44 protein-coding genes are annotated in these 46847 nt (G+C 37.7%); 27 read left to right on the top strand and 17 right to left on the bottom strand.

Annotation, left to right across the window (positions count from 1 at the left end; genetic code table 11):
* Positions 1-209: 209 nt before the first annotated feature.
* Complete coding sequence (locus ACRD7B_RS18300) at positions 210-941, top strand: hypothetical protein (protein ID WP_430826073.1); 732 nt, start codon at positions 210-212, stop codon at positions 939-941.
* Positions 942-1272: 331 nt separating this feature from the next.
* Here ACRD7B_RS18300 and ACRD7B_RS18295 read toward each other — a convergent pair whose 3' ends face one another.
* Both ACRD7B_RS18295 and ACRD7B_RS18290 read right to left on the bottom strand, forming a co-directional pair.
* Positions 1273-2304 (bottom strand): DUF4097 family beta strand repeat-containing protein, encoded by a 1032-nt coding sequence (locus ACRD7B_RS18295; RefSeq protein WP_430826072.1) that lies wholly within the window; start codon positions 2302-2304, stop codon positions 1273-1275.
* A 114-nt stretch (positions 2305-2418) separates the two neighbouring features.
* Positions 2419-3780 (bottom strand): UDP-N-acetylmuramate--L-alanine ligase, encoded by a 1362-nt coding sequence (locus tag ACRD7B_RS18290; RefSeq protein ID WP_430826071.1) that lies wholly within the window; start codon positions 3778-3780, stop codon positions 2419-2421.
* Between the two features lie 89 nt (positions 3781-3869).
* Between ACRD7B_RS18290 and ACRD7B_RS18285 the strand changes: the two genes are divergently transcribed.
* The gene (locus tag ACRD7B_RS18285) at positions 3870-4721 is read left to right on the top strand and encodes an MBL fold metallo-hydrolase (RefSeq protein ID WP_430826070.1); all 852 of its coding nucleotides are present in this window, start codon (positions 3870-3872) and stop codon (positions 4719-4721) included.
* On the opposite strand, the gene ACRD7B_RS18280 is transcribed toward ACRD7B_RS18285, so the two are convergent.
* Together ACRD7B_RS18280 and ACRD7B_RS18275 are read right to left on the bottom strand one after the other, a co-directional pair.
* Positions 4718-5122: a DUF2752 domain-containing protein gene (locus tag ACRD7B_RS18280; RefSeq protein WP_430826068.1), complete on the bottom strand. Its 405-nt coding sequence runs from the start codon at positions 5120-5122 to the stop codon at positions 4718-4720. The two genes, ACRD7B_RS18285 and ACRD7B_RS18280, sit on opposite strands and share 4 nt — an antisense overlap.
* Positions 5112-5759 (bottom strand): hypothetical protein, encoded by a 648-nt coding sequence (locus ACRD7B_RS18275; protein ID WP_430826067.1) that lies wholly within the window; start codon positions 5757-5759, stop codon positions 5112-5114. Before ACRD7B_RS18275 ends, ACRD7B_RS18280 begins: the two co-directional genes overlap by 11 nt.
* Before the next feature lie 166 nt (positions 5760-5925).
* Between ACRD7B_RS18275 and ACRD7B_RS18270 the strand changes: the two genes are divergently transcribed.
* From ACRD7B_RS18270 to ACRD7B_RS18260, 3 genes are read left to right on the top strand one after another with little or no spacing between them, the layout of a single operon-like run.
* The gene (locus ACRD7B_RS18270; protein ID WP_430826066.1) at positions 5926-6624 is read left to right on the top strand and encodes a LiaF transmembrane domain-containing protein; all 699 of its coding nucleotides are present in this window, start codon (positions 5926-5928) and stop codon (positions 6622-6624) included.
* A gap of 57 nt (positions 6625-6681) precedes the next feature.
* Positions 6682-7749, top strand: a complete 1068-nt coding sequence (locus tag ACRD7B_RS18265) for a sensor histidine kinase (protein WP_430826065.1) — start codon at positions 6682-6684, stop codon at positions 7747-7749.
* 11 nt (positions 7750-7760) lie between these two features.
* The gene (locus ACRD7B_RS18260; RefSeq protein ID WP_430826064.1) at positions 7761-8507 is read left to right on the top strand and encodes a LytR/AlgR family response regulator transcription factor; all 747 of its coding nucleotides are present in this window, start codon (positions 7761-7763) and stop codon (positions 8505-8507) included.
* Position 8508: 1 nt separating this feature from the next.
* Here the strand turns inward: ACRD7B_RS18260 and ACRD7B_RS18255 are convergent, their stop codons facing one another.
* From ACRD7B_RS18255 to ACRD7B_RS18235, 5 genes are all read right to left on the bottom strand, one after another.
* On the bottom strand, positions 8509-9519 hold the full coding sequence (locus ACRD7B_RS18255; protein WP_430826062.1) for a pirin family protein: 1011 nt from the start codon (positions 9517-9519) through the stop codon (positions 8509-8511).
* Between the two features lie 29 nt (positions 9520-9548).
* Entirely contained in the window at positions 9549-10067 is a 519-nt protein-coding gene (locus ACRD7B_RS18250) for an NADPH-dependent FMN reductase (protein WP_430826061.1), read from the bottom strand.
* Between the two features lie 21 nt (positions 10068-10088).
* Entirely contained in the window at positions 10089-10658 is a 570-nt protein-coding gene (locus ACRD7B_RS18245) for a YceI family protein (RefSeq protein ID WP_430826060.1), read from the bottom strand.
* A gap of 82 nt (positions 10659-10740) precedes the next feature.
* A complete protein-coding gene (locus tag ACRD7B_RS18240; RefSeq protein ID WP_430826059.1) occupies positions 10741-11172 on the bottom strand; it encodes a MarR family winged helix-turn-helix transcriptional regulator in 432 nt (143 codons plus the stop codon).
* A gap of 96 nt (positions 11173-11268) precedes the next feature.
* Positions 11269-12246 (bottom strand): isoaspartyl peptidase/L-asparaginase family protein, encoded by a 978-nt coding sequence (locus ACRD7B_RS18235; RefSeq protein WP_430826058.1) that lies wholly within the window; start codon positions 12244-12246, stop codon positions 11269-11271.
* A 147-nt stretch (positions 12247-12393) separates the two neighbouring features.
* Here ACRD7B_RS18235 and ACRD7B_RS18230 point away from each other — a divergent pair, with 147 nt between their 5' ends.
* The 4 genes from ACRD7B_RS18230 (at position 12394) to ACRD7B_RS18215 (ending at position 16624) form a co-directional block, all read left to right on the top strand.
* Positions 12394-13128, top strand: coding sequence for a TylF/MycF/NovP-related O-methyltransferase (locus ACRD7B_RS18230; RefSeq protein ID WP_430826057.1), 735 nt, complete (start codon positions 12394-12396; stop codon positions 13126-13128).
* 12 nt (positions 13129-13140) lie between these two features.
* Positions 13141-15417, top strand: a complete 2277-nt coding sequence (locus ACRD7B_RS18225) for a patatin-like phospholipase family protein (protein WP_430826056.1) — start codon at positions 13141-13143, stop codon at positions 15415-15417.
* Between the two features lie 11 nt (positions 15418-15428).
* Positions 15429-15773, top strand: a complete 345-nt coding sequence (locus ACRD7B_RS18220) for a TfoX/Sxy family protein (protein ID WP_430826055.1) — start codon at positions 15429-15431, stop codon at positions 15771-15773.
* A gap of 77 nt (positions 15774-15850) precedes the next feature.
* On the top strand, positions 15851-16624 hold the full coding sequence (locus ACRD7B_RS18215; protein ID WP_430826054.1) for an SDR family NAD(P)-dependent oxidoreductase: 774 nt from the start codon (positions 15851-15853) through the stop codon (positions 16622-16624).
* Here the strand turns inward: ACRD7B_RS18215 and cls are convergent.
* Positions 16619-18082, bottom strand: a complete 1464-nt coding sequence (cls, locus tag ACRD7B_RS18210; protein ID WP_430826053.1) for a cardiolipin synthase — start codon at positions 18080-18082, stop codon at positions 16619-16621. The two genes, ACRD7B_RS18215 and cls, sit on opposite strands and share 6 nt — an antisense overlap.
* Before the next feature lie 26 nt (positions 18083-18108).
* A complete protein-coding gene (gene ribD / locus ACRD7B_RS18205; RefSeq protein WP_430826052.1) occupies positions 18109-19170 on the bottom strand; it encodes a bifunctional diaminohydroxyphosphoribosylaminopyrimidine deaminase/5-amino-6-(5-phosphoribosylamino)uracil reductase RibD in 1062 nt (353 codons plus the stop codon).
* 15 nt (positions 19171-19185) lie between these two features.
* On the opposite strand from ribD, the gene prmC reads away from it, so the two are divergent.
* Complete coding sequence (prmC, locus tag ACRD7B_RS18200; RefSeq protein WP_430826051.1) at positions 19186-20061, top strand: peptide chain release factor N(5)-glutamine methyltransferase; 876 nt, start codon at positions 19186-19188, stop codon at positions 20059-20061.
* Here the strand turns inward: prmC and ACRD7B_RS18195 are convergent.
* The gene (locus ACRD7B_RS18195; protein ID WP_430826050.1) at positions 20048-20644 is read right to left on the bottom strand and encodes an acyl carrier protein phosphodiesterase; all 597 of its coding nucleotides are present in this window, start codon (positions 20642-20644) and stop codon (positions 20048-20050) included. The two genes, prmC and ACRD7B_RS18195, sit on opposite strands and share 14 nt — an antisense overlap.
* A gap of 279 nt (positions 20645-20923) precedes the next feature.
* Between ACRD7B_RS18195 and ACRD7B_RS18190 the strand changes: the two genes are divergently transcribed.
* The gene (locus ACRD7B_RS18190) at positions 20924-22273 is read left to right on the top strand and encodes a cyclic 2,3-diphosphoglycerate synthase (protein WP_430826049.1); all 1350 of its coding nucleotides are present in this window, start codon (positions 20924-20926) and stop codon (positions 22271-22273) included.
* Positions 22274-22535: 262 nt separating this feature from the next.
* Here the strand turns inward: ACRD7B_RS18190 and ACRD7B_RS18185 are convergent, their stop codons facing one another.
* Positions 22536-23675 (bottom strand): 4-phosphoerythronate dehydrogenase, encoded by a 1140-nt coding sequence (locus ACRD7B_RS18185; RefSeq protein WP_430826048.1) that lies wholly within the window; start codon positions 23673-23675, stop codon positions 22536-22538.
* 269 nt (positions 23676-23944) lie between these two features.
* On the opposite strand from ACRD7B_RS18185, the gene ACRD7B_RS18180 reads away from it, so the two are divergent.
* From ACRD7B_RS18180 to ACRD7B_RS18140, 9 genes are all read left to right on the top strand, one after another.
* Positions 23945-25969 carry a transketolase family protein gene (locus ACRD7B_RS18180; protein WP_430826047.1) on the top strand — a complete coding sequence of 675 codons (2025 nt, stop codon included), beginning with the start codon at positions 23945-23947 and terminating at the stop codon, positions 25967-25969.
* Between the two features lie 531 nt (positions 25970-26500).
* On the top strand, positions 26501-27352 hold the full coding sequence (locus ACRD7B_RS18175; protein WP_430826046.1) for a LytR/AlgR family response regulator transcription factor: 852 nt from the start codon (positions 26501-26503) through the stop codon (positions 27350-27352).
* A gap of 83 nt (positions 27353-27435) precedes the next feature.
* Positions 27436-27834, top strand: coding sequence for a Fur family transcriptional regulator (locus ACRD7B_RS18170; RefSeq protein ID WP_430826045.1), 399 nt, complete (start codon positions 27436-27438; stop codon positions 27832-27834).
* 10 nt (positions 27835-27844) lie between these two features.
* Entirely contained in the window at positions 27845-28732 is an 888-nt protein-coding gene (locus ACRD7B_RS18165; RefSeq protein WP_430826044.1) for a metal ABC transporter solute-binding protein, Zn/Mn family, read from the top strand.
* 1 nt (position 28733) lies between these two features.
* On the top strand, positions 28734-29474 hold the full coding sequence (locus ACRD7B_RS18160; protein WP_430826043.1) for a metal ABC transporter ATP-binding protein: 741 nt from the start codon (positions 28734-28736) through the stop codon (positions 29472-29474).
* Positions 29467-30282, top strand: a complete 816-nt coding sequence (locus ACRD7B_RS18155) for a metal ABC transporter permease (RefSeq protein ID WP_430826042.1) — start codon at positions 29467-29469, stop codon at positions 30280-30282. The genes ACRD7B_RS18160 and ACRD7B_RS18155 overlap by 8 nt, the downstream gene beginning before the upstream one ends.
* Before the next feature lie 7 nt (positions 30283-30289).
* Entirely contained in the window at positions 30290-32563 is a 2274-nt protein-coding gene (locus ACRD7B_RS18150) for a TonB-dependent receptor (protein ID WP_430826041.1), read from the top strand.
* A 185-nt stretch (positions 32564-32748) separates the two neighbouring features.
* Positions 32749-33600 carry an SPFH domain-containing protein gene (locus tag ACRD7B_RS18145; protein WP_430826040.1) on the top strand — a complete coding sequence of 284 codons (852 nt, stop codon included), beginning with the start codon at positions 32749-32751 and terminating at the stop codon, positions 33598-33600.
* Positions 33601-33606: 6 nt separating this feature from the next.
* The gene (locus ACRD7B_RS18140; protein ID WP_430826039.1) at positions 33607-33789 is read left to right on the top strand and encodes a type II toxin-antitoxin system antitoxin; all 183 of its coding nucleotides are present in this window, start codon (positions 33607-33609) and stop codon (positions 33787-33789) included.
* A 52-nt stretch (positions 33790-33841) separates the two neighbouring features.
* On the opposite strand, the gene ACRD7B_RS18135 is transcribed toward ACRD7B_RS18140, so the two are convergent.
* From ACRD7B_RS18135 to dnaE, 3 genes are all read right to left on the bottom strand, one after another.
* Entirely contained in the window at positions 33842-34630 is a 789-nt protein-coding gene (locus ACRD7B_RS18135) for a toxin-antitoxin system YwqK family antitoxin (RefSeq protein ID WP_430826038.1), read from the bottom strand.
* Between the two features lie 80 nt (positions 34631-34710).
* Complete coding sequence (trxA, locus tag ACRD7B_RS18130) at positions 34711-35028, bottom strand: thioredoxin (RefSeq protein ID WP_430826037.1); 318 nt, start codon at positions 35026-35028, stop codon at positions 34711-34713.
* A gap of 138 nt (positions 35029-35166) precedes the next feature.
* Positions 35167-39549: a DNA polymerase III subunit alpha gene (gene dnaE, locus ACRD7B_RS18125; RefSeq protein ID WP_430826036.1), complete on the bottom strand. Its 4383-nt coding sequence runs from the start codon at positions 39547-39549 to the stop codon at positions 35167-35169.
* Between the two features lie 240 nt (positions 39550-39789).
* Between dnaE and ACRD7B_RS18120 the strand changes: the two genes are divergently transcribed.
* From ACRD7B_RS18120 to pheS, 6 genes are all read left to right on the top strand, one after another.
* Positions 39790-40377: a 30S ribosomal protein S16 gene (locus ACRD7B_RS18120; RefSeq protein ID WP_430826035.1), complete on the top strand. Its 588-nt coding sequence runs from the start codon at positions 39790-39792 to the stop codon at positions 40375-40377.
* 188 nt (positions 40378-40565) lie between these two features.
* Positions 40566-40913: a hypothetical protein gene (locus tag ACRD7B_RS18115; protein ID WP_430826034.1), complete on the top strand. Its 348-nt coding sequence runs from the start codon at positions 40566-40568 to the stop codon at positions 40911-40913.
* A gap of 90 nt (positions 40914-41003) precedes the next feature.
* The gene (locus ACRD7B_RS18110; protein ID WP_430826033.1) at positions 41004-41735 is read left to right on the top strand and encodes a peptidylprolyl isomerase; all 732 of its coding nucleotides are present in this window, start codon (positions 41004-41006) and stop codon (positions 41733-41735) included.
* A gap of 223 nt (positions 41736-41958) precedes the next feature.
* Positions 41959-42759, top strand: coding sequence for a peptidylprolyl isomerase (locus ACRD7B_RS18105; RefSeq protein WP_430826032.1), 801 nt, complete (start codon positions 41959-41961; stop codon positions 42757-42759).
* Positions 42760-42762: 3 nt separating this feature from the next.
* Positions 42763-44043, top strand: coding sequence for a peptidylprolyl isomerase (locus ACRD7B_RS18100; protein WP_430826031.1), 1281 nt, complete (start codon positions 42763-42765; stop codon positions 44041-44043).
* 271 nt (positions 44044-44314) lie between these two features.
* The gene (pheS, locus tag ACRD7B_RS18095) at positions 44315-45337 is read left to right on the top strand and encodes a phenylalanine--tRNA ligase subunit alpha (RefSeq protein WP_430826030.1); all 1023 of its coding nucleotides are present in this window, start codon (positions 44315-44317) and stop codon (positions 45335-45337) included.
* 108 nt (positions 45338-45445) lie between these two features.
* Here pheS and ACRD7B_RS18090 read toward each other — a convergent pair whose 3' ends face one another.
* Positions 45446-45859, bottom strand: a complete 414-nt coding sequence (locus ACRD7B_RS18090) for an OsmC family protein (protein ID WP_430826029.1) — start codon at positions 45857-45859, stop codon at positions 45446-45448.
* A 110-nt stretch (positions 45860-45969) separates the two neighbouring features.
* Here ACRD7B_RS18090 and ACRD7B_RS18085 point away from each other — a divergent pair, with 110 nt between their 5' ends.
* Positions 45970-46677, top strand: coding sequence for a Crp/Fnr family transcriptional regulator (locus ACRD7B_RS18085; RefSeq protein ID WP_430826028.1), 708 nt, complete (start codon positions 45970-45972; stop codon positions 46675-46677).
* The last annotated feature ends 170 nt before the right edge of the window (positions 46678-46847 follow it).

Genomic DNA, 46847 nt, shown 5'->3' with positions numbered 1-46847 from the left:
TAGTTCTTCGAATATTTGCCGTAGCATATAGAGAAGAGCCATTTGTGAAATTATCTTGCTAAAAACTTGTTTTTATCTTAGAATGCTCGATGAGCAACTTTAATAACACCTTCCCTTTTTTCACTCCACAGGTTACACTTTATTAAAACCTTCAGCGCAACCATAATTGCAAACCTTCATCATTAGGTATATAATCAAAACCTAATAGTATGAAATTTTACCTCACCCTGGTCATTGTTATTCTTGCAACAAATTTATCGTTTGCCCAAAAAGCCAAACACACTGTCTATCTTAAAAATGGAACCATTATTCGTGGTGAAATCACAGAAATAAATCCTGATAAAGACCTTGCCATAAAATATGGTGATCAAATTTTCACATTTTCAAATAGCGATATTGAACGCATTGATATGGGAAGTAAACCTGAATCAAAAGACATAGTAGAGAATAGGCAACTTACAGGCATTTACAACAAAACAACTTTTGGAATTCTCGCTGGCAGCAGTGGAAGTGAACAAAAAGCGCCTTTCGCCTTCACATCCTCCTTGGGTTATCATTTTTCACCCAATCTGTCAATGGGTATTGGAAGCGGTCTAGAGTTTTACGAAGAAACCGTACTACCCGCATTTGTTGAAGCGCAATACAATTTTAAATCAAGAAAAATAAACCCATTTGTATTTGCCCATGGAGGCTGGGCTTTTGCCATCGACGACAGAAAAAGCAACTCGATGCAAACCTATGATTCGAAAGGTGGAATGCGATATGGTGGCGGCCTTGGGTGCATTATGTGGTTTAATGCCAATAATGGAATCGTTTTTCAAGTGGGATATCAATTTCAGGAAATAGAAGTGGAAAAAACGGAGAGTTATGTGCAGAATAATTCCACTCTAATTGATGAGTACAACCGCTTTGCTGTGAAGATTGGATTTTACTTTAATTAATTCCAATCAAGAGTTAAAACACAATGAGTTAACGAACTCAAAGTGCTGGTCAATTCAGTTCAAGGCAAGGCTTTGGGTAAGTTTGATAGAATTTAGTTCGTCTTGAAAGGACAGCTTATTTATAAATATTATTGACTAAGATCATAAATTGCCCTTACAGGGCGAAAATTCAACAACTAATACACCCAAGGCACTGCCTTGGGCTATATTAAATAAGGCTTTCAGCCTTTATATTCACACAATTAAACGACTCCCACTATTGCTCAAAGAAAAGCCCCTGCAAATCAAATAGATTTAACAGGGGCTTCATCACTTTAACCAAACCTTAATTTTATCTATACGATTGACTTCCTGAAGAAGTGGAACCAACGATCTTAATCGGTCCTCTTTCAATAATCATTTTCTTTCTTCCCTTATCACCTTTGGCACTCAAGCCGCCTGACGAAGCAGACAAGGAAAAACTAAGCTCATCCTTTTCGTTTAACAAGTCCATGCTTACGCTTCCCGATGAAGCTTCAAAATAAGATGTGCCCGTCAACTTTATATTAGAACCTTTTTGACTTCCGCTCGAACTTTTAAGGTTCACAGCACCAGTAACGCGATCTAAACGAATACCTCCTGATGAAGAAGCCGCTTTAACATCACCTGTTACACCAGCAATATTTAAACTTCCTGACGTTACTTTCGACCACACATTACCTTCAATCATTTGAATGGATTGGCTACCAGATGAAGTCGTAACAGAAGCATCGCCTCCAACACCCTCAACCTTAATACTGCCTGATGAAGCTTTGGTAGTTAGGTTTCCTTTTACTCCATTAATGCGCTGACTTCCCGAAGACGTATTTGCCTTCACATCACCATTAATATCAGAAGCACTTAAACTTCCCGATGAAGCACCAATCACCAATGACGAATTTATACTTTGTGCCTTAATGCTTCCACTCGAGGCCTTAAGTTTTACCTCGGCTTCTCCAATGTTAGCAACATTAACACTCCCGCTTGAGTTATCTACGTTTAAATTCGTATTCTCAGGAACCTTAAACGTTAATTTCCCTTTTACATTTCCTCTAATACTATTAGGACGATCAATCCATACACGTAAAGTATTACCACTCACATTGTGGCGTATCTTGATGTCGTACGAACGCGAGGCCATAATTTCACCAGTAAAATGTACATCTGAAGAAGAACCTCCTTGAACATCAACTGAACAGAACGACCCCTCAATTTCGATGTTGGTTATATTAGGATAAGTTTCATCTACCTGATCAAGGACATCTTGTGCCTGAAGACATGACAGCACTAATAACATGGATAATGCGGACAGTAAAAGTCGTGCACCTTGTACTAATTTTCTCATAATATGGGTATTTAAGTTATTGTTTACAAATTACCAGAAGCATTCTGCTCCGAATAATAGGACGCCTATACCAAATGAGAAGTTACAAGATGATGCAAAAAAGATTTCTTTGCGTTATTTATTCAGTAAATCCTTAGCCAAATCATTAAGCTTAAGCCCCGAAAAATTACCGGATGTCATGAGCAAGATATTGCTATTAACAATTTCCTCCTTCTTCAAGTATTGAACCAATTCCTGCGATTCTGTCATCACCAATAAATCATCACGACCAAAGGCTTTATGCACCTCTTCTTTAGATAGAGCAGGTAGCTTTTTATGTTTGAGTACCGAAGGGTTAAAAAATACAACCGCCACATCTGCTTTATCCATGGTGTTTTTATACTGAGGCAAGAAATCTTTGTTAAGACTACTAAAAGTATGTAGCTCCATTACCGCAATTAGACGACGATTCGTAAATTGTTGCTTCATAGCATTAGTTGTCGCCATTAACTTTGACGGTGAATGCGCAAAATCAAGATAAATATTTGTTGAGTCGTCACGCTCCAAAAGTTGTAAGCGCTTAGCAGCACCTTTAAAACTCTGCATAGCCGCCAGGAAATTATCATCACTAATACCAATTTGATTACAAACCAAACGCGCACCATTCATGTTTTGCAAGTTATGATCGCCAAATACTTGCATTGGAAACTCCTTTCCGTTCCACTTCACAACACTTATTCCATCCACATTATCGTACGGAAGCGTATTATATGCAAAGGTCTTTAGCCGATTACTTTGCTCATCGGCCAACTTAACTAATTCAACATCGTCATTGAAATACACTAAAGCAGCATCTTTCGCCATGCTATCAGCAAATATTTTAAACTGACTAATGTAATTCTCCCAGGTAGGAAATACATTCATATGATCCCAGGCAATACCTGTCAACATAGCAACCTGTGGTTTGTACCAATGAAACTTAGGTGTTAAATCTATGGGGGATGAGAGGTATTCATCACCTTCGAAAATAGCGATTGGTGCCTGCTTGGTCAACTTAACCATGGTATCAAAACCTTCGAGTTGAGCGCCAACCATGTAGTCAAAATCCATATTCAAAGCTTTCAACACATGCATCACCATAGCTGTTGTGGTAGTTTTACCATGACTTCCACCAATAACAACTCGTGTTTTATCCTTGGTCTGCTCGTACAAATATTCTGGATAGGAATAAATCTTCAGACCTAAGGCCTGCGCCTGCAATAGTTCCGGATTATCTTTACGAGCATGCATCCCCAATATAATGGCATCTAAATCCTCATTAATATTATTGACATTCCATCCCTCTTGCTTTGGCAACAAACCATGCTTAGCCAACCTCGACTTAGAAGGTTCAAAAATTTCATCGTCAGAACCCGTTACTTCAAATCCCTTTAAATGCAATGCAATAGCTAAATTGTGCATAGCACTTCCTCCAACGGCAATAAAATGAACCTTCATATTAATTAGTTAAATATGTTAAACTCCTCTTGTAAATTGAACCCAACGCTTACTTTTGCGTTCCTAAAAATACATAAGAATACGATACGATGAAGCTTTATAAGATAGAAACAGGGAATTTTATGTGTGATGGTGGTGCCTTATTTGGTGTTATTCCTAAAAAAATGTGGGAGAACCAATATCCGGTTAACGAGGATAACTATTGCAACATGAGTCTTCGTTGTCTTCTTATTGATACTGGAGACAGGCGCATCCTCATCGACACAGGCATTGGAACTAATCAAAGTGACAAGTTTCTTTCGCGCTATTTCCTTAATGGTGATGATAACTTAAGAGATTCGTTAAAAAAAGTAGGCTATTCTTTTGACGATATCACTGACGTTCTATTAACACATCTACATTTTGATCATTGCGGAGGGTGTACGCATTTCGATAAAAATGGAGAGGTGCAATTAAGCTTTCCCAACGCAGATTATTGGGTTGAAAAGAAGCAATGGGAGAATTACCTGAATCCAAATATGCGAGAAGGCGCCGTTTATTTTCCTGAAAATATGATGCCTGTGTTTGAATCAGGAAAACTCAGATTAATAGACAAAGAAGGCGAGTGGCTACCAAACATCGACATTCGAATCTTTGATGGTCATACGGTTGGTAACATGGTACCAATTATCAATACACCTCATGGGAAAATAGCCTTTGTTGGTGATCACATTCCTATAGCAGCTTGCATTCAATTACTTTGGATACCGGCTTACGACACCAATCCGATCATTAGTATAGAGGACAAGGTACGCTTCCTAAACGAAGCTATCGAGGATGATATAACACTGTTTTTTGAACACGATATGCACATCGAATGCTGTAATCTGGAGCAAAACATGAAAGGAATAAAATTGAAAGATAGCTTCACATTGGAATCCTGGAAAAACACAAATACCTAAACAACTCTTAATACCCAAAACATCAGGCTTTTCAAATAAGGCCCCGCTAACAGGATGATTGAAGCAAAGGTTACAATCAAATCCATTGCAATAGGATAAGCTATTTTATCTACCCTTATTAATAGATATGAGCGCCATACCACTTGTAGTAAGAGTAAGAGTAAAAGTTTATACGCATTGCTATTGGCTTGATTAGCTAACTCCAATTCTCCCTCGTAAAGATAAAACCAAGCTCGGGATAAACCACATGAGGGGCAATCATGAACACTGTTAGCCGCAAAAGGACAATTTAATTCTACCATGCCTTTAGAAGTTAAAAGCGGATAAAATAAACCAATGGCTAGACTAACAAGAATCAGGAACTGAAAAAGCCTCCAGTCTTTCTGATTACTATCGTTCATTGGACGTATTTTCCTCAATGGTGATTTTAAACTCTTTCACCACCTTTCGAATTTCTGTCTCCAATTCGTTTAATTCATGTTGGAGCTCCTTCAATTCTTCTTCGCTCAACTCTGTACGAGGAATTCGTATTGTTATTTTTTTATCATTCGACTCAATATCGATGGCATTTATACCTTCTAAAATTTGTTCAACCACTCGTTCGGCAACCTCACCAGCCTGACTTGCTTCTTCACGAATGCGCGCTATTTCTTCAGCACTTAAGGTATTTTCTTCGATGCGAATGTGCACATCAGTTTCCTGAAGTTCCTCAGCAATATTATCTATAATTCGTTCAACACGTTGCTCAATTCGATACTCAGCATTATTAGAAAATGTAGAAATTATACCCGTCCATACACCTGCAATGAGCAGAGCTGTTGAACCCATAATGATTCCTACTATCGCTACACTTTTAGGCGTTCGATAACGCGGACTTTGCGCCAAACCAATAATGGCAAATATTAAACCTAGAACAGCCGGAATAGCCGCCACCATTCCGAAACAAGGGATTAAAGCAATAACAAAAGCAAGCACTGAAAGAGCCAAACCTGCAATCGAAAGCGTGTTCGATGATTTTGGGTAGTCTGTGATTTCCATGGGGGAGAAGAGTTAATTTTTGTTAAAATTAATAAATCATAATGGTTAAAGCAATAGCGTAGCAAAGTTTTCGTCACTTACCCTATTAAACGCGCACTTCACCGATTTATTGTAGTTCAAAGTGCCATCAACCATTACTTTAGCAATGAATTTAAAACGAAATATCATGACTGAATTAAAACGAAACAACAGAGCCATAATCGGACTATTTATAATTTTAGCCGGTTCTATATTATTAATGGGCACAATGGATTTATTACCTTCAAACATCTATTACATCCTATTTAGTTGGCCTATGATATTGGTAGCCATTGGAGTTATCAACCTCATCAAAAAAGAATATGTTCCCGCACTTATTATGATGGCAGTAGGTTTCTTTTTTCTATCACCTCGCTTATTTGAAGAAATCCACTACGGCGATTTATTTCGCTATTGGCCAGTTCTAGTAATCCTTGCAGGTGTCCAATTTATTTTTCGTAAGAAAAAACCTTTTACATCAACACATCACCTTGGGGATGATGCAGACACAATTGATGAAGTTGATATTTTTGGTGGTGGTGTGACACAGGTAGAGTCACAAAATTTTAAAGGTGGTAAAATAACAGCCATTTTTGGTGGTGGTGAAATAAGTATGGAGCGCTGCCAATTATCAGAACAAGGCGCCGTATTAGATTTAGCGGTGATATTTGGTGGTACAAAAATAATTGTTCCTCGCGATTGGAATGTCAGAACGGAGATGGTTTCAATATTTGGTGGCTTTGCTGATAAGCGCAATTATTTTTCAGAGAACAACTCTGATCCATCAAAAACACTAACCATTAAAGGTGTTGCCATCTTTGGCGGTGGCGAGCTTAAGAATTTCTAAGCAACCAATTACATTCTTGAATGTCTTTTACCAATTATAGATCATTAAACACAAGACATGAATCACCCAATTGTTTCGCAAGCCAAAATTTTTAAACTGTATGCCCTAGTCTGGATCATTTTAAGTGCTATCCATGCCTTTACCGACACTATCGTATACAGTTTACCACTTACAATTGCCATAACCGACAGTCTCATTTTTAATGTATTAATGTTTACCATAGGTTTGAGCATTTGGTTTCCGGTATTATACATCGACACAAGCAAAGGAAGGTGGAGTGCCTTTACTCAACATTCAATAACCGGAGTTGTTGTTGTAACTATTTGGCTTTTTGTAGGGAAATCGCTTCTGGATCTTTTTGTACCTGAAACAAGCATGCAAATACTTTTTTCTGATCAAGCATTCACTATACGTGCCATTGTGGGTGGGCTGCAGTTTATGTTGTATGTTATGGTTTATTATATGTTTATCTTTTATTCCGATTTGGATGAAAAAAACAGACAACAGGAAAGGCTGAATCGTTCGTTAAGAGAATCGGAATTAAACGCACTTAAATCTCAACTAAACCCTCACTTCCTGTTTAATAGTTTAAATAGCATTAGCTCATTAACCATAACGGAACCTGATGATGCGCGAGAAATGATTAATAAGCTATCTGACTTTTTGAGGTACTCATTAAAGAAAAATGAAAACGCTTTACTACCTCTGCGCGATGAACTTAAAAACATGTCGCGTTACATGGAAATAGAAAAAGTAAGGTTTGGGGATCGCTTACAGTGTGAAGCAGAAGTGCCAAAGGAATGCAAAGACCTACTGGTTCCTGTATTGATTCTTCAACCCCTCTATGAAAATGCGGTTAAATATGGCGTGCATGAAAGCATTGAGCCCGTTACTGTGCGAACATTTTGCAGGTGTTTGGATGGCGAGTTAGAAATAAGTGTGATAAACAATTTCGACAAGGACGCCATCGCCGCGAAAAAAGGAACTGGTGTGGGACTCAACAATGTTAAGGAACGACTCTTTCTCTTATACAATCGAAAGGATTTAGTAAGTCATCATCAAGAAAATGGGCACTTTGAGGTAACACTTCGCATTCCGCAGAAAAATGTATCTTTAAATAACTGAAATTAAATCGCATGCCACAATATAAAGCACTCATTGTTGACGACGAACCATTGGCCCGTAACATTATTAAAGCTTATCTGAAAAAATGGCCCGAAATAAGCATTGCTGCTGAGTGTTCCAATGGTTTTGAAGCAATCAAAGCCATTAAAGAACATCAACCAACCATGCTTTTTCTAGATATTCAGATGCCTAAAGTAACTGGTCTTGAATTAATGGAAGTTATTGATGAACCACTGCATGTTATATTCACAACAGCTTACGACCAATACGCATTAAAAGCATTTGAATTAAATGCCGTTGATTATCTCTTGAAACCATTTAATGAAAAACGCTTCAACGATGCAGTTGAAAAGTTGATGCAAAAACTTAATTCTGGTATTACATCCAATCAAAAGCAGATTTCAAACCTTCAGAATAGTACGGAAGAAAATCTAGAGCGCATTGTTGTAAAAAAAGGTAATAAGCTAGAAGTAATTCCTCTTGATAAGCTTTTATACATTGAAGCGCAAGATGATTATGTGATGCTATACACCGATAACAATCACTTTTTAAAGGCCAAAACAATGAAGTATTTCGAAGACCATTTACCCAATGAGCTCTTCGTTCGCATCCACCGAAGCTACATCGTTAATACCGAAAAAATTAAACACCTTGAACCCTATAGCAAAGACAACCATTTAGCCATCATTAATGATGAAATTAAATTAAAAGTAAGCAGAACTGGCTACAAAAAACTAAAGGAGTTATTAGATTTTTAAATCACTTAAACTCTTCGTCTCCATCGGGATTTCTTGAAAACCTACCTAACGTTTTATCATGAACAGGATCAGATGAATCCCAAGGCCAACCGCCAAATTGTGTTTGTTGATATAGCGACATGGTTTCTTGCAACTCAGCTTTGCTATTAGCGACAAAAGGTCCGTATTGCACTGATGGTTCATTAATAGGCCTTCCCTGCAAAAAAAGGAAGTAACCATCCTTTGACCCATTAACAATTCGAACTTCTTCCTTAGGATTCAACTCTATAAAATGATTTTTCTGTACCTCGGTTGACGCAAGTATAAAGGATTCTCCATCATAAAAATAGAGCGATCGATTTACCTCATCATTCAATGATGATATAACAAACTCGGCATTCGCATGCATTTTAAAAGTCCATATCTGAACGTGGTTATCAGCATCGGCTGCCCATGAATCTGGTGTTGGCGACAATGCAACATGATCGCCATAAGTACCAGCAATCAAATTTAGCACAGTCTCTCGTTTTTCAACATCTTTAATAGTTATTGTTGGTATATCTTCTCGCCACAACATTTTATAATGAGGTTCCACTTTTTTACTTTTAGCTGGCAAATTCAACCAAAGCTGAAATATCTCAAAAGTATTGGAATCGGCATTAAGCAGAGGAAACATTTCGGCATGTTGAACCCCTGCTCCGGAAGTTAACCATTGTGCATCGCCACCGCCAAATCGCCCGGCAGCGCCCAGCGAATCAGAATGATCGACCAAACCTTTAGTTACTACCGTAACCGTTTCGAAACCGCTATGCGGATGGGCAGGAAAACCAGGTACCTTAGTGCCATGATACATATTCCAGCCATCCTTTCCGGCAAAATCCTGACCTATATTTCGCCCCTCCAAACTTACATTTGGTCCTTGTTCAGCGTTTCCTCCAGGGTACATATCTAAATGATGTGCACAAAACAAAAACGGGTCCTGAGTCTTCCACGGCATATTCAGTTTCTGAATATTTAAAATCGGATTATTCATCTCATAAACAATTTACCAACAACACTATTTCACTTAACGAATCTGCTTACGGCCTGTTTTAAATCTTCCAGAAACTCAGCTTTCAACTTGCCATCTTCCATGTTTTGATAAAACGAAGGCAAACTATATGTAGCACTTATATTTGCACCCAGATACGGTAGCATATGTTCAAGTACTTTTCTATTAGTTGTGCCACCTCCTTGACCTGGAGATGTACTCATCAAAAGCATTGGTTTTCCGTCAAAAACATTCTTTGATCTACGACTTAGCCAATCGAATATATTTTTCAGAAATGCAGGAGTACCTCCATTATGCTCCGGTGATGATAAAATAAATCCATCGTGTTTCGAAATTAACTCTATCAATTCAGAAATCAGCTCAGGCGTTTCATCGGGATCCATATCAAGTGAATAAATCGGCACAATCCACTTGCTAATATCTAGCTTAGTCACCTCAACATCTGTTAGCAAAGAAGTGGTATAATTCACCAATTCCCTATTGATCGATTGGCTACTGTTGCTTCCTGCGAATGCTAATATTTTTTTCATTGTCTAAATTTTTAGCGTAAATCAATCAGTAACTAAGTTAAGTGTGAGGGTAAAAATATCGTCAATCACCTTATCCCCAAGATTGTCAAAGAAGGAATCAGAACCATATCTCACATCAAATTTGGCACGATCAACATCGATCTTTGCAACATAAGCGGAAGCACTTTTTTCAACATCAAATGAAATGCTTTCAGTCTTATTCTTAATGGTTAGTTCACCAAACACTGTTGCTTTTCCATTTTTAAATTTTGTGCTTTTGGTAATAATAAATTTGGCTGTAGGATAGCTAGCTACTCCAAAAAAGTCATCTGACTTTAAATGTCCCACAAGCTTCTGACTGTATTCGGCATCCTCAATATCGGTGTTGGTGATTGAGTTCATATCCATTATAAAACTTCCGGACACAATTTTATCGCCCTTCATTACAAGTTGCCCACTTTTTAATTTGATATAACCATCATGCTCACCACCTATTTTCTTACCTAACCAATGTACAGTTGATACTTTTGTATCAACTTCTACTTTCTGCGCTGATACAACATACGAAAACATTACAACAGCTAATACTAACACTACATTCTTAATTTTCATTTTTCTATTATTTAAAATTTATAATTTAAACATAAAGCGTTGAAAACAATATTTGTTCACAACAAGTATTAAAATAAAAAATTTATTCCCTTATTTTATGCATAATCTTTCTCAGTTCTTTTGCTTCCTCTACAGTAAGCTTATCCTTAAAAAAATCTCCCAAAGCATCTTTCATCGCCTTCTGAGTCGAACCAAATATCTTTTTACCATTTCCGGTTAAAGAAATATCCATCTTCCGCCGATTATTGGGGCAAGTCTCACGATGCACCAGTTCTTTCTTCACCAAACGATCTAAAAGACGAGTCACATCAGGACTAGAAACCAATATTCGTTCCTTCAAGTCATTGGCCGAAACAGGCTCAGGATCATTCTCACTTAATATATGTAATACATTGAGCTGGGCATGCGTTATTCCAAAAGGTTTTAACGCTTCTTTTACCCGACTCTCAATCCAGCCACTTGTCTTTAATAAATTAAAGTAAGCCAAAGCGTGTATATGTGTTATATCTCCCATTTATCAAGTTCTATTTTTGTAAACATGCATAAACAATATTTGTTCACAACAAATATTAAAAATATTTTAATCATTAAAAAATTACATCGGTAATATCTATTGATTTATCTCATCTCTAAAGATAGCAACACCTTCCACACCATTGGAATTAGCCCATCCACGAAACATACCTGTAGAATTCATCTCCAAACTTATGTTACCCATTTTATCAACCGCGATAACACCTCCATTACCGGCCTCGTTACTCAATTTACCATTTACAACAGCATTAGCAGCTTCTTTCAACGATAAACCCTTGTATTCCATCAAGGCCGAGATATCATGAGCAACCGTATAGCGTATATAATACTCCCCATGTCCAGTAGCAGAAACGGCACAAGTATTATTATTGGCATAAGTTCCCGCACCTATTATGGGTACATCACCAACTCTCCCATAACGTTTATTGTTCATGCCTCCGGTAGATGTAGCCGCAGCTAAATCACCATTCTTATCCATAGCAACACAGCCAACAGTGCCATTCTTACCAGCTCTTTGCAAGGCTCTTTGTAATGAATGCCAGCGCTTATCCGTATAAAAGTATGAACTATCAACCAACTCAATACCATTCTCAGCACTATATTTTGAAGCTCCCTTTCCAATAAGTAAAACGTGTGGTGATTGTTCCATAACCAAACGAGCTGCGCTAATTGGATTTTTTATATCTCCTACTCCGGCAACGGCACCTGCATTCAAATCACGTCCATCCATTATAGCTGCGTCCAACTCATTTCTACCATCGTTAGTAAAAACAGCTCCCTTTCCGGCGTTAAATAAAGGATTATTCTCTAACTCACGTACTACCAACTCAACCACATCAAGCGAAGACTGCCCCTCACTCAATGCCTTCTTGCCTTTATCTAAAGCTATTTGAAGTCCTTCTTCGTACTGCTCAATCTGCTCTTGTGTAAATCCATTCCTATTCATATTTCCTGCTCCACCATGCAAAGCTATTGACCATTCAGTACTAGCTTGGTTCGATGGTTGACAAGACATTAAGAATGCAACGAATAATAAGGGCAATAAATATTTCATAAGTTGGAATTATTTAAATTAATAAACCTAAAAGTATAAATTATTAAACAGTTAAGCATGAATCCTAAATTATAATCACTAAAACAACACTAAGAAACAGTTCGCATAGCAACTAAAGTTATTTATCTTTGTTTTAAACACATTACTATGACGAGCATTCAATACATTAACCTCATTCTAATAGTTCTTGTTGCTATAGTTGGCTTAAGTTACTTCTGGAGCTTCTATACCCATAAATTATTTAAACCCTTTGTTTGGCTTGATGCTCAAAAGAAAAATTCAATTCCCAAAGACATATTAAAATTGGAGAGGCCGTTTAAAGACAAAATGCGTTTTTACTCTACCTGGCTTCAGTTAAATCGTATTGTAAAGAATAATATTAACGGCGAAATTGCCGAGCTAGGCGTTTATAAAGGTGAAACAGCCAAGTTAATTCACCATATGTTGCCTGATCGGAAATTGTACTTGTTTGACAGTTTTAATGGACTACCAAAACAGGTGATTCGTGAAGATTGTGACGGGAGTGTTAGGCCACAAACAGTAAAATTTGATAATACTAGTCCTGATGAGGTATTAAAATACATCAAAGGCAATGAAAATATTTCTATCCGAGAAGGTGTATTTCCAGAAACCGCAACTGGTTTGAATACTACATCATTTGCGTTTGTGCATATCGACGCCGATTTATACCAATCGACCATTGATGCATTAAACTTCTTTTACCCCAAATTAAATAAAGAAGGAGCAATTATCGTACATGACTACAACCACAATTGGGAAGGCGTTAATAAGGCCATTGATGAGTTTGCTCTCACCATTCCTGAAGTATTCGTGGAACTACCTGACATGTATGGGTCAGTATTGTTAATAAAAAACAGTTAAGCCTTAATTGCCATGAAGATAATTCAAGTACTTCTTTTTCTAGCTCTTTTTACTTTTCCCATTAAAACAGGATTTGCCCAAGAAAAAAACGAGCGCCCTAAAATTGGACTTGTACTTAGTGGTGGAGGTGCAAAAGGACTGGCGCATATTGGGGTTATTAAAGTGCTGGAAGAAGCTGGCATTCGACCGGATTACATAGCAGGAACGAGCATGGGTAGTATAGTTGGCGGCTTGTACGCCAGCGGATATACTGCGGCAGAAATGGACTCAATTGTTCGTGCGGCAGATTGGTCTGTTGTACTAAGCGACCAAGTCGCTTTAACCGATGTTGTTCCAGTTGAAAAAGGAGACTACGATCGTTTCCAGTTGGAATTTGACATTACAAAAAAAGGATTAAAATTGCCTTCGGGTGTTGTACGTGGTCAACGCATATCTGAATTATTATCGGAACTTACTTGGCGTGTAAGCGATGTTGAAGATTTTGACGACCTACCAATTCCTTTCAGGTGTGTTGCTGCTGATTTATTATCGGGCAGAACCCACGTGTTTGAAGATGGCAACCTAATGCTTGCCATGCGAGCCAGCATGGCAATACCGTCTGTTTTTACACCTGTTGAAGTGGGAGACATGTATCTGGTTGACGGAGGGGTACTGGATAATTTTCCGGTTAAAGTATGTCTCGATATGGGGGCTGATATTATAATTGGCGTGAATGTTGGCTTTAAAGACTATCCCACCAAAGAAGATATGAATAGCCTTCCTAAAGTATTGCTAAATGCGGCCTCCATAGGAAGTAATCCTGCACAAATAGAAGCTTCAAAACTATGCGATTATCTGGTTGCACCTGAGCTGGAGCCATATGGAACTTCGAGCTTTGATGATGGCATTCACATAATAGAACGTGGAGAAATTGCTGCTCGAGAACAAATGGATTTATTTAATCAGCTGGCGGATTCAATAAATAACTTGGGAAAACAACCATTTGTACCACGTCATTTTGTGAGTAAAAAAATATTGGTGAAGGATATTCACATTCAAAATAGAAACAATGTATCATTAAATTTCTTCCACAATCATCTGGGCTTTGAAGCTGGTGACAGCATTGAAGTTGAGCAAATCAACGAAGGCGTTAACCGCCTGATGGGAACGCGTTTCTATAAAAAGATAACCTATGAATTAAATAAAGAAAGTGATGATTTCATATTAATATTTGACACTAAGGAGGCCCATCAGGCAAAAGCAAAATTCTCACTCAGATATGATAACGAATTAAAAGCTGGCCTAGTTACGAACTTAACCATTCGAAATCTTTTGGTTAAAAATAGTCGATTAGCACTAACAGCTGACATTTCGGAAGACCCTCGATTATCTGCTAACTTGCTAGCTTACATTGGGGAAAAACAAAAAGTGGGTCTACTCTCCGAGTTTTACTTTGAGCGCACCCCGCTACCATTATATGCTGATAATGCAAAAAAACATGGAATTCTTAATTATAATTTAAATACCGCTAGTGTTGGAGCTTTTATAACCATTAAGAACCACACCATGTTGACTGCCAATTTATATTGGAAAGAGACAATTGCAAGTCAGAGATCTGGTATTCCCGAGCTGTTTGAAAATGAAATTAATCACTTCGGAAATGGTTTTTTTCAAACAAAACTTGCTCTGGATGCAAACACGCTTAACAAGCGTTTCTTTGCTAATCGAGGACATTTATTCAATCTAAGCCTCTATCATAACTACGATTCTTACGAACGCTATAGTGGCAAAGAGAGTAGCAAAGTATTAATAATACCATATGTAGACGTACCAAGCAATAATTACATTAAAGGAAAGGCGTCATTCCAAAAATTCTTTGCGTTAAGCTCTCGATTTGATATGAATATTGAATTAGCAAGTGGTGCCTTTTCACATGATGCTCCATTTTTCGACATGTTCTACGTTGGTGGAACACAATATAATAAAGGCACAGAAGAAATACCCTTTGCCGGTTTAAACTATCGTGAAAAAATTATTGAAAACTTTGCTTTTGCCGGAACAGAATTAAACTTCAAGATTAAAAAAGTACTATACGCTCACATCATAACTAATGCTATTTACTCAGCCAATTTCGGTAATAGTCATTTTGGTTCAAACTCAGTAATTGTTCCTAAGAATGAGCTTATAATCGGAGCCAGTGCCGGATTGGCAATCAACAGTGTTATTGGGCCTATTACCGTAGGGGTTGGCACAAATGCAAATGATTTCAAACTACGCACATACGTGAATATTGGTTATCCATTCCATTAATAATTTATACAATGGCATACGACGAATTATTGGCAGACCGCATAAGACTTGTCTTAAAAGAAAAGCAGGTCAAGTATAAAGAAATGAAAATGATGGGCGGATTAACTATTCTTGTGGATGGTAAAATGTGTGTTGGCATTATCAAAAACAACTTAATGGCGAGAGTTGGTCCTGAATATTACGAAGAAGCTTTAAGGCAAGAAGGATGTAAACTAATGGATTTCACCAAAAAACCATTAAAGGGTTATGTGTATGTAGAACCACATGCCATTGATATGGATGATGACCTTAGCAAATGGATACAACTTTGCCTTGATTACAACCCTCTTGCAAAAGCAAGTAAAAAGAAGAAGTAATTTTTTAACATTTGGAACTCTCCTTTTTGAAAACTTTCCCACCTACTTAATTGTAGTAAAGGGAAACATTTTCACATATGGACTTAGGAATTAAAGATCAAACCTTTTTAGTTTGTGGTTGCACAGCTGGATTTGGCTTAGCTACAACTAAAGCGTTAATGAAAGATGGGGCCAATGTAATTGGTGTTGCACGTACTCAAGAAGATCTGGATCAGTTAAAAGCTAAATATAAAAACCGCTTTACTCCACTTACTGGAGACATAAGTCAATCTGACATTATTAATAAAGCCATTAATCTAGCCGAAGAAAAAGATATCTCTGGTGTTTTAGTGAATGCAGGAGGCCCACCTGCCAAGCTCTTTGAAGAAACACGCTTATCTGATTGGGACGATGCCTATCGTAATATTTTACGTTGGAAAGTAGAACTAACACAGAAACTATTACCTCACTTCAAAAACAAAGGCTATGGTCGTTTTGCTTATATCGAAAGTTCATCGGTAAAACAACCATACGAAAACCTTGTACTAAGCACCTCCTTAAGGCTATCGGTAGTTGGCATGATGAAAACGGTATCACAAGAAGTAAGCGGACAAAACATTAACTTCAATATGATAGCGCCCGGATCCCATGATACAGCCGCCATCAACAGATTGATCGACAAGAAGAGCCAAATGGAGGGTACAGACTTTGAGACCACACGAGAAGCTTTCATCGACAATATTCCGGCAAAGCAGATGGGCAACCCTAAATACTTAGGCTCATTAGCCGCTTGGTTATTATCACCAATGGCCGAATTTGTTACTGGTCAAGTCTATGCTTTGGAAGGTGGAGCTGTTAAATCAACGTTATAACAATGGACTAAACAAGCGTGCAAACGACTCTTTGGTTTTCTGCCAGAGAGGACGTTTCCGCCATTCTTTCAAGTTGATCAATCGCGATTCCTTCAGATCCTCCATAAAGTAGCCTTTCAGCTCTTTCGATGTTTCTTCGCTATACATAAAAGCATTAACTTCAAAGTTTTGCTCAAAACTTCGGAAATCCATATTGGTAGTACCAACCGTACATACCTGATCATCAACTACCATCATCTTGCTGTGCAAAAAGCCTTTTTGGTAAAAGTAAAACTTAACACCTGACACGGTCATTTCACGAATATAGGACTTTGTACAAAGTGCAGTAAAGTAGGCATCACTTTTCTCAGGAATCATTATCCGAACATCAACGCCTCCTAATGCAGCTGATTTAAGTGCCAATAGTACAGTTTCACCGGGCATAAAATAAGGGGTTGTAATATAAACGTAATCCTGAGCCATTGAAATAGCCTGGTAATAACCCATCATAATGCCTGGCCAATCTGTATCGGGACCACTGGTCACAATCTGCATTATTTTATCACCCTCGGGTAACTTCGGTGGAAAATAGAACTCTTCCGCAATATCATTCTGACTAACAAAATACCAATCAATCAAAAATGCACTTTGCAAAGCATTAACAGCATCTCCTTTTACCTCTAAATGCATATCGCGCCAAATACCATAACTCGGATGCCCATCAATGTAACGATTAGCCACATTTAAACCACCAACAAAACCAATTTCACCATCAACCACAACAATTTTTCGATGATTTCGATAATTAACTTTACTGGTAAATAAAGGGAAACGCACACGTAAGAAGCTATAAATTTCAATACCGTACGATTGTAAGTTTTTATAAAATGGCTTCTTCAACTCCCAGCTACCCACATCATCAACAATCAATCGCACCTCAACTCCACCTCTTGCTTTTTCCTTTAATACATCGAGAATTTGATTGCCGATTAAATCATCCTCAAAAATATAAAACTCCAAATGAATAAACTTTTCAGCCTTTTTTATGGCTGCAATTATCGCCTCAAATGTAGCTTTGCCATTATTTAAAACTTTTACGGTATTCCCAATGGTTACAATTGATGATGAGTTATTCAGAAATAACTGAACTAACTTTTTATTCCGGCCAAGCTCTTTATTATCTCCCAATGACCCATCGGCGAGTTTATGACTTTGTGAGTGCGCAATGGAAGTAATTAGATCATGGTTCTTTAAACCCTTTCGCCTAATAATCTTTTCTTTTCTAAGATTCTGACCGAAAAAGATATAGAAAATAATGCCTAATCCAGGAAGTAGTAACAAAACAAGAATCCAGGATATTGCTTTTAAGGGACTCCTGTTTTCCAGCATTATTAAGACAATAACCACCAATATTGTAAACACATAGGCTAGTTTTAAGCCCATGATTAAATACGGAGATAAGTTATCTAGAAATTCCATTTATGGCATTTTGAGTTTGATTAAAACTAAAATACCATATTATTGCGATATATGAACAAACTACTGTCGTTAAATTCTTGCTTTTCGCAAAATTCGCCCTTTAACAATGGCGCCTCTATTCCACTGCCAAAAGATCTTTCACCAATATACTTATAAGCTTCATCCCATAAATTAGCTTCAATAAAGGCATTCAGCGTGGTTTTTCCACCTTCTACAACTACTGATTGAATGCCTCTTTCATGAAGATCATCTAACAATTGAATAAGAAGGTCTTTGGAAAAATCAAGTTGCACATATTCAACATTTTTTTGTGAAACAGACTTAAGCGAATTATATACGAGCGTTTTACTAGTACCATCCAATAGCTTGATCTCAGCGGGTAATTTACACTGTTGATCAATTACCAAACGTAAGAGTTGATGCCCACTCCAATCACGAAGCGTTAAGGATGGATTATCTTTTAATGCAGTCTGACGACCAACAAGTATGGCTTGTTCTGTGCTTCGTTGTTTATGCACCGCTCTTCGCGCCCAATCATTGGTTATCCATGTTGGTTGGCCATACAAATGACTATCGCGATCAATATCAATAAATCCATCAAGTGTCTGCGCCCATTTTAAAATAACATAGGGTCTCTTTTTATTATGAAAGGTGAAAAAACGGCGATTTAACTCACGGCTTTCTTTTCCCAAGATGCCGTGTTCAACTTTTACTCCTGCTTCCTCCATCATCTTTACACCCTTGCCTGCAACCTCCGAATAATCATCAATACAACCAATAACAACATGTGGTATTTGCACATCAATAATTAGTTTTGAACAAGGCGGCGTTTTGCCATAATGCGCGCAAGGCTCAAGGTTGACATACAAGGTCGATTCTTTAAGTAAGTCCTTATTTTGAACAGAAGCTACCGCATTCACCTCGGCATGACCTTCGCCTGCCTTACAATGGTATCCCTCTCCAATTATTTTACCTTTATGCACTATAACACTCCCAACCATCGGATTAGGATAAGTATTACCTTCTGCCATCTGCGCCAATTGCAGACAACGATGCATGTATTTTTCATGTGTGCTAAGATGATTCATCGGAGTTTCGTAATTTTGCGACACAAGATACAAAAAATGGAGCGTACAAGTATTCAAGAATTCAAAGCTGCTATGAAGCGTGAAATGGCAGACATATATCCACAGAATGAAATTATGCAGCTAAGTAAATTAGCCTTGCAACACGTTCTTGATCTTAATCCAACTCAACTCTTGACACTTGGCAATCCCACACTAAGCGCTGAGCAAACTGAGGCGCTTAATCAAATTCTGATAAGACTTAAAAACACTGAACCCATCCAATATATTATTGGTCATACGCATTTTTATGAACTTGAGCTGATGGTCAACCCATCGGTTTTAATTCCCAGACCTGAAACCGAAGAATTGGTTCATTGGATTTTGAATGATACGAGCATCAACAAATCTTCAATACTTGACATTGGTACCGGCAGTGGCTGCATTCCTCTTGCTTTAAAAAAACAGACTCAAGATGCTTACGTTGAAGCATGGGATATTTCCAAAGAGGCCTTAGTTGTAGCTCAGCAGAATGCCAAAAATCTCGATCTGGATGTAAACTTCAAAGAAGTAGATGCTTTAAACTGCGATGGTGAACTTACAATGTTCACCTGCATCGTAAGCAATCCTCCCTATGTGCGTCAATTAGAGAAAATCATGATGGAGGCCAATGTATTAAAGCATGAACCACACACAGCTTTATTTGTAGAAGACAATGACGCCCTCTTGTTTTATAGAGCCATTGCTGAAAAAGGACTTGAAATTCTGAGTGCTGATGGCGTTCTGTTTTTTGAGATAAATGAGTATCTTGAAAACGAAATGACCGAACTTTTAAAGGGCCTAAACTATTCTGGAATTGAATGTCGCAAAGATCTTCAGGGAAAAGCTCGTATGATAAAGGCTAGACGCCCATAGGATTCTCACCCAACTCTTCTTTTACCATAGCTCTTACATCAGAAAAGAATATTTTAAACTCCTGGTCAAATTCATCATCAAAATCAATGAGTTGTTGAATGGCCCAATCAGTCTCATTGGGAAGTGAAGAATAATCTGACATTATTTCCAAACTTCTTTTAATGCCGTTCACTGTTGCATAAGTCTCCAATCGCCTACTTTTAACCATGAATGGTAAAAACCGCTTCACATTGTTGGGTAACTTAAAGTAATTAGTCATAAGTACTCGATGAACTTTCGTCACATAATTCTTCAAGCTAACATCACTATACAAATCCCAATTCTTTGCCAGATAGTGATCGTAGAACACATCCATCACTATGCCCGAATATCTGCCATAATTTTTATTCAAACGTCGGTAACTTTGTTTGACTATGGGATGTGTGTCGGTATAATGATCTATTTTTCGATGCAATAGTATACCTTTTTGAATATCCGCTGAAAACTTTTCATGATTTCTTCCTTTGACATGATCGCCAATAAAGTTTCCTATCTGAATGTGTCGGTTAGAACCGGATAAATATAGATGTGCCAAGAAATTCATAACAAACTTATAAATATAATATTTGAGCCAATAAAATACAAACTTAAAAATCTGTTGCTTAACATGTTCCAAAAATTCGTTTGTTATAATACTATGCTCTAATTTTATAGTAAACCCTTTTATACGCAGAACGAATGAACACCGCTCTGTAATATTAACAAACCAAATAACAATTGTATGAAACGAACATGCAAATTTTAAGAATAAGATTGCACAAAGGTGCATTATTAAAATTTACATGTGAGTTCCATGTTACAATTGAAAGTAAAACTTTACAACATGAAAAGAGTCATTATTATTGGTGCAGCCGGAAGAGACTTCCACAACTTTAACACTTTCTTCAGAGAAAATCAGGACTATAAGGTCGTTGCGTTTACCGCGGCTCAAATTCCTGATATCGATGGCAGAAAATACCCCGCCGAATTGGCCGGATCTCTTTACCCTGATGGCATTCCTATTTTTGCCGAAGATGATCTGGAAAAGTTAATCGTTGAAAAGGAAGCAGATGTTTGCGTCTTTTCATACAGCGATGTGCCATACCAAAAAGTAATGTCTGTTTCGGCACAAGTGAATGCAGCCGGAGCATCGTTTATGCTGTTGGGACCTAACGACACCATGATCAAAAGTACTAAGCCTGTCATAGCCGTTTGTGCTACACGTACTGGCTGCGGAAAAAGCCAAACCTCACGTAAAGTCATTGAGCTATTGATGGAGCAAGGCCTAAAAGTGGTAGCAATTCGTCACCCAATGCCTTACGGCGATTTAGTAAAACAACGTGTGCAGCGTTTTGCAACAGTGGAAGACTTGGCTTTTCACGAATGCACCATTGAAGAGATGGAAGAGTATGAACCTCATGTGGTTCGTGGAAATGTTATCTATGCAGGCGTTGATTATGAAGCTATAGTACGTGCAGCCGAAAACGACCCTGATGGCTGTGATGTTATTCTTTGGGATGGTGGTAATAACGATTTCTCATTCTATCAGCCTGACTTATTAATTACCGTTGCCGATCCTCATCGTGTTAACCACGAACTCAATTACTACCCTGGTGAAGTCAATTTAAGGATGGCTGATGTGGTCGTAATTAATAAAATGGATAGCGCTGCGCCCGAGGATATCAATCAACTCAGAGCTAATATAGAAAAAGCTAATCCGAGAGCCAGCGTTGTTGATGGCGCTTCTCCAATTAGAGTGGATGATATAAATGCCATAAAAGGAAAACGTGTTCTTGTAATAGAAGATGGACCTACTTTAACACATGGTGAAATGAAATTGGGTGCAGGTATTGTAGCTGCCATGAAATTTGGCGCCGCAGAAATTGTTGACCCTCGACCATATGCTGTTGGAAAATTGGCTGAAACATTTAAAATATATCCAAACATAGGCACCTTGCTTCCAGCTATGGGTTATGGCGAAGAGCAGATTAAAGATTTGCAAGCCACTATCGATGCCGTACCATGCGATGCTGTTATTATTGGAACACCTATTGATCTTAATCGAATTGTAACAATAAGTAAACCAAACACACGTGTTCATTACGATTTACAAGAAATAGGCAATCCTACACTAAATGAATCGCTTAATGAATTTGTCAACGCACATCACCTTGATAAAATCGCCACTTTATAAATAAGTGAATTTGAATTGAGATGAACTCTCCAATGGCAAATTTGCCTTGGGGAGTTTTTTTATAAAAAAAAAGGCTCCGACCGGGAAGGATGGAGCCTGATGTTTGACGGGATATAAATAAGGTTTGTTGCTTGAATGATCCCAAACATAAAACCTATAAAAATAAAAATCAACTAATTAACAACTTATTTTTTAACGCATTACAAATTATAACGCAAACTACTTAATCATCTGATAAAATGAAATCTTTTACACTTTTTAACTATTGATTCAATAATTTAACATTTTTGAACCCCAGGCTTTTAAGCAATTCTACAAGCTCCTTATTTCCATTCGTTAGCACAACATCAAAGGCCTTAAATTCTCGACGAATAGGATAAGCCCCTCTTTGTTTTTCAAATCCTTTAATGTTCATTCGAAGCCTTAAATCATCCTCCTTTATTGGATAGGTATGTACTAACACACTTGATAATGCGCGCTCAACACTTAAATATTCACAATCCAATTCAATTATTTTTCTTTTGGGCTCAGGAATGTTTTGAGGCAACCAATCGTCCATTCCTAAATTGAAATGCCTACTAATTGCCCTAATACTCATCATTGTTCCATTTGCTTTTCCGTCCAAAGAATATCCTGCTATGTGCGGTGTGACGATCCAACACTTGTCCATCAGCTCTTTGTCAATGTTCGGCTCATGCTCCCAAACATCAAGAACCGCTGCTTCAATTTCTTCAGAAACCAATGCACTTTTTAAGGCATTTCCATCAACCACTTCGCCCCGTGAAGAATTGATGACTATCGCTGTTGATTTCATTTTCGACAGTAAATTCGAGTTACATAAATGATAAGTTGCATCTTCACCAACTCGCGTCAAGGGTGTATGAAAACTTATTATATCAACATCCGATATTATTTCTTCAAGCTTAAAAAAAGACGTACTTTTTTCGGTTTCCGCTCGTGGAGGATCAACCTCATAAACTTCCATACCAAGTAGCTTGGCAAGTGATGAAACACGACTTCCAACATTGCCAACTCCTACCACCGCTATTTTTTTTCCTTTGAGCTCCCATCCTTTATCAATGACAAGCTGAGCAAATACCGATGCCAAATATTGTTTAACAGATTCAGCATTACAACCCGGCGCATTGGTCCATTTAATGCCATTATTAGCACACCATTCTGTATCGATATGATCAAAGCCGATGGTTGCTGATGCAATCATCTTTACCTTACTCCCTTCCAATGAAGATGCATTACATTTAGTACGCGTTCTGGTAATCAAGGCATCTGCATTCTTCAAAACAAGGTCATCAATCTCTCCACCCGGCAAATACTCTATCTCACATTTATCTTCGAAAACACCATTCAAAAATGGTATTTTATCATCGGCAACTATCTTCATAAATCATTCACATTAATAAGGCTAGCAAAGTTAACTTTTTGATTCCATTCGCTTAAAATAAAAAGAAAAATCATGTTTCATTTTAGGCTTAAAGTTTAGTAGCTAGGGAAAAAAGTGTATTTTTGCGCCAAGTTTGAAGACTGATCTACTATTGTGTTTTTATACAACAGTAGAAACAAGCTAAAACATGCTCCCTCAATAGTGAGGAGCATTTTTTAGCAAGTTCCACCTGAAGAAGTAGGGTGAAATCTTTTAATTTTAAAATTGTAATGGACAAGAACATTTCAAAACAAGCAGCCGACAACATCAGAGTATTATCAGCGGCCATGGTCGAAAAAGCCAAATCTGGACACCCCGGTGGAGCAATGGGTGGAGCCGATTTTATTCATGTGTTGTTTTCGGAGTATTTGAATTATGACCCTAACGACCGAACTTGGTTTAACCGCGATCGCTTTTTCCTTGATCCTGGACACATGTCGCCAATGTTATATGCAGCCTTAGCTTTAACGGGTGCATACTCAATGGATGAACTAGCTAATTTCAGACAATGGGGAAGTCCAACACCTGGTCATCCTGAAGTTGATATTGCACGAGGTGTAGAAAATACATCAGGACCTCTTGGACAAGGGCATACCATGGCATTAGGAGCCGCAGTTGCTGAACGCTTCCTGGTTGCTCGCTTTGGCGAATGGATGAACCACAAAACATATACGTTCATTTCGGATGGTGGTATACAAGAAGAGATTTCGCAAGGTACTGGTCGTATTGCAGGACATTTAGGCTTGAATAATCTGGTAATGTTCTACGATTCAAACGACATACAGTTATCAACAACATGTGATGACGTAACGATTGAAGATACAGCAAAAAAATATGAAGCTTGGGGATGGGCAACCATGACCATCGATGGTAACGATCACGATGCCATCAGGTTAGCTTTGGATGCTGCCAATGCCGAAACTGAAAAACCTTTCTTGATTATTGGTAAAACAATAATGGGTAAAGGTGCTGTTACTGCCGAAGGTGGTTCTTACGAAAAAATGGTGTCTACTCACGGACAACCATTAAGTGCTGCTGGCGCCTCATTTGATGACACCATGAAAAATCTTGGTGCAGATGCTTCGAATCCTTTCCAGGTGTTTCCTGCTGTTGCCGATGCATATACAAAGGTAAATGAAGAAAAAGCGAAGTTTGCAGCTACTAAAAAAGCTGAACAAGCAGCTTGGGAAAAAGCAAATCCTGAATTAGCTGCTAAATTAGCTGGCTTCATTTCTGGAAAAGCTCCTGCGATTGATTACAGTGCTATTGAGCAAAAAGCAAATGCCGCAACTCGTGCCGCTTCGGCAACAGTATTAGGCGAATATGCTCAGCAAGTAGAAAACATGATTGTTATGTCGGCTGACTTAGCAAACTCAGATAAAACCGATGGTTTCCTTAAGAAAACAACCATTCTGAAAAAGAATGATTTCTCTGGAGCCTTCTTACAAGTGGGTGTTGCCGAATTAACAATGGGTGCCATTGCCAACGGTATGGCTTTACACGGTGGTGTATTTGTAGCCTGTGGAACTTTCTTTGTATTCTCTGACTACATGAAACCAGCTGCTCGTATGGCTGCATTGATGGAATTGCCTGTTAAATATGTGTGGACACATGATGCTTTCCGTGTAGGTGAAGATGGTCCAACACACCAACCAATTGAGCAAGAAGCCCAGATTCGTTTGATGGAGAAATTGCAAAACCACAACGGCGAAAATAGCATGTTGGTTGTTCGTCCAGCTGATGTTAATGAAGGAACTGTTGCTTGGAAAATGGCAATGGAGAACACATCAACACCAACTGCACTTATCTTATCTCGTCAGAACATTAACAACTTACCAAATAGTAGCTACCAAAATGCTTTGCAAGCTGAAAAAGGTGCTTACATAGTTGAGAAGGATGCTGATACACCTGACATTGTTTTATTAGCTTCTGGTTCAGAAGTGAGTACTTTAGTTGATGGCGCGAAATTACTTCGTGAAGAAAAAGGGCTAAAAGTTAATGTTGTTTCAGTTATTTCTGAAGGCTTATTCCGCACACAAGATCTTGCCTATCAAAATGAAATTCTACCTGTATCAACTCCTCGCTTTGGCATGACAGCAGGATTGCCTGTAACCTTAGAAGGATTAGTTGGAGCAAATGGTAAAGTATGGGGCTTAAACCACTTTGGTTATTCAGCACCGTACACTGTGCTTGATAAAGAATTCGGTTTCACCGGAGAAAACGTCGTTAAACAAGTGACTGAGATCTTAGCTTAGTCTCTATATAATATCTAAAAAAGGGTGTTGGTTTCGTTAAACCAGCACCCTTTTTTTTTATTAAGTCAACTCGATATCCGTTGTAAAAAGCGATTTTGCTAAAAGCATCAATCTATAAATCACTCATCGACCTAATTCTCTTTTACCAAATTATTAAGAGCAATGGGAAATAATTCCCATTAATATTTTTGTATCATTAAACTTTTCTAACAAAACTAAGGCACTATCATCGAAAGAGTGTGTGGCAACTTTCGACGAATATCGTGCCATAGAGTTTGATATAAATAAGAGTAATTACTCATTTTAAAATACGAATGGAATTAAAATTGCCGATTCGTTTATACAAACCAAGTTAAGTTTTTGTTAGACTGCAATTTTATGTGATTTACAGCACTAAACAGGGCTAAAAACCGATATTTAGGGGTGAAATTCTCTATACAGGTGCGAAAATTGCGTATTAATATTGCATTGCTTGTTAAAACAATGCATAAATTTAAATTTATCATTACTTTTAATGCGACCAATTAAGTAATGGATTTTAGCAAAAACATACCAGGCTACCTACTAAGAAGGCAAAATATTATTCGGCTAATTTTATTTACCGCTAGTTTTGCTTTGATATTTATCAACCTCTACGAACCATTTAATGTAAGGCACAAGTTTATTAATGTACCTGATTTAGAATTTTTATTCTATTCAAGTTTGATAATACTTACTGGTGTTTTAGTGGTAGTCATAAGCCGCATTATAATGTATCGAATGGTTCAGAAGGGGAAGAGTATAAACCTGGGCAATTACTTATTTTGGATCGCACTCGAAATTGTTAGCATGTCTTTATTCTACACATTCTATCAAATATTCATTCTTAAAGATCCGCCAACATTTCAAGATGCCATAGAAGTATCAATCATTAACACATCCTTAATTTTATTAATTCCATATTCCACTTCGTGGTTATACTTTGCGTGGATGGATAACAAGGAACAACTTGAAGCGCTAACCAATGCTAAAGAACCAGAAAAAGAAACCAAAGGCATGGTCGTGTTTAATGATGAAAAAGGCATCATGCGTCTTTCCCTAAAGTTAAAGGATGTTTTATATCTGCAGGGAGCTGACAATTATGTTACTATCTTTTACAATGATCAACAGAAACAAGAAAAGTTTCTTTTACGAAATACGCTTAAACAACTTGAAGACTCATTAAAACAAATTGATATCATTCGCTGCCATCGATCGTATATGGTTAACTTCAAAAAGGTAAAACTAATAGAACGTGGTAAGGATGGATTGCGAATAAAGCTTGATACGAACACTCCCGTTGAAGTTCCAGTATCAAAAACGTATGTTGATTCTGTTTTCAAACTATTTGGAGAGAATCAATAAAAAGACATTGTTGTCTTTTTATTTTGCAACATCGTTGCATTTTCTAAATATCTTTGTATTTTTGCAACAAAGTTGCATGCAATATGAATCCAAGTGAATACTTATCGTCTTACGGGGTTAGTCGAACCGCCATTCGTGAAAAATTATTGAGTATTTTATCTCGCGAAGATCAAGCGCTTTCATCTAAAGAAATAGAAGAAAAGTTGGGGGAAGACATTGATAGAGTAACCTTGTATCGCAGCATACGTCTTTTTGAAGACAAAAATATTATCCATAAAATAGTCATCGACGATCAGACAATAAAATACAAATTAATTAATCCAAAGAAAGGCAGTACACATCCGCATTTTCACTGCGTTGAATGTGATAAAGTACTTTGTTTACCAGAAACTCCTTTACCACAATGTAATTTGCCGGAAGGATTCAGTGCAAAAACCCAAAACACGATAGTAGAGGGAACATGTCAAAAATGTAATCATTAAGACAACTAAAATGAAATTAATTACAAGCTTAAAAATAATAGCATTAAGTATTCTAATAATAGTTTCTTCATGCAACACAAAACAATCAGAAAACCAAAAACCAATACTATCAGTTAGTATCGGCCCTCAAAAGTATTTTCTGAAACGACTTATGCCCGAAAAAGTGGAAGTAAACGTAATGATCCCACCAGGCTCGAATCATGCCACATATGCACCAAGCGTAGCTCAACTTCAAAAGCTTGCTAATTCACAAGCCTATTTTCTAATGGGGCATCTTAGCTTTGAAACAACTTGGAATGATCGTCTTAAGGAGGCGAACTCAGAAATGACATGGTACGATCTGTCAAATGGCATACAAGTAATTCAAGGCGAACACCATCATCACCATCATGGCGATCACGACCATGTATGTTCGGGTGGTATAGATCCACACACTTGGACATCGCCCAAACAAGCGTCTCACATTGCTAGTAACCTTAAGGAAGGATTAATAGAGTTGTTTCCCAAAGAAAAGGAAAACATTGAGCTTCGATATAAGAGTCTTTTATCAGACATCAACAAGCTTAATCAACGACTAACTAAAATTAAAGAAGTAAAACCCGATTTAAGCTTCATGATTTTTCATCCTGCCTATACTTACCTAGCCAAAGATTATGGGTTTGAACAAATCACAATTGAGTTTGAAGGCAAAACACCAAGTCCTGCAAGAATGCAGAAAACTATAGAAGACGCACGCGGTAAGACCATAAAAACCATTTATATCCAACAAGAATTTGATCAATCAAATGCCGAAGTGATCGCCAAAGAAATTAATGCCAAAACAGTACAAGTCAATCCGCTTTCGGAAGATTGGTATACTGAGATGGACAAATTTATCGACCACTTAGAAAATTCATAAGATGCCAGCACTATTAGAGTTAAAGGACATAGCTGCAGGTTACGATGGCAAAGAAGTATTAAATGGTGTTAATCTGAAAATAGCGCCTGAAGATTTTGTTGGTATTATTGGACCCAATGGAGGCGGAAAAACAACATTATTAAAAGTTATTCTGAATCTTTTGGAACCAACAAAAGGTACCATTCACAAAGCCTCTGAATTAAAAATTGGCTACCTTCCTCAGGTTAATAATATCGATACACGCTTTCCTATAACCGTTAAGGAAGTAATCCTATCTGGTAGATTCTCATCAAACAAATGGTGGAATAAACCTACCAAAAAGCACCTTACTAAAGTAGATGAATTACTAAGCTTCGTAGGAATGGACGAATATTGTAATTCTGCCATAGGAGAGCTTTCAGGCGGACAAATGCAACGCGTGTTTTTATGTCGTGCATTAATAAGCGATCCCAACCTATTAATATTAGATGAACCCAATACATATGTAGATAAAACCTTTGAAGCTAACCTATACAAGCTGCTGGCTGAATTAAACAAAAAGATAGCAATCCTTTTGGTTTCGCACGATGTAGGAACAATTTCCTCAATGGTTAAAACCATTGCTTGCGTGAATGGCGGGCTGCATTACCATGCTTCCAATAAAATTACAAGCGAAATACTAAAATCATACAACTGCCCTATCGAAATCATAAGCCATGGAACCGTTCCTCACAGAGTATTAAAAAACCACAACCATGACTGATTTTATCGATCTATTTAGTTATGCTTTTTTTCAAAACGCTTTACTAGCATCTATACTAACATCGGTATTGGCGGGCATTATAGGCACCTATGTAGTAGCACGTCGAAGTGTATTTATCAGTGGCGGCATCACTCACGCATCCTTTGGTGGTATGGGCATTGCCTATTATTTTGGATTTCCGCCTTTTCTAGGAGCAGGTATATTTGCCATATTATCGTCACTTGGTATTGAATGGACCAGCAATAAAGCCGGCTTACGCGAAGACAGCGCGATAGCGATACTATGGTCGCTTGGCATGGCCATAGGTATCATATTTGTTTTTCTTACTCCTGGCTACACTCCAAACTTAATGGGTTTTCTTTTTGGAGATATTCTAACCGTTAAACAAACCGACCTTATATGGTTAGGCGCAATAAGTTTATCTGTGGTTCTATTAATACGGTTCTTCTATGATGCTATTATCATTACCGCGTTTGATCCAGATTATGCTAAAACAACAGGACTACCAGTTAAAACAATTCGTTATACTGTTTCAATATTTATTGCAATTGCAATTGTGTTATCAATAAAAGTAATGGGTATTATATTAGTATTGTCACTATTTACAATACCCCCATCAGCAGCAAATCTTTTTTCGAAATCTTACAAAAAAGTTATGTTTCTAGCTGTTGTAATAAGTTTAGTGGGCAGCATAATTGGTCTTTTCATGGCCTATGTATTCGACTTACCATCAGGAGCTACAATCATATTAACACTGACAGGATTTTACACTATTTCACGCATATATAAACTTCTAGCTACAAAATAGAACCACAATGAAGAACCTATTACTAGGAATACTATTAATTGGCATTTCTGCATCTGCACAAAATAACATCAAAGGACTTATAAAAGATAAGCACTTAAACCAAAGCATTCCAGGAGTCAATATTTACATCCTAGAATTAGACAAAGGTAATGTTAGTGATGTCGATGGTAATTTTGTCATTGAAAACATTCCACAATCAAGATTAACCATACAGTTTTCGTACATAGGCTATCAAACCGTTTATCTTACCATTGATGGTGGCAACATTAACGATCATTACACCATCGAACTAGAACCTCAAGTGGTAAGGCACGAGGAGGTGGTAGTCTCCGCGGGCTTCTCAGATACCCAACATAAAATTGCAACAAAAGTAGATTTCATGGATAGTAAAGAGCTTCAAGCGTACCCTGAAGCTTCGGTTAACGCGATACTTTCTAATATTCCTGGAGTAGATGTTGCTGGCGGAAGTGCAGCAGTTAGCCAACCAGTTATAAGGGGTTTATCGGGTACCAATATATTAGTTCTGAACAACGGAATTCGCCTAGAAAACTACCAATTCTCAAGAAATCATCCTTTTAATATTGATCAATATGGATTAGAGCGTATTGAAGTAATAAAAGGGCCAGCATCATTATTATATGGATCAGATGCTGTTGGTGGTGTTATAAATCTTATTCGCGAATTACCAGCTCCCGTAAATACGTTTCAAGCTGATGCTCATCTTCGTTATTTTACAAATACCAGAGGCACTAATTCTTCCATTGGAGTAAAACAAAGTTCTAAACAATTTCAATGGGGAATACGTGGAAGTATTATGGCGCATCACGATTATAAAGATGGCAATGACAACACTGTTTCAAACTCTCGATATCAAACTAAAAGCATTAAAACCTTTGCAGGATTAAACTTCAAAAATGGTCATTCAAAAATCTATTACGATTACAAAACGGATTTAATAGGAATGACTGTTCCTGCAGTATTAAATGAGAATTTGAGCAATAGCACAAAACCAACTCAATGGTATCAAGACTTAAACAACCACAATATAACTTCAAAAAACACTCTACTATTGGGAGAGGTAAAACTTGAAGGTAACTTTGGAGTACAACTTAACAATCGTAAGGAAATTGAATCACCCGATATTCATGATGCAGGAATCGCCATCAATAGTCAATTGCAAACCTATACCTATGAGCTAAAACTACACAAAGATGTTACCGATAAAGTAAATTCCATATACGGAATTCAAGGTATGTATCGCAATAACAAAAACAAGGAGGCTGAAGGCAAAATAATTCCTGATGCAAAAATGAATGACATATCCGCGTTTACTTTATTACAATATACTGCTAACGAGCATTTCAATATTCAAGGTGGCATTAGGTACGACTATCGCCACATAGATGTTCCTCTTCAAGAACGTGGCGAGCATCATCATGGAGAAGAGCACGAAGAGGAAACAGAAGAAGAGCATGAAGAACACGAAGAGCAAATTGAACTAGAACGATCTTTTCAGAACATAAGTGCATCGTTGGGGGCTACTTATGAAATTAACCATTCAATTTTATTAAGAGCAAACGTAGCAACGGCATTTAGGGCTCCAAATCTAGCTGAATTAACTCAAGCTGGTTTACACGCAGGTCGCCATGAAGAAGGAAATCCTGATTTAGTAGCACAACAAAGCATCGAAGCTGACTTTGGTTTACACACCCATTCCAATCTTCTTACGTTTGACATTTCGAGCTTCTATAATTACATCGACAATTATATCTATTTAAGCCCAACTGGTGAAGTGGAGGATGGTCTACCAGTCTATCAATACCAACAAAACGGCGCCTATCTTACAGGATTAGAATCAGGCATTCACTTTCATCCTGAGAAAGCACAATGGTTACACATTAAAGGTACTGGAGCATGGATATATGCCAAGCAGAAAAACAATACCTACCTTCCTTTTATCCCTCCAATTCGTGGAAAAGTAGAATTAAGTGCAAAAACACCAAAGATTAAACCCTTCGACAACAGCTATGTGAATATAAATACCGAAATGTCGTCGGATCAAAATAAACCAGCAGAATTTGAAACACGAACACCAGGTTATTATACCCTTAATGCGGGCATAGGAGCCTCAATCAATAAAGGAAAATATCAGTTTGATTGGTCAATCTCAGCCAACAATCTTTTAAATAGAGTGTACGTTGACCACCTTAATCTGCTTAAACCAATTGGCATGTACAACATGGGACGAAACATCTCCGTTAGTCTGAACATTAAGCTTTAAACAATAATCATCTAACTCAATACCAAGAAAATATAAACTGGTCAAATTAAAACAAGAGAAGGAACTCAATGAAGGGTTCCTTTCTTGTTTTAATACATTATGTATATGATTTCATAAAAAATACAATCCTTTTTTGACTTTATGAAAATTTATACGTATCATTATGATATCAAATCAATATCATTATGAAAACTGAAAAAACAATAAAAGCGAGTAGTGGCTACGTAATGCTACTAGTTCTCCTTGCAATTCTTGCAACAACCCTTGTTGGACTGATAATGTTTCATCAGTTCCTTTTCCTCTTGGCAATCCCAATTATCATTTTCATTTTACCGGGTTTCTTCATCGTTAACCCAAATGGTTCGAAGGTGCTGGTTTTATTCGGAGCCTATAAAGGAACAGTTAAGGCAAATGGTTTCTTTTGGGCCAATCCTTTCTTTACCAAACAACGTATTTCGCTACGAGCTCGTAACTTCGATAGCGAACGCGTTAAGGTAAACGACAAAATTGGTAACCCCATCCTAATCAATGTCATTTTGGTATGGAAGGTACAAGACACCTACAAAGCAGCTTTTGAAGTTGATCACTATGAAGAATTTGTTCGTGTACAAACGGATGCTGCTGTTCGTAAACTTGCCGGATCGTACCCTTACGACAATTTTGATGATGAAAGGGCCAACTTAACCCTACGATCAGGGATGGATGAAGTCAACGAAGCTTTGGAAAATGAAATTACTGAGCGCCTCGCTATGGCCGGCATAAAAGTGATGGAAGCTCGTATTGGGTATTTAGCGTACGCGCCAGAAATTGCCAGCTCAATGCTAAAACGCCAGCAAGCAGTTGCCATAGTTGCAGCTCGCAAGAAAATTGTAGAAGGCGCAGTAGGCATGGTTGAAGATGCCTTAAAAAAACTATCAGAAGACAACATTATCGAATTTGATGATGACAAAAAAGCTTCCATGGTGAGCAATTTAATGGTAGTTTTGTGCGGTGACAAAGAAGCTACTCCAGTAATTAATACGGGTTCACTACATTAATAGCGTATGTCAAAAAAGAAATCATTTATGTTACGGATTGATCCCGAAACTTTTAATCAGATCGAAAAATGGGCTGATGATGAGTTTAGGAGTGTCAATGGGCAGTTGGAGTGGATGATACATAAATGCTTAAAAGATGCTAAACGTTCAAAACCTCCGAAGAAAAAACGAGACGATGATACTGTATAAAGATGATAAAAAGGCGCCAATGGCGCCCTTTTATCATTACATCTATACGAAGTTACACTCCCCTTGCATCAATAGTTATTTTCTTCTGAATAATATATTTTAAGCCTGCACTTGTTGATGCAACAGCAACAAAATTGAGCGTTTTATTAACAGAAGCACCTTTGGGTAATGCAATGCTAAATTCACCTGACTTGCCAGAAAGTTTCTTAACATTCTTCAAGTTTCTATGCTGGTATTTTCCGTCCAACAAATCACCTTGATAAAATTCAACTGACTTAATACGCTTTGCTCCTTCGCCGGTTAATGAACAAACGACCACATACGATCCGTTGGTTCTAATTTTATCAACTTTCTTAAGTGACAATACGGGAGCTGGACGTTCTTTCCCAAGATTGGTAAACTCTTTTAAACCAACTCCAGGCAATCCACCTTTATAAGGATATTCAGCTACCAACTTACCTTCGCGATCATATCGCTTACAAACACCATCTAACTTATTATTAAGGTACGACTGCTCTTTATATATCTTACCTGTTGAATGATAAGTCAAACGCTTACCTTCTTTTTTATTCTCCACATAATTAATCACCTCAGCTACCTTACCACTTTTGGTGTATCTGATTGATTTACCATGACGAACAGCAGAACCTTCGGCACTTGGCTTCATGGAAATTTTCCACTCGATTGGCGAATGTGGGTCATCATTAAAATGACGTTTCTTAATTACGATACCATCAGGATTTTTTTCTCCTTTGGTAACTACTTTTTTATCAGGACCAAAGAACTGACAGCTACTTAAAGCTATCAGCGCAATAGCTGATAAAACAACTAAATTTTTCATGTTTAACTTGTTTTTGAGGGGTAGTTTAAAAAAAAGGCTGTCAACGCGAATTGACAGCCCATTAATTTCGTATACAAATACTATACTAAGGCATCTAATTTAGAAGCTAATATAGTTTTAGGAACAGCTCCAACTTGTTTATCAACAACTTCACCATTCTTAAAGAAAAGAATAGTTGGGATGTTACGAATTCCGAACTTAACAGAAGTTCCAGGGTTACTATCAACATCCATTTTTGTAACTACGGCAGTTGCGCCATACTCTTCAGCTAATTCTTTAACGATAGGCGTTACCATACGACAAGGGCCACACCATTCAGCCCAAAAATCCACCAATACTGGCTTGTCTGATTTTAATACAACCTCTTCAAAATTAGCATCCGTAACTTCAATCAACATAGCAAATCTTTTTACTTAAATATGATTAATAATATTATTTCAATTCTATATAAACGAAAGACAAAGTTATTAAAAATAACTTCTACATTATAAAAATTTCATTTTTTTCATACTTACATATATAAATGTCCATATATATTAAGCTATACTCAAGGTAATATCCGGATGTTCATCTATATATTTAACCAAATCATCTGTTAAATCAACGCGCATACTTCTTGATAAAAGCTGAACTGCATTTTTTGATTCCGAATCCTTAATTACAAACTTCAAGGTAACCTTTCCTTCGTTATCTAACAAGAGTTGAGCTAATTCTGTTGTCAATTCTTGCGAAACTGCCTTAAGCGGCACATTTAAAGTAATGACATTCACCATCTTCTCGCGCAACTCACTTAAAAAAGAAATGTGATTAATTTTCATTTCAAGCTCTTCTTTATTAAAACGCTTTGGCTGAACCCGACCTTTTATCATTAAGAAATAACCTACTTCGAGATAAGGCAAATACTCAGTAAAATCGTTTCCAAAGAAAGCAAACTCAAAGGAGCCACTGTAATCTTCGATGGTCATTATTCCAAAAGGATTCCCTTTTTTAGTGGTTCCTCGTCGAACCGCAACAACCATTCCTCCAAAGGATAAATCACGCCCCTTCATTGCTTCCAGGTCATCGAGCTGCTTAAAATTATGGTGGATAAAATGGGTTAATTCCAACTTATAATCATCCAGAGGATGTGCCGACAAGTAGATACCAATGTATTCTTTCTCTTTGTTTAATTTTTCAATGTTTGAAAAAGGAATACAATCAGGCAACTGAGGTTTCTTAATTTCGATACCTCCACCTTCCATGGCACCAAACAATGAATTCTGCGAACTAGCCTTATCTGCCTGATAACGGTTTCCATATCGAAGAATATTCTCAATAAAAACAGTTTCCTCGTTTGGTAAAGGCGAGAAAAATTGCGCTCTGTGATAATCACCAAGATTATCCAAGGCTCCAGAAGATGCCAATGCCTCAATATTCTTTTTATTTACGGTTGACAACGGTAGGCGTTCAACAAAATCATACACATCCTTGAATGGTCCATTTTCCTCACGCTCCTTAATAATAACTTCAACAGCACCTTCTCCAACACCTTTAATTCCGGCCATTCCAAATCGAATCGCCCCATCCTTATTTACAGTAAATTTACGGTAACTCTCATTCACATCAGGTCCCAACACATCCATTCCCATGTTGCGACACTCTTCCATAAAGTTAGTGATCTTGGTAATATCACTCAAATTACGGCTTAATACACCAGACATAAATTCGGCTGGATAATGCGCTTTCAAATATCCTGTTTGATAAGCAATGTAGGCATAACACACCGAGTGCGACTTGTTAAAGGCATAACTCGCAAATGCCTCCCAGTCGCCCCATATTTTATCTATTAATTTTTCAGGTGACTTAGCCGATTCAGGCACACCCTTCATAAACTCTTCACTATCCAAACACCCTTTGATAAACTTCTCCTTGAGTTTATCCATCATGGCAATAATCTTCTTTCCCATGGCCTTACGCAAGGAATCGGAATCACCACGGGTAAATTGACCTAAGGCGCGTGACTGAAGCATCACCTGCTCCTGATACACCGTAATACCATAGGTATCCTTCAAGTATGGCTCCATCATCGGATGATCGTACTCTATTTCTTCACGACCATGCTTACGTGCAATAAAAGAAGGAATATATTCCATCGGTCCCGGACGATAAAGGGCATTCATAGCCACAAGGTCTTCAAATCGGTTAGGCTGAAGTGCACGCAAGTGCTTCTTCATACCAGGCGACTCAAACTGGAAGATTGCCGTAGTTTCGCCTCGACTAAACATTTTGAATGTTTCTTCATCCTCGAGTGGCACATTGTTAATATCTACATCAATTCCTCGAGATAGCTTAACATTAGCCAACACTTCTTTTATTATAGAAAGTGTTTTTAAACCTAAGAAGTCCATCTTAAGCAAACCGATATCCTCAACAAAACGACCATCGTATTGCGTGGTCAACAAATCCTCACCCTTGGTTGGCATCACAGGCACATGCTGATCCAGTGGATTTTTACCAATTAAAATACCGCAAGCATGTACTCCTGTTTGTCGAACAGAACCTTCAAGAGCCTCTGCAAACTTTATGGTTTTAGCAATTAAGGGATCGGCCGAATCTTTTTCCTTGAGTAACAAAGGCTCTTCTTTATAGGCCTTTTTAAAACTCATCTTAGGCGCCTCAGGCACCATCTTGGCTAATCGGTTTGCCTCAGAAAGATCTAATCGTAATACCCTTGCTACATCTTTGATTGAACTCTTGGTAGCCATTGTACCAAAGGTGCAAATATGCGCTACCTTATCCTTACCGTATTTATCAGTCACATAATCCAATACCGCTTGTCGTCCATCATCATCAAAGTCAATATCGACATCGGGCATGGACACACGATCGGGATTCAAGAAACGCTCAAACAGCAAATCGTATTTGATGGGATCAACATCAGTAATTTTTATGGCATAAGCTACAGCGGAACCTGCCGCCGAACCACGCCCCGGACCAACGAGTACACCATTATCTTTTGCCCAGTTAATAAAATCCTGTGTGATCAAAAAGTAACCAGGGAAACCCATTGTTTTAATCGTATCCAACTCAAAATCGATACGTTCAACTACTGAATCCTCCAATTCTTCTCCCCATCTTTCACGTGCCCCATTAAAAGCCAGAAACTTTAAATACTCTGCTTCGAGTTTAATTTGTAAGGTCTTCTCATAACCTCCCAAACGCATTAGCGCTTTTTCTGTAAATTCCTCAATCAAGTCAGCCTCACTATATTTCTCTTTGAACTGCTCAAAGGTTCCAAAATCTTCAGGGATATTAAATGGAGGCATAATGGGATCTGAATCGAGTTCAAAAAACTCCACTTTATCAGCTATTTCAGCCGTGTTTGCAAGTGCTTCAGGAACATCAGCAAACAATTGATTCATCTCATCAACTGTTTTAAACCATTCCTGTTTGGTGTAACGCATTCGAGTTGGATCATCGTAATCACGTCCGGTACTTAAACAAACCAATACATCATGCGCCTCAGCATGTTCTGGCTCCACAAAATGCACATCGTTAGTTGCAATAACTTTTACACCCAATTCTTGCGCTAATTCACGAATTACCTTATTAACCTTAACTTGATTCTCCCACACATCAATGCGTAAACGAGGATCATCGTTTTTATGGCGTTGTATTTCTAAATAATAATCGTCGCCAAAAACTTCCTTAAACCAAAGTATGGTTTCGCGAGCCTTGTCGAAATTACCAGCCATAATATGTTGAGACACTTCTCCACCCAAACAGGCGCTGCTAACAATCACACCTTCGTTATGCTCCTTTAGCAAATCTTTATCGATACGAGGTTTATAATACATCCCAACTGTATGGGCGATAGAAGTAAGCTTTAACAGATTTTGATAACCTGTGTAGTTTTTGGCCAATAATATAATGTGATGCCCCGATGCATCCGTCTTATCATCTTTTCGTAAATGACCACGTTTTGCAACATATGCCTCAACGCCAATAATTGGCTTCACCTCAGCTTTTTTACATGCCACATGAAACTCCTTAACGCCAAACATGCCTCCATGATCTGTTAAAGCAACTGCTGGCATACCCTGCTGCTTTGCTTTTTCAGCTAGCTGCCCGGTTTTAGCTGCACCATCCAAAATCGAATATTGCGAATGCACGTGTAAATGCACATACGATTGCTTTGAAGAAGAAGCTGCCGCTTCAGCCAACTTCCGCTCTTCTTCCTCAATGGAGATATCCGCAAAATTATCGACCTTAAACGATTCATATTTGATCCCTGCAGGCTCAATGGACTTCGGATTATTTTGCTTGAAAGCCTGCACCTGAGCTACTGACATTTTTAATCGCTGAGCCGAAATAGCATCAACTCGAATCAACTCCAAAAAACAGCGTGTAGTGTATTCTACATCAGCTGCCGCATTGTGAGCCTCAGGAAAAGGTGCGTTAAAAAGCTTGATATGTAACTCGGTAAGCGTTGGTGGTTTAATCGTCCCGCTTTTATTACGCAAGCCGCAATACTCTGTACTCTCATCTTTAGTACACAAGCTAGGCGACGAGGTAAGAATCTCCTCCATCTCGCAGCGTAATAATTCCGCCCCTACAATGTTTAAATCGAATTCCACATTGTGACCAATGATGAATTTTGCCTTTTTTACATCCTCAACAAAGTCAAGTAATGCATCCTTTAATGGAATTCCCTTTTCATGGGCTATTTCAGTACTGATACCGTGTACGGCGACAACATCTTCAGGAATGGTATAACCTTCAGGAGTAATTACATGATTCTTGGCGAACAACAGGTTTCCTTCAACATCATGGCATTGCCAAGCCAGCTGAACCATTCTTGGCCAGTTATCAAAATCAGTTAAGGGAGCTTTAAATTTCTTTGGTAAACCAGTGGTTTCGGTATCAAATATTAAAAACATGCAATCACAATTAAATCCATCAAACAATGCCAAAAAGCATTCTGCGAAGATAAGGTTTTGCCAGACAAAAAGAAGGCCAAATTACACTTAGAAAATCCTATTTTATTCGTACAAATAAGGCTTATTTCTCATTGATAGATTCTTATTAGCAATTCTGTTTTGTCTTTAATATTTAATGACTTATCTTTGCAGCCGCAAAACGAGTTTTTGCAATTGTTTAATTTATTTAAAACGAATACTATGCCTGTAAAAATTAGACTGGCACGTCATGGACGTAAAAGGTATGCATACTACCACATCGTAGTTGCAGATAGCAGATCTCCACGTGATGGAAAGTACATTGAGCGTATTGGATCTTACAATCCAAACACCAATCCTGCTACAATTAATTTGAATTTTGACAAAGCCCTTACATGGCTTGACAAAGGTGCTCAGCCTACTGACACTGCTCGTGCGATTCTTTCGTACAAAGGTGTTATGATGAAGAAGCACTTATTGGAAGGTGTTAAAAAAGGTGCTTTTGATGAAGCTGAAGCTGAAAAGCGCTACAACACTTGGATTGCTGACAAAGAAAACCAAGTACAAGCTAAGAAAGATCAATTAGCTGGTGCAAAAGCAACTGAAAGCCAAGCTCGTTTAGAGCAAGAAGCTAAAGTAAATGCTGAAAGAGCTGAAGCTATCAATGCTGCAAAAGCTGAATTGGCTGCTGAAGCTGAGGCTGCTGCTAAAGCCGCTGCCGCAGAAGCTGCTGGTGAGGAAGAAGTTGCTGAAGAAGCAAGCGAAGAAACGCCTGCTACTGAAGAAACTGAAGAGCCAAAAGCTGAGTAATTCAGATTATTCTTTTTAAAAGATATTAAAAGAGTAACCATTGTGGTTGCTCTTTTTTTATTTAGCAAGCTTTAATACCAAGCTATAGAACTTTATCAGCCCCGTACTGTTTGCTTCCAGTACGAGATCTTAATTAATATTTTGGTCTTAGCTATTGAAATGGTATTTTTGAAATGAGATTATAAATTATGACTGGAAGTGATTTTGAATTAGAATGGGATGCATTGATCCTACGCCTCAGTAAGCAATTTAACGTGACTGCTAATTACGAATTTATTTTATTCGTAATGGGAATTCAGGAAATGGGCATTGGCTTTAAAGAGTTTTCGAAAACAGAAAAGATGGATTTAATAAATGTAGCACGCTGCCGCATACTTTTGCGCGAGGGTTACATAAAAGAAACAGGTGTTGATGGTGATGGATGGCCAATTTTTGAGCCACAACCAAACCTCAAATCCATGATGCCTTCCTTCCAAAATCAGCTAATAAAAAAGGGCATTCTCAATTATTTCAAAAATGTTGAATTTGAAAATTAACATCAATATACGAACATGAAGCTATTCGCAGCATTATTACTTTCTATTTCAGTCCTTGCTTGTCAAGGCCCTAGACAAAATGTACACCTGATGATGCATACAACTAAAGGTGACATGAAAATTAAGCTTTACGATGAAACGCCCTTGCATCGCGATAACTTTATAAAGTTAGCCGAACAAGGCTTTTACGATTCCTTGCTTTTTCATCGGGTAATTAGCGACTTCATGATTCAAGGTGGTGATCCAGATTCTAAAAATGCCGCACCAGGTAAGATGTTGGGAAATGGAGGTCCTGGTTATACCATTCCTGCGGAATTTGATTTTCCAAATCTATTTCATAAAAAAGGTGCACTAGCAGCGGCTCGAACAGGTGATAAAATAAATCCACAACGCAAATCATCGGGTTCACAATTTTACATTGTACAGGGAAAAACGTTTAATGAGGAGCAATTCACCGAAGTTGAATCTCGCCTAAAGTCAATGAAACGTAAAGGTATATTCTATCAAACTTTAGAACAATTCAAGGATTCCTTAACTTATTATCAACAGCAAGGCAATCAAGCAGCCATTATGAACTTACAAATAAAAATTGATGGCATGGTTGAGGACAAAGTGGCGGCACTAGCTCCAGTTTCAATTCCCGATTCTCTAAGGAATATATACAGCACAATTGGAGGGGTTCCGCATCTGGATGATAACTATACCGTTTTTGGCGAAGTAGTTGAAGGGCTTGAAGTAATCGATGCTATTTCTAATGGTGAGAAAGATGAAAACGACCGCCCCAAAGAAGATGTTTACATCCTAGAGTTAAAGGTATTGTAGAAAACAAAAGAGGGTGTTCAAAAAGTAAAAATCACAATTAGGTTACTTTTAATTTGTAATCAAATATCTTTTTTTACTACCCCTAAATCCCCTGAAGGGGACTTAAGCCTCCACTTTAGGGGAGGTTTGGAGGGGTAAAACGAAAGGAAAATAACAAACTGTAAGTTTGCTTGTTCACAAAAATACTTTTTGGACACCCTCTTTCAATTAAAATGCTATAACAATGAAGTATATTACCCTTTTACTAATATCGATTCTGACTCAGCTAAGCCTTGCTCAGGAACCGATTTATTATGTCAACATCTCGACAAACTTGGGTAATATGAAAATTAAGCTCTATAACGAAACACCATCACATAGAGATAATTTCTTACGCTTAGTTGGCAAAAAGCATTTTGATGGCACTTTATTCTATCGCGTTGTAAAAGGATTTGTTATTCAGGGTGGCTCATCCGATTCGCGCAATGCTGCACAGGGTAGAGCCATTGGTTATGGAAAAGCCATTAATATTGATTCAGAATTCAGCAAAGAATGTTACCATAAGAGAGGAGCTATCTGCGCTCCTCGCCAACCTGAAGATGTGAATCATTTTAAGATGTCAGATATATCACAATTCTACATTGTGCAAGGTAGAAAGTACAAACTGGAAGAACTGACTAACATTGAGAAGGCTACAAACAACCCTATTAAAAAAGAACTAAAGCAACAATTTTACATTCCACACAAAGAAGAACTGGCTCGCTTAAAAACCGAGAATCCTAAAGAGTTCAATAAGCTGCTACGTCAGATTAAAGACAAAATTAACTTTCATTACAGCATATCAGATAAAAAAGAGTTTACCGAAAGCCAGAAACAAGATTACATTAATATTGGTGGCACACCAGAACTAGATGGTGATTACACTGTTTTTGGAGAAGTAGTAGAAGGGCTAAATGTTCTTAATAAAATTGCAGCCTTAGAAGTCGATCGTGCCAGCAGACCACATACCGATGTTAAGATTAAGGTAACTGTTGTAAAATTATAAATTATGCCTCGCGCTTTCCTCATCTTGCTTATTTCATTTGCTATTTTCGCTTGCCAATCACCAAGTTCGAAAAAAGCAGAAACGCAAAAAAGCATATTCAAAGGATCATACAAGAGCAATGCTAAAGCCATTGTAAGCATCCGTACTTTCGATCATTATACACGCCACCTTAAAGATGGCTATGGGTTTTATGTAGCACCTGATATTGTTGTAACCAATCTCAGCTTGGTGAAAGGTGCCTACAAGGCTAAGTGCTCACCAATGGATTTAGAGGATTATAGTTCAACATCTGGTTTTGTAGCCTATGATATCGATTTAGATTTAGTACTATTAAAAGTAAATCGACGAAACAAACATTATCTTAATTTAAAGGACGCTACATTAGAATCAGATTCGCTCTATCAGCTATTTCGTAAAAACCGTAAACTATTCGCCAAAGAAGATTATTTTTCAGCCATCGTTAAAAATGATACAATTTCATATTCGAACTTTACAGGTAAAATAAAAAGTGGAAAGCCCTATTTTGCAAAGTCTCATCGTCTGGCTGGTATTAGTCAGCCTCACCGAAAGCAAGGCCGATTATTGCACGCCAAGTGGATACAACAACTTTTAAAAGAAAGTTCAAAGGATGCACATAACTTATACGACCTGCGCACCAAAACCAATAAGGTGTACATTTCACATACTAAGGTGAAAGGCTTTCGTATTATCACTAACAAGGGGAATATTGAAATTCAACTCTCAGATAAAACACCCCTTTACCGCGATAATTTCATCAAATTGGTAAGTGATAATTTTTATGACAGCTTGTTAGTGCATCGGGTTATAAAAGATTTTCTGATTCAAACAGGAGCAGGCGACTCTAAATATGCTAAGAAAGACGACGTGGTTGGCTGGAAAGGACCTGGTTACAACCTTCCAATGAATATTGTACCCGGACTATTTCATAAACGTGGCATGATCGCTGCCTCAAAACTACCTGCCGATCGCAATAAGCACAATAGAAGTGATGGTTCGCAATTCTACATTATTTCAGGAAGGCGTTTCACTCATACTGAACTCGACGAATTAGAAAAAGAGAATAACATCAAATACAGTCAAGAGCAACGTGAAGCATACACAACTGTAGGTGGAGCTCCCTATCTCGATGGTGATTACACCGTATTTGCATGGGTAACTAAAGGAATGGATGTTGTCGATAAAATTGCTGCACTACCAACCTATGCCATTGATCGTCCTGTTGATGAAATACGCATCAAAACAGTTGAAATACTTAGAAAATAAACACTTCATCTTTAATTTCAAATTGATTCATTATTGCGCATGGCTCAAACCCTACTTCAATATACTCATCAGATTATCAAAAAAATACAATCTGCATCATCAATATTTGCAACTAATTATCAATACATTACGAAATATACTACTGACTTCTGCCTAGCAACTAACAAACTATTATTACAATATCATCTTTAAAAAACGATGTTTTAGCTCCCACCTTAACAATGCTTTTATTACTTTTGCAGCCTTGCTATAATAAAGTAAATATTGAGTCATGTTAGATAAAATCAATCAATTAGTTGAAGAAATAAAGAGTTTGGCTGCATCAAGTGCTGATGAAGCGGAACAGTTAAGAATAAAATACCTGAGTAAAAAAGGCTTGGTTTCACAATTGTTTGATGAGTTTAAAACCATACCTAATGAGCAAAAGCGTGAAGTTGGGCAAGTTTTAAATGTATTAAAAACACAGACGCTCGATAAGATTAACGAAATCAAGGAAACTTTTTCATCAGACAACAATGGTGAAGTAGGTTCGGATTTAACCCTACCAGGTACTTCTTTTGAGCTGGGAAGCAGACATCCTCTATCAATCGTTAAAAACGAAATAGTTGAGATTTTTGCTCGTTTAGGTTTCAATATTGCTGATGGCCCTGAGATTGAAGATGATCATCACGTATTTGAAGCTTTAAACTTTCCACCGGAACATCCAGCCCGTGACATGCAGGATACCTTCTTCATTGCGACCAATCCTGATGTATTATTACGTACTCATACATCATCGGTGCAAGTTCGTGTAATGGAAAAGCAAGCTCCTCCGATAAGAGCAATTTTCCCTGGACGTGTTTTCCGTAACGAAGCTATTTCAGCACGTGCGCATTGTATTTTCCATCAAGTTGAAGGTTTATACATCGATAAGGAAGTATCGTTTGCTGACTTGAAGCAAACACTGTTATATTTTGCCAAAGAGATGTTTGGTGCTGACACAAAAATCCGTCTTCGCCCTTCATACTTCCCATTTACTGAGCCATCCGCTGAAATGGATATTTCATGTACGCTTTGTGGTGGTAAGGGCTGTAACGTATGTAAATATACTGGTTGGGTCGAAATTTTAGGCTGTGGCATGGTTGATCCTGCCGTGCTTGAAGCAAGCAATATCGACAGTAAAGAATACACTGGTTTTGCATTCGGTATGGGTATCGAACGTATTACCATGTTGAAATACCAGATTAAGGACATTCGTCTGTTCTTCGAAAATGACAAACGCTTCTTAGATCAATTTAAATCGGCTCAGATATAAATTTCTTAATTTAAAAATAATACAAAACCCTGCTTCAAATGAGGCAGGGTTTTCTGTTTTAGTCTTTTTGTAATTGCTTTTTCAGATGTTTAACAACATTTTTTTGAGCTAAACAATTTGAATTTCTGTTGTTACAGGAATCGCTTTTTTATACAAAGCCGAAACGCCACAATAACGTTCCTCGGATAAACTAACCGCTTTTTCCAATTTTTCCATTGGTAAATTCTCACCTTTAAATTGGTAAATCACCTTCATACTTTTGTAGTATTTCGGATGCTCTTCGGTCATATCACCTTCTACAATTATTTGTAAATCATCTATTTTAACTCGCATCTTTTTTAAGATGGAAGTTACATCCATACCTGTACAACCGGCCAAAGCTGTTAACATAAGTATTTTTGGTCGTGGGCCTTTATCTTCCCCACCATTATCAGTTCCGGCATCTAAAACTAACTTATGACCGAACAATTCTGTTTCAAAAGACATGTTACCTGTCCACTTAAGATTTACTGATGATTTCATATATCGATATAATTAGATGTTTAACACTACTACAAATATAATCTCTTTTTATATCTTTGCGTCGTTTTATGACATTTGTCACTTTTTAATTAATTGTTGTATTTTAGATTATGAAAAATATCCAAAATGTTCCTTTTAGTGATGAAGTAGATCTTCTATCGTATGGTATCTTCAATGGTTTAACAGATGAGGAAATCGATTCACTAACGCAATCGATGAGCTGTACCCTACACAAACGTGGTAATATATTGTACCATGAAGGTAGTCGGATTAATGGTACCTATATTGTGGTCAAAGGTATATTGAAGATATATAAAACTGGTTTCGACGGAAAAGAACAGATCATTCGCTTTGCAAAAGATGGTGATCTAATCGGATTCCGCTCAACCATTAGCGACGAGCTAGCCTGTACAACTGCAAAAGTGGTAAACGATGCATTACTGTGCTATTTACCAGGGGAGATACTAACAAGCCTAATTAAGGTAAATCCAGAATTTGCCATGTCATTAATGAAATTGACCTGTCGCGAATTAGGAGAATCCAACAAGTTCTTAACCGACATTGCACAAAAAACTGTGCGTGAACGCTTGGCTGAAGTATTGTTGCTTCTTATGGACACCTTCGATTTAGATGAAGATCACACACTTCAGATTTCGTTAACACGCGAAGAGCTAGCCAACATGGTTGGTACAGCTACTGAATCGGTGATTCGTCTGTTGTCTGAATTTAAATCTGATAAGTTAATTGAGTTGAATGGTCGTAAGATTAAATTACTGAACATTCAGAAACTAATTAAGATTGGAAACGTTTACATTTAGTAAATATACAGCATAAAGAAAGCGGCTGAATTCATTTGAATTTAGCCGCTTTTGTTTTTTAAAAATCTTTACCAGATGAGGCTGTCTCAAAAGTCAAAAAAGAATCTTTGAAACTTATAATTTGTAACTAACTTCAATATTTGTTACCCCTAAATCCCCTGAAGGGGACT

This window comes from Carboxylicivirga fragile (assembly GCF_050589805.1).
Taxonomy (GTDB): Bacteria; Bacteroidota; Bacteroidia; order Bacteroidales; family Marinilabiliaceae; genus Carboxylicivirga; species Carboxylicivirga fragile.
The sequence above is the reverse complement of the archived record's forward strand: the minus strand, read 5'-3'. Positions and strand labels throughout refer to the sequence as shown.

Coding starts and splice junctions, on each gene's coding strand:
- ACRD7B_RS18190 (WP_430826049.1), top strand. CDS start 20,924: ATGAAAAGAGTCATTATTATTGGTGCAGCCGGAAGAGACTTCCACAAC.
- cls (WP_430826053.1), bottom strand. CDS start 18,082: ATGGAATTTCTAGATAACTTATCTCCGTATTTAATCATGGGCTTAAAA.
- ACRD7B_RS18260 (WP_430826064.1), top strand. CDS start 7,761: ATGCCACAATATAAAGCACTCATTGTTGACGACGAACCATTGGCCCGT.
- ACRD7B_RS18170 (WP_430826045.1), top strand. CDS start 27,436: ATGAATCCAAGTGAATACTTATCGTCTTACGGGGTTAGTCGAACCGCC.
- ACRD7B_RS18265 (WP_430826065.1), top strand. CDS start 6,682: ATGAATCACCCAATTGTTTCGCAAGCCAAAATTTTTAAACTGTATGCC.
- dnaE (WP_430826036.1), bottom strand. CDS start 39,549: ATGTTTTTAATATTTGATACCGAAACCACTGGTTTACCAAAGAAATTT.
- ACRD7B_RS18175 (WP_430826046.1), top strand. CDS start 26,501: ATGGATTTTAGCAAAAACATACCAGGCTACCTACTAAGAAGGCAAAAT.
- ribD (WP_430826052.1), bottom strand. CDS start 19,170: ATGAATCATCTTAGCACACATGAAAAATACATGCATCGTTGTCTGCAA.
- trxA (WP_430826037.1), bottom strand. CDS start 35,028: ATGTTGATTGAAGTTACGGATGCTAATTTTGAAGAGGTTGTATTAAAA.
- ACRD7B_RS18090 (WP_430826029.1), bottom strand. CDS start 45,859: ATGAAATCATCAGTAAATCTTAAGTGGACAGGTAACATGTCTTTTGAA.
- ACRD7B_RS18180 (WP_430826047.1), top strand. CDS start 23,945: ATGGACAAGAACATTTCAAAACAAGCAGCCGACAACATCAGAGTATTA.
- pheS (WP_430826030.1), top strand. CDS start 44,315: ATGTTAGATAAAATCAATCAATTAGTTGAAGAAATAAAGAGTTTGGCT.
- ACRD7B_RS18085 (WP_430826028.1), top strand. CDS start 45,970: ATGAAAAATATCCAAAATGTTCCTTTTAGTGATGAAGTAGATCTTCTA.
- ACRD7B_RS18300 (WP_430826073.1), top strand. CDS start 210: ATGAAATTTTACCTCACCCTGGTCATTGTTATTCTTGCAACAAATTTA.
- ACRD7B_RS18275 (WP_430826067.1), bottom strand. CDS start 5,759: ATGGAAATCACAGACTACCCAAAATCATCGAACACGCTTTCGATTGCA.
- ACRD7B_RS18280 (WP_430826068.1), bottom strand. CDS start 5,122: ATGAACGATAGTAATCAGAAAGACTGGAGGCTTTTTCAGTTCCTGATT.
- ACRD7B_RS18240 (WP_430826059.1), bottom strand. CDS start 11,172: ATGGGAGATATAACACATATACACGCTTTGGCTTACTTTAATTTATTA.
- ACRD7B_RS18115 (WP_430826034.1), top strand. CDS start 40,566: ATGACTGGAAGTGATTTTGAATTAGAATGGGATGCATTGATCCTACGC.
- ACRD7B_RS18285 (WP_430826070.1), top strand. CDS start 3,870: ATGAAGCTTTATAAGATAGAAACAGGGAATTTTATGTGTGATGGTGGT.
- ACRD7B_RS18250 (WP_430826061.1), bottom strand. CDS start 10,067: ATGAAAAAAATATTAGCATTCGCAGGAAGCAACAGTAGCCAATCGATC.
- ACRD7B_RS18255 (WP_430826062.1), bottom strand. CDS start 9,519: ATGAATAATCCGATTTTAAATATTCAGAAACTGAATATGCCGTGGAAG.
- ACRD7B_RS18140 (WP_430826039.1), top strand. CDS start 33,607: ATGTCAAAAAAGAAATCATTTATGTTACGGATTGATCCCGAAACTTTT.
- ACRD7B_RS18220 (WP_430826055.1), top strand. CDS start 15,429: ATGGCATACGACGAATTATTGGCAGACCGCATAAGACTTGTCTTAAAA.
- ACRD7B_RS18290 (WP_430826071.1), bottom strand. CDS start 3,780: ATGAAGGTTCATTTTATTGCCGTTGGAGGAAGTGCTATGCACAATTTA.
- ACRD7B_RS18120 (WP_430826035.1), top strand. CDS start 39,790: ATGCCTGTAAAAATTAGACTGGCACGTCATGGACGTAAAAGGTATGCA.
- ACRD7B_RS18160 (WP_430826043.1), top strand. CDS start 28,734: ATGCCAGCACTATTAGAGTTAAAGGACATAGCTGCAGGTTACGATGGC.
- ACRD7B_RS18145 (WP_430826040.1), top strand. CDS start 32,749: ATGAAAACTGAAAAAACAATAAAAGCGAGTAGTGGCTACGTAATGCTA.
- ACRD7B_RS18235 (WP_430826058.1), bottom strand. CDS start 12,246: ATGAAATATTTATTGCCCTTATTATTCGTTGCATTCTTAATGTCTTGT.
- ACRD7B_RS18185 (WP_430826048.1), bottom strand. CDS start 23,675: ATGAAGATAGTTGCCGATGATAAAATACCATTTTTGAATGGTGTTTTC.
- ACRD7B_RS18295 (WP_430826072.1), bottom strand. CDS start 2,304: ATGAGAAAATTAGTACAAGGTGCACGACTTTTACTGTCCGCATTATCC.
- ACRD7B_RS18150 (WP_430826041.1), top strand. CDS start 30,290: ATGAAGAACCTATTACTAGGAATACTATTAATTGGCATTTCTGCATCT.
- ACRD7B_RS18100 (WP_430826031.1), top strand. CDS start 42,763: ATGCCTCGCGCTTTCCTCATCTTGCTTATTTCATTTGCTATTTTCGCT.
- ACRD7B_RS18165 (WP_430826044.1), top strand. CDS start 27,845: ATGAAATTAATTACAAGCTTAAAAATAATAGCATTAAGTATTCTAATA.
- ACRD7B_RS18230 (WP_430826057.1), top strand. CDS start 12,394: ATGACGAGCATTCAATACATTAACCTCATTCTAATAGTTCTTGTTGCT.
- ACRD7B_RS18110 (WP_430826033.1), top strand. CDS start 41,004: ATGATGCATACAACTAAAGGTGACATGAAAATTAAGCTTTACGATGAA.
- ACRD7B_RS18245 (WP_430826060.1), bottom strand. CDS start 10,658: ATGAAAATTAAGAATGTAGTGTTAGTATTAGCTGTTGTAATGTTTTCG.
- ACRD7B_RS18105 (WP_430826032.1), top strand. CDS start 41,959: ATGAAGTATATTACCCTTTTACTAATATCGATTCTGACTCAGCTAAGC.
- ACRD7B_RS18195 (WP_430826050.1), bottom strand. CDS start 20,644: ATGAATTTCTTGGCACATCTATATTTATCCGGTTCTAACCGACACATT.
- ACRD7B_RS18270 (WP_430826066.1), top strand. CDS start 5,926: ATGACTGAATTAAAACGAAACAACAGAGCCATAATCGGACTATTTATA.
- ACRD7B_RS18215 (WP_430826054.1), top strand. CDS start 15,851: ATGGACTTAGGAATTAAAGATCAAACCTTTTTAGTTTGTGGTTGCACA.
- ACRD7B_RS18225 (WP_430826056.1), top strand. CDS start 13,141: ATGAAGATAATTCAAGTACTTCTTTTTCTAGCTCTTTTTACTTTTCCC.
- ACRD7B_RS18155 (WP_430826042.1), top strand. CDS start 29,467: ATGACTGATTTTATCGATCTATTTAGTTATGCTTTTTTTCAAAACGCT.
- ACRD7B_RS18135 (WP_430826038.1), bottom strand. CDS start 34,630: ATGAAAAATTTAGTTGTTTTATCAGCTATTGCGCTGATAGCTTTAAGT.